This window comes from Chryseosolibacter histidinae, assembly GCF_018598225.1.
Classification (GTDB): domain Bacteria; phylum Bacteroidota; class Bacteroidia; order Cytophagales; family Cyclobacteriaceae; genus Chryseosolibacter; species Chryseosolibacter histidini.
Genome location: NZ_JAHESF010000018.1, coordinates 57,672 through 115,342 on the forward strand (window position 1 = coordinate 57,672; position 57,671 = coordinate 115,342).

Below are 57,671 nucleotides of genomic sequence, written 5' to 3' on the forward strand. Positions count from 1 at the left end.
GAGATCCCGACACAAACCTCCAACGTAAACCGGTTAAAAAATGAATAGCGCTTCCATTCTGATCATCGATGACGAAACGCAGATCCGGAAACTGCTGACCATCACCCTTCAGTCGAATGGCTACAAGGTGCTGGAGGCGACCACGGGCGGAGAAGGACTGAAGAGCGTGGCACAACATCCGCCTGACCTGGTGCTGCTGGACCTGGGACTACCCGATGAAAATGGACATGAAGTACTGAGACACCTGCGCGAATGGTTCTCCAATCCCGTGATCATCGTTTCTGTTCAGAGCAGCGAAGAAGATATTGTCAAGGCGCTCGACAACGGTGCGAACGACTACCTCGTGAAACCTTTCCGCACCGGCGAGCTGCTGGCGCGCATCCGCTCGGCCCTGAGGAAATCAGACCGTGAAGACAATATTCCCGTAGCGGAGTTCCAGGGACTTTCCATCGACTTCGTGAACCGCGTGGTGAAAAAAGACAACGTTATTGTAAAGCTCACAGCCACTGAATATTCACTGCTGGCACTGCTGGTACAGAACGAAGGAAAAGTGCTCACCCATCACTACCTGTTAAATAAGGTGTGGGGACCATCGCACCAGGACGAGTCGCAATACCTGAGGGTTTTTATCGCCCGCCTCAGGAAGAAGATCGAGACCGACCCGAACAGACCCGTGCACATCCTTACAGAGTCAGGCGTGGGATACAGGTTCATCGCCCATAATCCCGACGACTTATAAAAAACAACTCCTTCGAGTTTAGAAAATGGATTCTTCAAGCAACAAACATCACCCATTATCCACCGCCGGCGTGCTCATTGCACTGGGCATTATTTATGGAGACATCGGCACCTCTCCCATCTATACACTAAAGTTCATTGTCGGCAACCGTGTGATCACCGAAGACCTCGTCTATGGCGGACTGTCATGCATTTTCTGGACGCTCACGCTCATCACCACGTTAAAATATATTTACCTGGCACTAAATGCCGACAACAAAGGTGAAGGAGGGATCTTTGCCCTCTATGCGCTCGTGAGACGGTACAAGGCCAAGTGGGTGATCTATCCGGCCATTATCGGATGCTGCACCCTGATCGCGGATGGTTTCATCACACCGGCCATCAGTGTCTCTTCAGCGGTGGAAGGATTGCGCCTACTGTATCCTCAGATCCCCACCACCAGCATTGTTATCGCCATCCTGCTTTGCCTTTTCATTTTTCAGCAGTTCGGGTCGGCTGTAGTAGGAAGAACTTTCGGGCCGATCATGTCCGTGTGGTTTGTGATGCTGGGCGCTTTCGGCACGTATTACCTGGTGCAAAATCCGGTGATCCTCAAAGCCATCAATCCTGCTTATGCTGTTGACCTGATCATTAACTATCCCCAGGGCTTCTGGCTGCTGGGCGCTGTCTTCCTCTGCACCACGGGGGCTGAAGCGCTTTACTCCGACCTCGGCCATTGTGGCAAGGGCAACATACGGGTGGGCTGGGGCATGGTCAAGATCTGTTTACTGCTGAACTATTTCGGCCAGGGCGCGTGGCTGCTCACACAACAAGGCAATACCCTCGGTGAGCTGATCCCGTTTTATGCCATCATGCCGCAGCAGTTCCTCATCATCGGCATCATCATCGCCACCATGGCCACCATCATCGCCAGCCAGGCCCTCATCTCCGGCACGTTCTCGCTCGTGAACGAAGCCATCAAGCTCAAGCTCTGGCCTTCCTCCAGGGTTCGGTATCCGAGCGAATCACAGGGCCAGATGTATATCCCCGCCATCAACTGGATCCTGATGATCGGAAGCATCGTTGTGGTGATCGTCTTCCGCGAGTCGTCTGCCATGGAAGGCGCCTACGGACTTGCCATCACCGTGAACATGCTCATGACCACTTCCCTGCTGGTGTACTATTTCACCACGGCAAAAAAATCGAAGCTCCGGTCAGCCATGCTGGCGGTTGTATTCTTCTCGCTGGAAGGTATGTTCCTCGCTTCGAACCTCGACAAGTTCAAACACGGCGGATGGTTCACTTTTGTGATCGCGTTCCTCTTCTTTGTAATGATGTTCATCCTGCTGAAGGCGCGCAACCTGCGGCAACGCCACACCGAGTTTGTCGACCTCAGGCACTACGAGGCCATGCTGAAAGAGCTCCAGGATGACCAGAGCATTCCCAAGGAAGCCACCAACCTCGTTTACCTGTCGGTGGCTGACAGTCGCCGGTATATCGACTCCAACATCATCTACTCGATCTTCAAAAAAAGACCGAAACGCGCCGACGTATACTGGTTCGTACACGTGGATACCGTGGACAGTCCGTTCACCAGCAAGTACGTTGTAGACACCATCATTCCCAAGCGATGTTTCTTCGTGCGCATAAAACTGGGATTCAAGATGCCGCACCGTGTGAACACCCTCTTCAACAGGATCATCCACGAAATGGCCGATGCAGGAGAGATCGATCTAACGAGTCCGTACCCCGCCCTGCACAAGTACAGCATGATGGCCGACTTCAAGTTCGTGCTGCTCCATTCGTGGGCATCCGCCGACAGCGAGATCTCCAGCTTCGAACGGCTGGTCATCACCGGATACCGCGCCATCAAAACCATCAGCCTTTCCACCGAAGAAATGTATGGCCTCGAAGCCGCCAACATCGAAGTTGAAAAAGTGCCGATCCAGGTAGGGCCTACGGCGAAGGTGAAAGTGAAACGGGAAAGGGATTAGTTACCAGTTGCCGGTTACCGGTTGCCAGTTTGTACATCAGAACTTCATTTTTGCAGATCGTTGATCCATTGACTCGGCCCAATCGCTCCTTCGCGCGGAAGTTTCTTCCGTGCGCTCACAAAGAACTCATTCGTAGCCATACCACGATGCGGAAGTTTCTTCGGCCACCCGCCCAAAACCGGCAACCGGTAACTGGCAACCGGCAACCTTCCACCGAACTTTAAACCTCAAACCTTAAACTTTCCTGTCCGGATTCTGAAACCCGCGTTGTCTTTACCACATGAGGCAACTTCTATACATGGCAACGCAGGCGATCCTGTGGAGCGCTTTTTCACAACCCGGTCCTTCGCCTGTTTTACTTCGATTTCACAGGCAACATCGACGGCTTGCTGGCCTCCACCAGTGCCAGCATTACACACAGGCTGATCCCGCTTTCGATCCAGTGCCAGGGCGTATCACCCCTCTGGACCGATTTCCCGGGCAACCACTTCAAATGGAATCCGGGAGTGGTGTATGCTTTTTGAATTTGTTTACGGAACTTGTAACGAGGCGCCACGTACCTCATACCTTACTTTAAGATCATTCAATACCGATTCTATATGGAAAAATTCATGCTGATCATCCGCGAAGACCTGAAAAAGCTGAGCCGGCTCACGGACGAAGAACGGTTCTCTAACATCCCCGAGCAGTTGAAATGGATCGAGTCCATCGCTGCCGCGGGAAATTACATTACTGGCGAACCCTTGGCCATAGAAGGCAGGTATGTGAGCAGGAACGATGTGTTGTCTGACGGGCCCTTCATTGAATCGAAGGAAGGGGTCAGTGGTTATGACATCATCCTGGCAGAGAACATCAACCAGGCTGTTTCCATCGCGCAGACGTGTCCGCTGGTGATGAAGGGCGTTGCCGTCATAGAAGTGAGGCCGATCCAAAACATCGATGCATGATGGACCCGGTGCAGCAGGAAGCCGACAGGTTATACAAAGCACATTTTGGAAAGATGGTTGCCTCGCTGCTGTATTCCTTCCGCGACATCGACCCGGAAACCGCTGAAGACCTTGTACACGACTCCTTCTCCGCAGCCCTCACAACCTGGAGGCTGCAGGGCATTCCGCTGAATCCCGCCGGCTGGGTCTACAAGGTCTGCAGAAACAAAACCCTGAACCAGCTCAAAAAAGAAAAACGTACGGAGGCACTTGACGAGCACACCCTTGCAGGATCGGCTGAAATGAGATTCTCTGAGTCAGTGCTCGATGACCAGTCGCTGAAACTATTGTTTGCCTGCGCCCATCCCGACCTGTCACCCAAAGTGCAAGTAGTAATCACGTTGAAATATGTGGCCAACCTCAAGGTGGAAGCCATTGCGGGAAGCCTGGCCATGACCATCGATGGCGTGGACAAACTTTTACTTCGGGCCCGGCAAAAGATCAAAGATGAAAAGATCCTCCTGGAAGAACCGGCAACCCCAGCCTTGAGCGCACGACTCTCCAGCGTACACAAAGTGATCTACCTCATCTTCAACGAAGGTTATAAATCATCATGGGGCACGGAGATCCTGAGGGAAGAGCTCTGCGAAGAAGCATTGCTCATGAACAAGGCCTTACTCGACAGCGCACTGGGAAACAAGGAAACGCTGGCACTCCACGCGTTGATGCTGTTCAGCAGCGCCAGGTTCAGGTCCAGGTTCGGGGCTTCCGGTGAGCTGATCGATTTAGAAAATCAGGATCGCACCCTGTGGAACAAAGAGCTGATAGCCCTCGGCTCCCACTACCTTCACCAATCAAGAAGCGACACTGTATCCAAGTATCATCTCGAAGCCTCCATCGCGTGCCTGCATTGCATGGCCGAAAGCTTCCACACCACCCACTGGAAAACCATCGCAGCCCTCTACGCACAGTTGCTGCACGGAACGCCCAATCCCTTCATCGCGCTCAACCACGCCATTGCGTTGTATCATGCGGGAGAAAAGTCGCGTGCCTTCGAGATCCTTCACGAACTCCAGAGACATCCCTTCCTCGGGCAGTACTACCTGCTCAACACAGCCCTGGGAAAATTCCACCACCTCGAAGGCAACGATGCCGCAGCCAAAGAATACCTGCTGAAAGCGCAGCGGCAGACAAACTTTGAAAAGGAGAAAGAGTTCATTCAGAAGATGATCGATGAACTCGGAGATGTTGCCGGTTGCCAGTTGCCTGTTACCAGTTGAGACTGTGCAAAATATCACGCGTGATTACCGTTTGATAGGCTGATAAAAATCCACTTCGAAGCACACTCTCCAATGCGGAAGTTTACTTCCGCCACCCGCACTAAACTGGCAACCGGTAACCAGCAACCAACTACCCAACCGGTAAACGAAACGTAAACCTGCTCCCCTTTCCCACCTCGCTTGTAACACCAATCTCTCCCTGCTGTGCTTCGATGAATTCTTTGGAGATGGCCAGTCCCAATCCCGTGCCGGAAGGTGTACCGGGTACCTGGAAGAATTTTTCGAAGATGCGGTTGAGGTACTTCTCTTCGATGCCGGGGCCGTGGTCTTCCACTGAAAAGCTGATGGCTCCATTCGAGTGGTCGCAGCTGAGTATGATGCGCTCATTTTCCGGGCTGTAGCGGATGGCGTTGGTCAGGAAGTTCACCAGCACCCAGGTGGTCTTGTCAACGTCGGCCTGGATCGGGGGCAGATCGCCTGCAGCCTGAACCTCGATAGCAACGTGTTTTCGTTCGGCGTGGAATTTCACTGCTTCAACTGCCATGGTCAGGATATCTTTCGGGTCGGCTTTTCGGATGTTCAGCCTGATGTTGCCGGTCTCCACCTGAGAAAGGTCCAGCAGCTCGTTGGTAATCTTTGACAGGCGTACGATCTCGTCTTCAAGCGTGGAGACAATGTTGCGCTGCTCGTCGTTGAGCGAGCCGATGCGGGCGTCGTTTAAAAGTCGTGAGCACATTTGCAACGAAGCGATGGGCGTTTTAAGTTCATGCGAGATGGTGGCGATAAAATTCGTCTTGGCCAGGTCCAGCTCTTTGTACGGGGTGATATTCTTCAGCAGGATCACCTGCCCGATCTTCACGGCATCCTTTTCACCCGTGGGCGTATGGCTGATGTTGATCGATTCTCTGGAGAAGTAGTTTTCCTTACCACCGACAATCGCCTTGATCAAAGTGCTTTCATGGGCGCCAGCGTTTTCGCGGATCAGGCTTCGGAACAGGTCGTTGTTCACGGCGATATCGGGGGCATAGTGATTCAGCACGTCTCTGCTGGTGAGGTGCAGCAGGCTCAATGCCTGGTCGTTGGCAAACACCACCTTGTCATGCTCATCCAGCCCGATCACCGGGTCGTTCATTCTGTTGATGATGGTCTCGATGCGTTTTTTCTCGAACAGGATCTTCGCCAGGTTGCTGTGCTCATACTCATCGAGCTTCTCCGCCATCTGGTTAAAGGCTTCAGCGAGCTCCTCAAATTCGTCCTTCCGGTCGAAGTGAAGTCGTTCTTCATAATCTTTGTTGGCGATGGACTTGATACTCCGCGTCAGCTGCATGATCGGGTTGGCGATATATCCTGGGAAGTTGATAATGAACGTAAAGGCCGCCAGCGTGCAGATCGTACCGATAATGATCAGGTAGGTAGTGGCGTCATGCGCTGTATTTTGTGTGACTTCGTTTTTGCGGATGATGGCCTGCATGTTCAGGTCCTGGATCGCCAGGCAGATGTTCCTGATCCGCACAATGCAGCTATCGGCAATACCGGTATTTTTCAGTCTTTCAAACGCCACCCTCAGCCTGTGGGTCAGCTCCCGTTCGCCGGCTTCTGTAACATTGTCTTCCTGGCGCCTCAGGTTCGATTCTATTGCGCCCAGGGCCCTCGTGGAATCAGTGCCAAGACTGTCGCACACCTCGATGATACGTTTGGTATATTCAAGCGTTTCATAGTTATCGGTAAGGATGTTCTTCGAATCGCTGGTTAATGCCTTGAGGTAATACAACCCCATGCCGCCCACCGTAACGATCACGATGAATAGAAAGGCTACACCCAAAGCTACTTTTGTTTTGATGCTCATGATAGTATCACTAAATCAATATCTGAATCCGAAAGCCTGTTCAGCAACTGGTTAAAAACGTTGGTCTTCAGGATCACCTGCCATAATGTTAAATGCGGTTTCCCGATGCAGACCGTGGTGATCTCCTTCTCTTCGGCTACCTTGGCGATCGTTGATGGAATGCTGTTGCTTTTGACCTGGATCACTTCTGCCCCCAGTTCCGTGGCCGTCTTGAAGTTGTTGATCAGGTGCCGCTGCACCGATAATTTGATCCGGTCCGAATTTTCACGTCCGGTCTGCACGTACAGCACATACCACTTCGAGTTATAATATCCCGCGAGCCGCGCCGTTTTGCGGATGATCTTCCTGGCAGTTTCATGGTTGCTGCTAATGCAGGCAAGGAACCGTTCGTGGCGCAGTTTAGTGTTGACAGTCACTTCGGTGTCAACCTTCCGCTCCACCTGCGACGCAACTTCTTTCAGCGCCAGCTCGCGCAGCTGAAGGATCTTTTCGGACTGAAAGAAATTCCTGAGGGCGATCTCGATCTTGGAAGCATGATAGATCTTTCCTTCCCGGAGGCGGGTGATCAGCTCATCGGCGGTCAGGTCTATATTCACCACTTCATCAGCCAGCTGCAGCACACGGTCAGGCACCCGTTCCCGCACTTCGATGCCCGTGATCAGCCGAACTTCTTCATTGAGGCTTTCAATGTGCTGGATGTTGACAGCGCTGATCACATTGATACCGGCGTCGAGGATCTCCAGCACATCCTGCCATCGCTTCTCGTTCTTGCTTCCTTCAATGTTGGTATGGGCAAGCTCATCGACGATCACAACTTCCGGGTGTACGTTCACGATCGCCTGCAGGTCCATCTCCTCCAGCTCCTTGCCTTTGTAAAAGACTTTCCTTCGCGGGATCACGGGCAGGCCTTCGATCAGGTCGTGCGTTTCTTTCCGGTTGTGTGTTTCAATGAACCCGATCTTCACGTCTACACCATTCTTCAAAAGACTGTGCGCTTCCAGCAGCATACGATACGTTTTTCCAACGCCGGCGCTCATTCCGATGTAGATCTTGAACTTCCCCCGTTTCGACCTGCGGATCAGGTTGAGGAAATACGCCACTGATTTTTGTCTATCTTCCATCGAACAGTTTTGAGCAGTACGTCTCAATGCTCTTTTCGAACATCTCCGGTCTTGTTTCAGGCTGACATCTTCGCTTTAAAATTACGAAAAAGGCCTTTTCACCTTCTATAAAAAGTAGGCAGTAGGCAAAAGCAATAGGCAGCAACCGCGGTGCCGAAGCGCCTAACTTATTAAATCATAGCCCCTTAGCAAAAGCACTCGTCAGCAGACCCTGCGGAATCTGCATGGTACCATTCCGAAACGAAAGGTTTTTTAGCAACGATCGATGAGATCCAGGTGAGAAATCTCCATGGTATGAATGTTGCCCATGACGCATTCGATTTTTGATTAACTTTACCGCGATTACCGCATGATAAATATCCTGATCATTGATGACGAAGAGAACCTTCGGAAGCTGCTGTCGCGGGTTGTTGAGCTGGAAGGTTATCATGTTTTGCAGGCCGGGTCGGTGAGGGATGGATGGAGGATCCTGAATAAAGAATCCATCCAGGTGGTGATCTCCGATGTCAGGCTTCCTGACGGCAACGGCGTTGCGCTCACCCAGAAGATCAAGAAGGAATTCCCATCTGTTGAGGTCATCGTACTTACCGCTTATGGCACCATTGAAGACGGCGTGAAGGCCATGAAGAACGGTGCTTTCGATTACCTGACAAAAGGCGATCACCAGGAGAAGATCATACCCCTGCTCAGCAAAGCGTCGGAGAAGGCCGTGCTTCAGCAAAAGGTGTCTATGCTCGAATCGAGGCTGCAAGAAAAATTCGGCTTCGACAATATTCTGGGCAAAAGTCCCATCATCCTCCAATGCATCGACCTGGCGCGAAAGGTCTCCGGTACAGCCACCAACGTGCTGCTGCTGGGAGAGACCGGAACAGGAAAGGAAGTTTTCGCGCAGGCGATCCACTACGAGAGTCCGAGAAAAACAAAATCGTTTGTAGCGCTCAACTGCAGCGCTTTTCCGAGAGACCTCCTCGAAAGTGAGTTGTTCGGCCACGCGGAAGGTGCTTTTACGGGCGCCACAAAATCCAAACGGGGATACATCGAAGAAGCGCATGAAGGCACGTTGTTCCTGGATGAGATCGGCGAGATGAACATCGACCTCCAGGCCAAGCTGCTGCGGGTGCTGGAGACCGGAGAATTCTACCGCGTGGGTGAAAGTAAATCGCGAAAAGTAAATGTGCGGTTCATTGCCGCCACCAACCGGAACCTGGAAAAAGATTCAGACGCGGGCGCTTTCAGGAAAGACCTGTTCTACAGGCTATCGGTCTTCACGATTATGCTGCCTCCGCTCCGTGAGCGCGCAGAAGATATCGGGATGCTCGCCGATTATTTCATCCGGCAATATTCTTTGAAATCCAACAAACGCGACCTCACGGCCACCCCGGAGTTCATCAAAACGCTGAAACAACATTTATGGAAAGGTAATATCCGCGAGCTGAAGAACGTGATCGAACGAAGCGTGATCCTCGCGGAAGAAGAATTATCGCCTGCCCTGCTGCCCGCCGATTTTCTGGTCGATACCGATGCGAACGCGCTGGATCTTGCCTCTATGGAAAAACAGCATATCAGGAAAGTGCTCAATCATACAGGAGGTAATAAAACGCAGGCAGCGAAACTGCTGGAGATCGGTCTTACCACGTTGTATCAGAAGATCAAGGATTATAATCTCTGAGACGGAGAGTCCACGGTCCACGGTCGACAGTCCACGGCCGTCAACCCTTTCTACGAACAGTCGTCGGACCACTGACAGCGCGCATGCCACTGCGCAGTGGTCTGACGACTATCAGCCTCAAAAACTCACCGCCAGTGACGTTGCAACGAACGTATTGTTTTTAGAACTTCCTGTGCCTTCCACAAAGACCTCATCCTTACTGCTAAAACTCCTCACCTCAACTCTCCAAAGCGCGTTAGGTGATATCTGGTAATCGAAATTAGCAGAGACACCGATAGTTCTGAATCCGTTGGGCGTACAGGTCGGAATGATCACACCGTTCTTATCATCATAGTACTCTCCACGCACTGCAACGGCTACCTTATCGCTTACCTTATACCGGGCGATCATTATCGGACTATACCATGCGTTGGTGGCGCTGCTTTCGGGACCCTTCTCTTCAACGCCATAGTCGAATCCAACGATGAGGCCAAACGCGTCGGAGATCCGGAACATGCCATAGAAGTTGTGAAAGTAACGCATCTGCCTTGCACTGTCAGCTTTATCAGTGCCGATGAACGAGCTGCCGTTCAGCGTTACCTTATCGGAAGGTTTGAAAGTGATCTGCGTACCGAACGATAGAAGTGAATTTCCTTCCACCCGCTGAATGCGCTGCCAGCCATTGAGCACCAACCCGGACAGGAACCATTTTCCATTGTCAGTTGTGTAAGAGACCTTGGCACCGGCTTCATAATACGGTGTGTTATCCGCCAGGATGCTCCTGGTCAGATTCCAGCAATCCTTGCCGACAGCACTTTCAAAGCCGATGTGCGAGCCAAAGATCCCGGCATCTACCCAGAGATTTTTCGTGGACGATAGTTTCACACCAGCGTTGGCTTCGAAAACATTTTTCAGTACACCAGGTTCAGCTACAAGATTCGCGTTGGCGTAAGTGCCCGCCATCAAGGCAAGGTTCGCTCTGACATTATCCGTGTTGTAAGAGCCCCTGACAAAACCTAGGTTCAGGTTGACCTCATTGTGCCGGTTGTAAGAATACACAAAACCAGGTCGTGTATTGTTCTCCGGTTTGTTGAAATCATAAACGTAATAAGTTTCAAGGTATCCGTTCACTGAAAACGGTGAAGGCTTCTGATCGTCCTGTGAAAAACAAAAAGTGGTAAAGGTTAAGGTAATCAGAAGTGTTAGATGTATTTTTTTCATACTTGGTTTGAGGCCGGAGTGCAGAATTTAGAATATAGAATCTAGTATTTAGAACGTTTAGTATTATGGCGTACATTCTAAATTCTAACTCCTAAATTCTATATTCTATTTTCAAAAATCATTTCAATTCATCTAATGCAACATTGAGTTTCAGCACATGTACTGTGGAAGGGCCGAATAATCCGAGATACGGTCCTTCGGTGTGCTCATCGACCAGCGCCTGAAGTTTGTCTGCGCTGATATTGCGCACCCTGGCAATTCTTGCGATCTGGATCTTTGCCGCTTCTGGTGAGATATGCGGATCCAAACCACTGCCGGATGCCGTGACAAGGTCGGCAGGGATCTGCGCTTTGGTAACACCAGGATTGTGTACCAGGAACGTCTCGATGCGGGCCTGCACGGTGGCAAGATATTCAGCGTTGGAAGGCCCCTTGTTGCTGCCCGCCGATCCCGCAGCATTGTAGTCTACAGCGGAAGGCCTGCCCCAGAAGTATTTGTCTTCCGTGAACTTCTGCCCTATCCTTTCATAACCGACAACCTTTCCGTTGACGATGATCGTTTCGCCCTTTCCTCCACCCGGCGCCGCCTTGCTGACGATCGATATGAGCAAGGGGTACAACACTGCAAGAATGAGCACCAGCACCAGGGTGAGCTTGATGGATATTTTAAGATTCTTTTTCATATTCGTTTCTTTGATACTTTCAAATGAATAAACCCAGCAGCATGTCGATCAGCTTGATGCCGATAAAGGGTGCGATGATACCACCCAGGCCATAGATGAAAAGGTTTCTCCTGAGCAGGGCCGAGGCCCCGATCGGTTTATACGCCACGCCGCGCAACGCCAGTGGTATCAGCACCGGGATGATAATGGCGTTGAAGATGATAGCTGCAAGAATGGCCGACTCAGGGGTCTTCAGGTCCATGATATTCAGTGCCTGCAGCGCAGGAATGGAAGAGATGAAAAGCGCCGGCACAATGGCGAAGTATTTGGCCACGTCGTTGGCGATGGAGAACGTAGTGATCGTTCCGCGCGTGATCAGCAATTGCTTGCCGATCTCAACCACTTCAATGAGCTTGGTGGGATCGCTGTCGAGGTCAACCATGTTGGCGGCTTCCTTCGCTGCCTGCGTTCCGCTATTCATGGCCACCCCTACGTCGGCCTGGGCCAGCGCGGGCGCATCGTTGGTACCGTCGCCCATCATGGCCACAAGCTTGCCACTGGCCTGCTCCTGTTTGATGTAGTTCATCTTGTCTTCAGGTTTGGCTTCAGCGATAAAATCGTCCACACCTGCTCTTTCGGCAATGTATTTTGCCGTGAGCGGATTGTCGCCGGTAACCATAACGGTCTTCACGCCCATCTTGCGAAGCCTTTCGAAACGTTCGGTGATGCCAGGTTTGATAATATCCTGCAGCTCGATGGCACCCAAAGCCTTGTTGTTCTCGGCAACCACCAGGGGCGTTCCTCCATTGGCGGAGATCTTTTCAACGATCGCCTTAAGATCGGCCGGGAAAGGATTCCCATTTTTTTCAACGATAGCCCTGATGGCATCATAAGCGCCTTTGCGGATGATCCTGCCATCGAGATCAATGCCCGAGGTCCTGGTATCGGCAGAGAACTTGATGATCCTCGAATTCGGCAGACCATACGTAAAGTCTGACTGGCTGCCAATGGTAACGGGGTGCCGGTATCCTTTTACTGCCGCGAGCTCAACGATGGATTTTCCTTCGGGGGTTTCATCCGATAATGAAGCAATGGTGGCGCTTTCGATCAGGCTGTCAACATCAGCACCGTTGGCCGGATGAAATTGCGTGGCCTTCCTGTTACCGATCGTGATGGTTCCGGTCTTGTCCAGCAATAAAACATCAACATCTCCGGCGGTCTCCACAGACTTGCCGCTTTTCGCGATCACATTCGCGCCCAACGCCCTGTCCATACCCGCAATGCCGATGGCCGACAACAGGCCGCCGATGGTGGTGGGGATCAGGCACACAAAAAGTGAAATGAAGGCCGCAATGGTGATCGCCGTGCCTGCGTAGTCGGCATAAGGCTTCAACGACACACATACAATAGTAAAGATCATGGTGAAGGCCGCCAGCAAAATTGTGAGCGCGATCTCATTCGGGGTCTTCTGACGGCTTGCGCCTTCCACGAGCGCGATCATCTTATCGAGGAAGGTCTCTCCCTGCGAGGTGGTGACGCGTACCACGATCCGGTCCGAAAGCACTTTCGTTCCACCCGTCACAGATGACTTGTCACCACCAGCCTCACGAATCACCGGAGCCGATTCACCTGTAATAGCCGATTCGTCGACGGTAGCGATGCCCTCGATGATCTCCCCATCCATGGGAATGGTATCACCCGCCTCGCATATGAATACGTCACCTTTTTTCAATTGAGATGACGGCACGCTATGCACGCGGTTTGAATTTTCCGAAAACACCTTAGCTTGTGTGGTCTCCCGGGTTTTACGCAGACTCTCGGCCTGTGCCTTACCCCTTGCTTCGGCCAGTCCTTCCGCAAAGTTGGCGAAGAGCAGGGTGATCAGCAGGATGACGAACACCGTTACGTTGTACCACAATGCGCCCTGCGTTGCATCACCCGTGAAGAGCTGATTCAGCACCACGAGCAACATTACGAGCGTGCCCAGCTCAACCGTGAACATCACCGGGTTCTTCACCATCAGCCTCGGGTTCAGCTTGACGAACGACTGCCTGACGGCCGCGTTTACCAGTGCGGGTTCGAATAGTTTTATTTGACGTTTTCTTGTCATAACTCAAATGTTTTTAAGGTAAAATATTCAGCCAGTGGTCCGAGTGCCAGCGGCGGGAAGTACGACAGCGCGGTAACGATGATGATCACAGCAAAGGTCATCATGCCGAAAGTGAACGAGTCTGTGCGCAGTGTTCCGCCTGCCTCGGGAATATATTTTTTATTCGCCAGCATGCCCGCGATGGCAACGGGACCGATGATGGGAATGAACCTGCCCAGGATCAGCACAAAGCCGCTGGTCACATTCCAGAAAACATTGTTGTCACCAAGTCCTTCGAAACCACTCCCATTGTTAGCGTTGGCCGACGTATATTCATAAAGCATCTCCGAAAAACCATGGAAGCCAGGGTTATTCAGCCAGCCCGACGGTTTCACTGCCCACGCGATGTCAGGATGATGGGCAACCATATATGCGGCCAACGCCGTAAATCCTTTGGTAAGCAACGCGGTGAACAAAGTCACGATCATGGCGATCTTCACTTCACGCGCTTCTACTTTATGTCCCATGAACTCAGGTGTGCGGCCTACCATCAGCCCCGAGATGAACACGGCAATGATGATGTTGAGATAATAGTTCAGAATGCCCACGCCACAGCCACCGTAAAATCCGTTCACCATCATGCCCAGCAGCTGCATCATTCCCGAGAGCGGCATCGTACTGTCGTGCATCGAGTTCACCGAGCCGGTAGAAATAATGGTGGTGATGATGCTCCAGTATGCGGAAGCAGCGGGGCCAAACCTCACCTCTTTTCCTTCCATGGCACCGGTTGCCTGTGCAATTCCCATTTTTTCGATCGCCGGATTTCCGTTGAGCTCCGAAACGATCGTCGGGATCAGCAGCCACAGCATGCCCACCGTCATCACTGTAAAGATCACGTAAGCAAATTTTTTATTCCGGATGTAGAAGCCCAGCGCGAAGATCATGGCCACAGGTATCACCATTTGCATCACCATCTCCAGGATGTTGGTGAAATAGTTAGGGTTCTCCAGCGGGTGCGCCGAGTTGGCGCCGAACCATCCGCCGCCATTGGTACCCACGTGTTTGATGGCGATCATTCCCGCAGCAGGTCCTCTTGAAACCAGAACGGTATCGCCTTGCAACGTGATGATGGAGTCTTTACCCTCGAAGCTAGCAGGGGTACCGTTGAAGGCGAGCAGGATCGCCCCGGCAATACAGATCGGCAACAGGATCCTCGTATTTGTTTTGACAAAAATGCTCCAGAAGTTCCCGAGGTTGCGGGTGGTTTTCTCTTTCAGTCCGTTGAACAACGCTACCAGGCAGGCGATGCCCGTGGCGGCACTCACAAACTGAAGGAAGGTGACCACCAGCAACTGGGTCAGGTAGGTCACACCTGACTCGCCGGAGTAGTGCTGAAGATCACAATTCACCAGGAAGCTGATGGCCGTATTGAAAGCAAGATCCGGTGTCTGTCCGGGGTTGCTGTCCGGGTTCAGTGGAAGTTTATCCTGATACAGGAGCAGAAAGAAAGCATACACGAGCCACACCAGATTGATGGTGAGCATCGCTTTCAGGAACTGCTTCCAATCCATGGCCTCGTTCGGATCGATTCCGCAGAGACGATAGATGGAACGTTCTACCGGAGCCATAAAATCGGTGAGGGTCTTTTCGCCCAGGAAAACTTTTGAGATGTACTTGCCCAGCGGATAAGCAAGCAACACCGTGAGAAGGAACATGAAGATTATACCCAATATTTCTGTGTTCATAAGATCGGCGTTAGAATTTTTCAGGTTTAATCAGGACATACAGCAGGTAACAAAACACTGCTATCGACAAAATGAATAATGCAATGATCATGTGGCAGGTTTATATTTTTTCGAAGTAATCAACCGCCCTGAAGAATAAGGCAAAGCAGAGCAGGCATGAGATCAGTAAAAGGATTGTCGTCATATGATTTGGTTTTATAATTCAGACTCCGCTGGCGTAATGCAGCCGGGCATATTCCATTCGCAGCTCCTTCGGCATGAAGGGTTCGATCCATTTTCTGGCGGCAGGTTGCCGGTCCATCGAGTTCGATAAAGTGAACAGGTAAACATTCACAACGCCGTTCTTCACGGTTGCATTTCCATCCTTGAAAAGTTTGCAGGCAACAACCAGGAACTGTTCCAGCTTTTTGAATTTGCCTTCGTCGCATAATTTCAGCGACACCTCCGCGAAGGCCTGGATGGATCTGTAAAACTGGCGTGTGTGATGCGGGTCATCGTTGCATTCAGGAACTGCGCCGTCCAGCATAACAAGGGCTATTCTTTCGGTTATCATAACATTCTCGGTTTGATGCCACCGGAATAGCAACGCCCCTGCCGAAAGCCGTAAAAAGCTCAATTACAGGTGATTAAGAAAAATCGCAGAACGAGCACCCTACTGAATCCGTAGTGTGCCTTTCAAAATCGGTAGTTGATACGTCGGGAAATGAAGAGCAGAGGTTTTGAAGACGGCTTCGGGCCAGATCAGGGTGCACCGTTCGATGCGCCATGAACTTGCATCGCACAGATCACGATCGAGCGTGGCGCATGTCCCTGTTATTCACATAACCCACGGCTTCACGTGGGTTATGCACATTAAGCCCTTTTTCAGAGCTTAAATACAGTTAGTAAACTAACGAGATGAACCAAAGTTCCAATTTGAAATGATAACCAGATCTGTGCATTCTCTCTATGAATTTAAGAAAGTGTCTGGTATGTCCGAGCCCTGGAAGGGCTCAATGTATTTTCACGTGCCACAGGTGTTCCGGATCGGGGTACGCTTTTTCTGGCACGTAACGCACATATCAGATCAAGGCGCTATTCTAAGCTGTCAGATGCTGCCAGATCACATCATACACTTCGGTAGACTTCAACTCCTTCCGGGGTTGTTGCTGATCCGTGATGAGCACGGGATGAAATGATGACGGTGTATGAACGCTGCCGTGGGAACCTTTGATGAGCGTAGCATCGAGGGGAATAACATCCATCACATAGCGGAGCGCTGCTTTTTTACGGAGCAGCTTGTAGGCCGCGCGCAGTTTGGAAGTCATGAACATCTCTACCGGATCGTAGCCAGGTTTCTTATGGATGTCAACCACCCTTGCGTAATCCGGAGCCTTGCTGTCGTCCATCCAGAAATAATAGCAGAACCAGCTTCTTTCATCCGCTACTACTACAAGATCGCCGGCCCGTTCATGATCGATGTTGAATTGACGCTGCGCTTGCCGGTCGAGCACAAGCGCTACCCCTGGTACTTTCTCGATGGCGCTTCTCACCTTCGACGCGATCTGCGGATCGTTGAGATACACATGCGCTACCTGGTGATCGGCAACAGCAAAGGCTGCGGAAGCACCGGCATCGAGTAATTCAAGACCCCGCTCCACGCGGATTCCCAGCCAGCCGTTCTCGCGCAACACGCGATTGAGGTATATCGGACGGTCTACATTGACAATACCATATTCCGACAACAAGATGATGCGCGCCCCGGCTTTGGTATAGTGAGACACCAGTTGCTCGACCACGCTATCTATTTCACCTAACTCCCTGGATATACGTCCAAAATCCTGTCCGTATTTCTGAAGGCAATAATCGAGGTGCGGAAGGTAGATCAGCGTTAAGGTCGGGTTGTATTTTTCGTCTGTGATCACCGATGCGTCAGCGATCCACTGGGTGGACTTAATGTTCGCCCCCGGTCCCCAGAACTGGAATAGCGGAAAGGTGCCCAGCTCTTTTTGCAGATCATCACGAAGCGCGGCAGGATGTGAATAGCAGTCTGGCATTTTTCTTCCGTCCGCCAGGTAGTTGGGACGTGGCGTCACTGAATAATCAGCGGTGGAGTACATGTTGTACCACCAGAACATCTTCGAACAGGTGAAGGAAGGATCGATGCGTTTTGCCTTGTCCCAGATCTTCTCTCCTGAAACCAGCTTGTTGGATTGCTTCCAGAATTTGATCTCGCAGTCTGTGCGGTCATACCATCCGTTTCCCACAATACCGTGCTCACTGGGCCATTTGCCCGTCACGTAGGTCGACTGCACCGATGTGGTCACGGCAGGCAGCATCGGCTGGATGGTATGCACCGATTTGTTCTGCGCATATTTTTTAAGAAAGGGCGTATGCTCGCCGATCAATCCGGACGAAAGCCCTACAATATCGATAACAACTGTTTTTTGCATCGCGATCTTTTATCTAGTCAGCCTCATTCAAATAACCGATCACCCACTCCATTTCCCGGATGATCGATTCTGACAACGGCAATTTCAAGGCATCGGGCAACACTTCCCACGTATAGGTTTCCACTTCAAGGTGGCCTGTAAACGGCTGCTGACACTGAATGGCCAACACGTCGCGGATATCGTCCTGCGTAGACTTCAGCACCCCGTAATCCTGAACGAACAACGGCACGTGAAAGTGCGAGCGCCATTCTTTCACTGACGCATGGCCTGCATCAGCAAGCGCTTCCGGGAGATCAGGATACCGGACCAAAGAACCATCGGCCAGGCGGGCCACTACCTGGTGCAGGTAGGTAGACTCGTTGAACTGACGGAACGCTTTGGCTACTGGCTCACGCTCCGCCGGATTGGGCATTACAGCCTTGAGGGCAGCGCTGATCTGGATCTTTCCTACTTTTATTTTTTTGTCCCTGAGCTGACGGATCACAGCAGCATGATCTTCATATCCCACCGCGAAGTGGCATACATCGTAACAGAGCTGCAGGTGCTCCCTGATCACCTGTTCTGCTTGCGCGGCGCTATACCCTGATCGTCGCTCCAGGTATTTTTTACCTGTCGGCAGCAGATACTGTTCATACCAGTCGAAAAACCCAGGGCCGCTCTCCAGCAGGCCGTCGGGCTCCGGTTCTACATCGAGGTGAAGAAGCTTTCCGGTCTTTTCGCGGATCATGGCCAGATGGGCGATAACCTGCAGCATGTGCTCCGTTGTTTTTTCGAAAACAGCCTGCTGCTGATCTGCTTGATGCCAGTATTTGTACGAGAGCGGTGACGTGGAGATACCACCTTCCATTCCTTCGGGCAGCAGCGCTGTCAGAATATCGAATAAACGGATCGTGTAGGCAACGCGATCAGGTGTGGTCCAGTCGGGCGCATGCACCTGGTCTTTCACGCGTGTGTTGTGAAATCCGCCATAGGGAAATCCGTTCATGGTAAAGACGAAACAATTTTCCTGCTTCAGCCAATCCTTAAAGATCTGAAGCTCGTTTCCCTGGAGCTGAAGGCTGGCCTGGTTCGACAGTCGCAGTCCTATCCCGAAAGGTTTGTCTTTACTGATCGTTTTTTTGATGCCTGGAATGTTCTGCCGCAAAGCAGCAAAGTGATCGTTCCAGCTTTCTCCTGCATGAATGTTGGTGCAGTAGGTCAGGTATCCGTGAGGTGTACGCATCGCCGATGATTTTATGATCTTCTCTTAGCGGCTGCTGAGGTCCTTGAGCCATTCACTGGCTTTCCGGATCAGCGCGCTGTCCATTTCGTGAACTTCTTCTCCTTTACCGATGTCGTTGAGCAGGGTGATGGTGAGCCTGCCTCCGAGGTGCTCGCGAAATTCCTCGAGCCCCAGCAACAGCGGACTTTTATCATCGCTCACTTCCAGCAACGGATGGGTGATGCCAAGTCCCAGCACCTGGTGTAATTCCAGGATCTGGTCCAGTGCTTCCCTGCTTAACCTTCCGCTCAGGTGTGAATATACACTGTCGAGGGCGATGCCGATGGCCACCGCTTCACCGTGACGGATGTTGAAGCCGGCGAGCTGCTCGAGCTTATGTGCGCTCCAGTGTCCGAAGTCCAGGGGCCGTGCCGAGCCCATTTCAAAAGGGTCGCCACTGCGGATGTGCTGCATGTGAAGGTCGGCGCAACGTTTGATCAGGTACTGCATGGCCGGCATATCACGTTTGGCCAGCAGCGTTGCGTTCTGCACCAGCCATTGAAAGAACGGTGCGTCTTTGATCAGCGCTACTTTGATGGCTTCGGAGATGCCCGAGCGCCAGTCGACCTCTTCGAGCGTTGTTAAAAAATGAAAGTCGTTGAACACGGCCACGGGTGGCGCAAATGTTCCCAGGAAATTTTTCTTCTTGAAATAATTGATGCCGTTCTTCACCCCTACGCCTGAATCATTTTGTGAGAGCACCGTGGTGGGGATCCGGATGTGACGGATGCCACGGTGTGATACTGCAGCCGCGTATCCCGCAAGGTCGAGCACCGAACCTCCGCCGATCGCCACGAGATACGAATGCCTGTCGATCTTCCGGGTGTTTACTGCGGCAACGATCTTATGAAATAACGCTTCGTCGTTCTTGGCCTGCTCGCCGCCGGGAATGATCATCTCTTCCACAAGCTGAAGTGACGGAAAACCCTTGAAGTAAGACCTGATACCATTGATCAGATCCGGGTGGTGTGCCACGACTCCTTCGTCGAGCACAAAAAAGACCTTGGGTGGTGTATCTTTTTTCTTTTCGCCTTCGATGAACTTGCCGAATGCCGGGTTTTCCGGGCTGAAGAGATGGGTGGTGAAAAATACTTTATAATCAAACCTGACACTGAACGACTGCTGCAAAAAATCCATAAGGAACGTTCCCTCGTAAAATTTCAATTATCGCTAAAGTTACGAGTAATCGCCGGAGGGGCATCCACCCCCTGCATATTTTTTATGGCCGGATCAGGTCACAGCAAACAGCCTGGCCAGGAAAATGGATACGGGCAGGAGCAGCACGATCCCCAGGGCCAGGTAAAAAGCACCAAACGTGGCTGCCCAGGCCGCATTCATCACGATCAATGCAATAACGCCAGCTTTTACGGCTTTACCGATGTTCTTGCCAACAGGCTCACGGAACGCTTTCAGCAACGGCGGAAAAATGAGCAGCACCAGGATCAGCAGAAAACCTGAAGCATAAACGACGTTACCCAACAGCACGGAAGAATACAGGATCGACGCGATGACGACCAGGTACAGGAACGCAGCGATGAGCATGGTTTTGCTTTTGCCACCATGAACTTCGCCCTGACTGATGAGCGTGATGGCTGCAATATAAAGCACGGGCACCACCGCCAGCGCCCGGAATTCCTCCAACGCGAAAGGCACAAGGCTCATGCCCAGTAAAAGATTCAAACCCCGGCAGAGGCCCATGTTCAACGGACCGGCCACACGGTGATGCTTGGACCACTTGTCATAGACCAGCGCAGCAATGGCGATAGCAAGGGCAATAACGCCTGACGGATAGACAGCCACTGCCGCGGCGGCTACGATACCCACGATCAACAAAAAGGTTCCTAACAACGCAGCCTCTTTTTCCCTGATCAAACCACTGGGGATGGGACGTTCGGGCCGTTCAACACGGTCGAGCGCTGCATCGAAAAAATCATTGAAGACAACACCGCCACCGTACAGGCCGATGGTAGCCACGATCAGTAAAAGAACTGATGGAAGCTCGTGCGTTCCTCCGGTGTACCAGGCGATGGCAGCACCTCCGAGTATGTCGGAGATCGCCGTAACAATGTTGGCGGGCCGCGTGAGCCTCAGAAATCCAATCAGCTTTTTCAACTTAACGAATGATCAAAGAATCTTTATTGATGCGAGGTTGTTGTCCTCCGCGCAAAACAGTATTGCCCTGAAACTTGAGGCTCTGGTCGATCTGCTGTGCGGCAGCAAAATCCGCTTCATTGAGCTGACCACTCTGGCCGAAAGCTGTGATGGCATTCTTATAAGTAACGAGGTGGATCGTTTCGTCGGGGATGCCGTGTTGCTTCATCAGCGCTGCAGTTTTCGGAACTGCCAATGGATCGCTGATGCCCCAGTCGGCTGCGGAGTTGATCATGATCCGCTCGGCGCCATATTTCTTCACCACTTCCACCATTCTTTCGTTGCCCATTTTGGTGAACGGGTAGATCGTAAAGGCGGCCCAGAAGCCACGGTCGAGCACTTCTTCTACGGTCTCCTCGTTGTTATGGTCGACGATAACAAATCCGGGATCCAGCCCGCAGTCGATGGCAATATCCATGCTGCGCTGGGTACCGCGCTTCTTATCGCGGTGTGGCGTATGGATCTGTACTGGCAGCGATGCTTCTTTGGCCAGCAGCAACTGAAGCCTGTAGTACTTTTCTTCCGCGGCGGTCTGGTCATCGAAGCCGATCTCTCCCACACCTACCACTCCCTCCTTGTAAATGAACAGGGGCAGGATCTCCATCACTTGCTCTGCCAGCGCTTCGTTGTTAGCCTCGCGTGAGTTGAGGCCGATGGTGCAATAATGTTTGATGCCGAACTGCGATGACCTGAAACGCTCCCATCCGATCAGGCTGCTGTAATAATCCTTGAAGGTAGCCACACCTGTGCGCGGCTGTCCCAGCCAGAACGCAGGCTCGATGAGGGCAACCACACCGGCATCCGCCATGGCCTGGTAATCATCCGTTGTGCGCGAGGTCATGTGAACATGCGGATCGAAGAATTTCATACCTTTTATACTTTCCAGGTACAAGGGAATCTCCACCCGGGGTTGGAGATCCTTTTCAGTTAAGTCATGACTGCAGCACATAATTTCTTTTCGTTTACATCTATCAGATTACAACATACAAATATGAACGATCCTCACGGATTCTTTTCGAGTTTTTTCGCCAGGTCATTCCAGGTCATCCCGCTTTTTACGATGGCCTGGAGCTCTGTATTTTTCTCCAGCAGGTCGCGCGCGGGGGCATAAGCACTCTGCGCACAGGCCAGCGCGGCGGCCTCGCGTTCTGAAGCTCGTTCTGACAACGCGATGCGCCGGATATCCGGGAAGATCTTTTCGTTGATGAACCTGGCCACACATCGCCAAAGCATGGGATGAACGGCGCGGTGGGCAGCCCATCGCTCATGGGCATAGTCAGATAACGTATTGGCCAGTTGCTGGTTCGCCCGCTCATCCAGTCCCACGATGCGGTGGATCGGTTTTTCTGTAAAGATCGCCTTCAGCACCAGCTGGTTCCATGCCGGCTCATCCAGGTTTTCGGCGGGAAAAGGATTGTCGCACATGATCGATTCGAGCACATCGGCAATGTTGCTGCGAATACCTTCTGCACAACGGCTGCGCCAAAGCGCGGGATAGGCCAGCAGCGGCAGCGACGAATACAAGGCCACCTGCTCGCTCATCTCTGCCGTAGGAAACATGGTCTCTATGGTGCGAACATATTCATCCTGCTTTGTGGCATCGAGGTGCATCAAAAGCCAGACTCGGCTCAAACGATCGATGGTCCAGTGCGTGATAGCAAGGTTGGGACGAATTCTCAGGATCTCTGCCTTTTCAGCGTCCGACAGCACCACAGGCTGCTTCCCTGTTTTACGCGGCGCCGCGCCAAAAGCCATCATGAAGTCCTGCGTATTTCCGCCGTTGATCCGGGAAGCCTTTTCTTCAAGCCAGCGAAATGTATCGGCTGAAACATGACGTTTGATAACATCTGCCAGCCTCGATCTCAGGGAATTTACATCGAAAGAGAATACGGCCGATCCTCTCTTCTCTTCACTCGTCTGCATTCTCAAATGTAGCAAAAAAGGGGAATTCCGAAGAAGGTACGATCCCGATAGCTATCGGGAACGAGGTACGAAGTACGTAGTAAGCAGCCCTCAACTGAAACCCTGGCGACCGGGAAAGCACGTACCTCGTACCTTTCCCGAACGTCTTATTTAAGCAGTGACGAGATCTGATCGCCGATCTCCCTCGCCTTCTGCTCCGCCTCTTTCATTGGCAAACCGGTCTTCATACCGGGGCGAGTATGGCCTGTGGCGGTAAGCCACGCATCTTTCATCAGTGCCTGGCGTTGTGACACCAGCTCGAAGATGCGCTCGTGGTTGGGGTTTGTTTTCAGGAGCGCTTTTACATCAGCGGCATTCTCAGCATCATGCTCACCGAGGTACAGCAAAATGTTTTTGGCGATGACCCAATGGCCTTCGTCGCCGGGATGAACCGCGTCTTTCGCCAGCACGAAGGTTGAATCTGTTTTTCTTCGGTCGTCGAGATACTTTTTCATGGGCCAGTGGATGTCGGCCACTTCCCAGCCAATGCGCCTTTGTTCGAGCAGCCAGTTGCTGTAGGTGTCGAGCACTGCCTCATAACCCGGATGTTTGCCGCTCTGCCCGTCGAATACAGGAGGTGTAACGTGAATGATCTTTGCACCGCTTTTTACCACGGCATCGTGCAGCCAGTGAATGCCGTCTTTGTATTTCTGAAAACGATCTTCATCCAGCGGAAGGTAAATTCCATCGTTCATGCCATAACAGGCGAAGACGAGATCGGGTTTGGTTTGTGCCAGCACGCGGGCGAGGCGCTCGTGCAGGTCAGGCCTTGGAAACTTGCCACCGGCATGACCCGGCTCCGATAACCCGGAGACGGTTTCACTCGGCAGCCCCACGTTGATGAATTCGATGCTTCGCTGCGGGTAACGCGTGACAAAATAGGCTTCCAGGTCTGTGATGTATTTTCCCGCGTAGGTGATGCTGTTACCCAGGAAAAGGATGCGGTGAACCTCCGCCCTGCACTGGGTCAGAACTTCCGCCCTGCATTGTGTTAGAAATAATGCACAAATAATAAAGATAATTTTCCTCATAACTTTGGAGCCAGGGCGGAAGTTCAAGTTTGAAGTTTCAAGTTACAAGTTTCAAGTTCAGCTGCGATTCCGGTTGGTTTACTCCGACAAAGATTGCTGGCTGACGTTGACCTGAGGGACACCAACTTTAAACCTTAAATTTTAAACCTTAAACTGCTCACTCAAACCAGCAGCTTGCAGCGCCCAGTATGGCAGCGTTCTCTCCTGCGGATGCTTTTATGATGGGCACATGAAGCGAACGTTTCTTCAGGTTGTCCACCACCTGCGGCAGGAAGTGGTCCGATGCCTTGGCAACATTTCCACCGATGATGATGGCCTCCGGTTTGTCCAATTCAATGAAGTGCGCCAGGAACGCGGAAAAGTCTGATGACCACTCTGCAAACATCTGCGAAACAACATGCTGCTCGTCTTTCAGGCTAAGCAGCTCCCGCACGTCCTTCACCTGCTTTCCGGTGAGCTCCGTGTAACGTTTCACAAACCACCGGGTGGCGAGATATTCTTCAGCGAAAGAATTCTTGAACGGCAGTCTCCACAGGTCTGCATCTTGTGCCACGCCGTCGTGATAACGCGCTGTACCGATGCCCGTTCCCAATGTGATGCCGATGGCGTGTTTTACGGGACCGGCTGTACCGGCCACGATCTCGCCCTGCAGAAAACAGGCTGCATCGTTTTTGAACTTAAAGTGATGGGCCGGCAGCTTCAGGTGCTCGGCGAGCATCTCCTTAACGTTGAGTCCGTACAACGACTCGTATTTGGCGAGTCCTTTGATGTATGAAATGCCTTGTTCGTAGTCGAAGGGACCTGGCATGGCAATGCCGATCCTTACCTCCCTGCCGGGATACTGATCGATAATGGAAGAAAAACCGCTGCACCACTCCTCGATGATCTGGCCTGCTGGCGCATGCGCGTTCACGTGGCTGCGGGCATGCGAATCCTCCACAACCTTTCCCAACCCCAGGTCAACAGCAGAAACCGTAATATGCGAACCTCCGATATCAGCACCCAGAACTATCCTCTCTTTCATGGTCAAAATTTTCGCCAAGATATTGAGCAGCGCAATATATTCAAAGGGTTTATTACTTCCCGTACATGTGTTAGGGGGACACCCGAAGGGAGCCAGGAGCTGGGGCTAGAAGTCAGGAGCCAGGAGTCAGAAGTCAGGAGGAGAAGGAGTAAGATTAAGGAGTAAGGAGTAGGTGTGGGGAGTCAGGTCTGGGGAATCGCAGTCCGCATTTCATTGGCTTTGCGAAGCATGGTTTTGTTCTCATCGAAGGTCAATATTTCCATTGCTTTGTCGAAAGTTAACCATTGGCGTTTGCGTGTTTTGTCGATGAGTGTGCCTTGCCGGAAGTATTGCATCAGGTAGAACCTGACTTTGATGTCCTGGCAATTGTACTGGAACATGGATACACCAAGCTCGCATTTGATCAGGGCCCACACGCCGGTCTCTTCTTTCACTTCCCGCGTCGCTGCCTCCTCTTCACGCTCACCTTCTTCGATGTGTCCTTTCGGAAGGACCCACCGGCCGCCGGTGCTGCTCTCCACAACGAGGTATTCCACTGCCTCGCCGTTTTTTCTGAACACTACACCTCCTGCATGCGTGGTGGCAGGTTCGGCGGGATTGGCAACAGCGTTCGTTTTATTGTTGCCTTCGAGTGTGATAATATACCAGCAGGCCTGACTCACGGCTTTGGAACGCTGGTCAGCATATCGCCAGAATGCCAGCAGCATCGTACCGAGGCAGATCAGTGAAAAGGTAAAATTAAAAGTGTACAGTCCCCAGATGACCAGCATGGCGAGCACGACTGAAAAGCTTCTGAAAAATTTCGAGTCAGCCTCAAACCGGTTTACCACTGTAATGGCCGGACTCTTGTCCAGTGTCAACCGGGCCTTGCACCACTGGAAGGTATTGATCGACGAAGAAGCCTTCAACGGTCGCAGCACACGCTCTTTGATGGCGAAGGCGCTATTGGCAGCATTGTCCACATCGGTTTTGAAGAGCCAGCTTGCCAGGATACGAACGAGGGGCGAAGACAACTTCTGTTCCCTGACGAGCTTCTTTACCTGTGCTTTCAAAGTTCCCCTGCGGATAACATCGTAGAGGTGCGTATCCAGCAGCGAGCCGAGTAAAAAAATAAAATGCCCCGCCATATAACTACTGAAAAGGAATATCACCGTCTGCTCGGTGCTGCTCCGTTTTACCGCGCCGAGGAAATAGTTGATAACGGCATCCTGTGTGATGTAGGTGAGCAATGCACCCGGCAGGATAATGGAAAAGAATTCCATCAGTCCAATGAAAAACTTATCAGGTGAGAAGTTCATGGTTTGAGCATTTGGGTTTCTGCCAATGTATAAATTCCAGGTGGGCTATCGATCAGTTGTGCCAGCGATCCTTCTTCGGCAGGCACGGTCAGGTGGGCAAGGAATTTAGATCAATTTAGTGATTCGGGTACAGATACTCAAGCTATGCTTCCGGAAAAGTCCAGTTAGACGTTAAGATAAGCCTCAGATACCCATACAGGATGTGTCGGGATTCTGCCGCATACTTAATTCGAGCGTATGTTTTAACGAGAGCATTTTACTTGAAGGGGATTCCTCGCTCCCCGCGCACCAACGCCACATTCCTCGCTCTGAATGACGGATCAACGGTGGCTTGAGTTTCACATCTCGATCTTGAAGATCTGCAGGTAACGGCTGTCACCTTCACCGACATATTTATTGTAGGCGAGGATCTTACCATTGTGACTCCACGATACACCGATCACAGGCGCTGCTTCGTCTGAAGATTGCGGCGTGAGCTGTACGGATACGCCACTCGCCACGTCTGTCTTCCAAATGGCATTGCCGGCAGCGAAGGCCAGCGTTGCGCCATCGGGGCTGAGGTTGAACTGCGTTTGAACGGCGTGGCGAAGACGGGTGATCTGGCGGATATCTCCTCCGTTAACAGGTACGGAAAAGATCTGTACAATGCCGGCATCATCTTTCATCAGAAAGTAAACAGCAGCTCCGTCGGGTGATGTGCGAAGCCAGAAACGTGGTCCCTGCAACCCGGGGAATTTGCGGTCAGTGGTATGTGTGATCCGGCGCTGGCTACTCTGCGCTGGCACATTCGGCCTTGACGCCGACGTGCCCTCCAATGGTTTTCCGGACTGTGACTGCGTAACATTGTCGGGGATATCGGCAACAAAGATCTCCGTAACCACCACACCGTTTTTGTCGCGTACATTTCCCTGGAAGGCGATCGCTCTTTTTTGCCGGGAACCTGTGTTGTTAACGTAGCCATTGTTACCGATCCAGCATTCATCGAAAGCTTTGTCGACCTCGTCACTGCCGGGCTGCGGGTTCTCGGTCACGACGGCGGCAACCACCGAAAAATATTCACCCGGAAAATTCTCGCCGCTCTCGTTCGTCACCTTCACATTCCCAAGTGGCGCCATCACACCGATGGTGCGGAGGTCTTTCTGAACGCCCTTCGAAGACCGTTCCAGGTTCTCCATCAGGTAATCGTTATAAGTAAAGCTGATCCATTCTCCGTCACCACTCCAGCTATGGGCATGGGTGCCGCCGCGCAGGGCCCCGGCTACCAGCGGCGCTTCAATGGTGCGGGCCTCGGCGTGCGTGATCCCGTGCGCTTTCTGCTCATCAAGCACAGCACCGAAACGCCGCGTGAAACCATAGGGCCGCTGCTCGTTACAATTCTCCAGCCCGTGAATGAAGATCAGCTTAGGCGCTGTAGGATGATACGCCACCGCCCCCACGCCTGGTCCATGCTCCGTCTGGCCTTTTGTACTGTAAAGCTTAACGACCGCGCCCGTCGCCACATTCACTTTTTCGATGCAGCACGTTCTGCCGATGTGGGTGATGTCGTTGCGTGTATCGTATGCCAGCCACTGGTCGTCAGCAGAGAATACCTGCGTTGGGTTCAACATGTGTCCGTAAGCTCCGAAGGTGAGCTGAATCTCTTCTTTCATGGAATTAGTGGTTTGACAACAAAATGCAAAAATGCAGTAAAGAATGCTAAAATGCAGGTTCACGCAGAGAGCGCGGAGAAGGCGCAGAGGGCCGCAGAGATAAGCGTTTTTAAAACGCACCTGTGTACACCTAAAGAGTAGCATCTGTTTTTCTTTGCGTTCTCCGCGTTTATGCATTTCTGAGTTTTATTCGTGATAACAGGATGCCTGACAGGAAGATGGCGAGTGTGCCGATGACGATCACCATGTTGATGTGCAGGGTATTGCGCAAGAATGCGTACTGCTCCGGAAGCAGATGAGAGAACGACATCCACACGATCACCAGAATGCCTATGAGCGTGGCCAGCTTGGCTGTGGTGTTGCCTGACTTCCGGCTCACCATGCCCAGCAGGAACAACCCGAGCATGCCTCCGGCGAAAATACCTGCCAGCTGCCACCACAGATCGAGGATACTCTTGACGCCGATCATCACAATACCTGTTACAATGGCCAGTATACCCACCGTAGCTGTGGAAATGTAAAGCACCCTCATCTCTTTGCGGGGCGTAACATGCGTGTTGATATAACGCTGGTAGATATCTTTAAGAAACACGGTGGCGCTGCTGTTCATGCCGCTGCTGATGGTGCTCATGGCTGCCGAAAGAATGGCGGCGATGATGAGTCCCAGCAAACCTGACGGAACTTTGGTGACCATAAAGTAAGGCAACACTTTATCACCGTAGTCAGCAGGCTGGAGCGTGGAAGCTGGCACACCTTTCTCGAACGCTACCTGGTCCCGCACCGCCGAAGCGAGCTCCGGGTGCTGTTGGAAATACGCGAACAACGCAGTACCGATGAAGAAAAAGACGAGCGATACCGGCACATACCAGTAGACACAGAGCCAGATGCTGCGCGACGCCTCCTTCTCGTTTTTAGCCGTGTGATAGCGCTGCACGTAATTCTGGTCGATTCCAAAATTATTCAGGTTGATAAAAAATCCGTAAAGAAAGATCACCCAAAAAGTTGAGGCGCTGAAATTGGTGAGGTCAAAGCTGCCCAGGCTGAACTTGCCATGGTCGTTGCCGATGGCGATGATGTCGGAGAAACCGTTCTTCATTTCGTACACTACCATGCCGAGCACAACAATAGCCCCGATGGTCTTGATAATGCCTTGCGCCACTTCTGTCCAGATCACAGCCTCCATACCGCCGAGCATGGTATACGTAATGATGCACACACCGCTCACCACCATGATGGTGCGCATGTCTATGCCGGTAAGCGCCTGCAACGTGAGCGCGATGCCGAAGAAGATGGAGCCCATGCGCGCCAGCTGGGTAAGCACAAAACAGACCATGGCATACGTGCGCGCCCATGGACCGAACCGGTGCTCGAGGTGGGCATAGGCGCTGATCTCTCCTGTCTTCCGGTAGAAGGGAACAAAATACTTCGCAGCGATCCAGGCAGCAAACGGCATGGAAAGGCTGAACACAAATGCATTCCAGTTAGCGCCAAACGCTTTACCGGGAACACCCAGAAAAGTGTTGCTGCTGAGGAATGTTGCATAAAGGCTCAGTCCCAATGCCCACCCGGGAATGTGTCCCGAAGCTTTGGTGAACTGTTCCGTGCTGTTGTTCTTCCGCGAGAAATAAATTCCGATGGCGATCATGCCTGCCAGGTATAAAACAATAACGGATATATCGATCAGGGGTAATGCGTTCATGGTTGATCCGGCGCTAATAAAATATCAAGCAGTTTTCAATTTAAAAATATCGGTCCAGTTCCTCACCGTGGCGTTGTTCACCAGCGGCTTCGCCCAGATGCCGATGCTCAGGATATAACCCAGTGTAATAAAAAGTACAGTCATCGCCAGCTGCAGTCCCAGCCACTCGCCCAGCACACCGATCACCAGTGGCACCACGGCTCCTCCCGCAATGCCCGTGCACAGAATGCCCGAAAAAGTGCCGTGATGGTGTGGCACGGAATTCATGCCCAACGAGAATACGATCGACCACATCACGGAAAGGAAGAGTCCCGTGAGCGGAAAGCAGACGAGCGCAATATTCACAGGACCGGTCAAAGCAAAGATGAGCGCTACGATGGCACAGGCTGCAACCACGACAAGCACGCGGCGGCTATCGAACAGCTTGAGCACAAACAGTCCGAGGAAACATCCCACCGTGATCAGTCCCCAGAAATAAGATATGGCTGTGGCGCCGGTTGTTGCCGGATCGGCGCCGTGATATACCTGGAGAAATTTCGACATCCAGTTGGCGATGCCCTGCTCGGTGCCTACGTATGCAAATATTCCGATGAAGTAGAGGGTCACGATCCTGTTGCCCAGCAACGCCTTGAAGCCCGCACTTGTATCGATCTTTTCCTCTGCCTTCAGCTCAACCTTTGGAAATTTCACAAACAGGATCACCACCACCATCAGCAGCGCGGTAACGGCAAAGATCCAATACAACGAAACCCACTTCAGCTCCGGCGAAACAATTCCATCGAAGAACCGGATCATGGGATGCGTGCTCCCTGAATGGATATTAGACACCATCACACTATAAAGCAACGGACTCAAAAATGACGCAAGCCCGAAGAACAGGTTCGCCAGCACCGAGTTGAAAGCAAAGTGCTCCTCTCCCCCAGCCTGCCGCAACAGTGGATTGATCACCACCTGCAGCATGGCCATACCGATGCCGATGGAGAACAACGAGATCAGTGCCACCTCGAACGTGGGGATCAGCGCAAACAACAACGCCGCCACGAACGCCAGGATGAAGCCGGCCAGGATCACTACCTTCTCTGAATATTTCTCGATCAGGATCCCGGAAGGAATGGACATCACACCATAGGCAACAAAAAACGAAAAGGGCAGGAAACCCGCCAGCGCGATGCTCAGGTCGAAGCTCTCAATAATATCCGGCACCAGCGGCCCCAGAATATTGGTGAGAAAGGAGATCACCGAGAAGATGAGAAAGATGAGCAGAACGATCAGTGTGTTGGGCTTCATGGGCGGTTTAGATGTGAGATTGGAGATTAAGACAGAGTCCACAGTCCATGGTCGATGGTCCATAGCAGCGTATGTGATTGTCGAGGATGCGGGTCATGGTATCGGTTTAAAGTTATGATAAGGTTAAGTTAAAATTAAGTGCGACAATTCACATTTAACGCTTTCGTGTGAGCAGAACACGTAAATTGCCCATAGCGTCACCGCCGTGGACTATCGACCATGGACTATGGACTGTCTGCTAAACGCCTTGGGTGACGTACCCATCACCTGTTTAAAAACTTTCGAAAAATGGTACTGATCAAAAAATCCCAGGGCATAGGCGATGGATTTAATGGTCTGGTTCCTGTGCTGAAGCAGCTGGCAGGCACGTTGTACTTTCATGGACGTATAGAGGTTCAAAGGCGTTTGCATTGTTTTTTTCTTGAACAGGGCGCAATAGTGAGACACGGAGAGTCCCGCAACGCTGGCGAGCGCTTCGAGGGTAACGTGGCCGTGGATGTTGGCGCGCATGTATTCTATGCTCTGGATCACGCCGTCCTTCTTCGCATGTTTTTTGGCCGACAGCACCGTGAGGCGGAAGGAGCATAAAAAAGTGTAAAACCTGCTGTTGGCATACACGAGGTTCTCAACATTCTCCATCAGCTCGAGGTGGTGCAGAATATCATCGAACTGCGAGATCCTGCCTGCCAGGAATTTCGCCTTGCCCGGCGCATAACTATTTTTATACATCAGGTGTCCGGCTACCGCTGCCGCCTGAGCGCCTGAAAAATAGGCCCAGTAGATGCTCCACGGATCGTCTTCTGACGTACCCGAAACTGCCTGGAGAGATGCAGGCAAAACGAAAAAATCGTTCTCCGACACACGAAAGGTCTTCTTTTTTACGGTATACCAGCCTGTTCCTTTGGCCACATATACCAGCACATACGCTCCTGCTTCGGGGTAATTTTTCTTGATAGGCTGGAACGACGTGCTGGCCTGAAAACCGATCTCCGTCACAAACAGGTTTTTACACAGCGGATGCTGTTTCATTTTCTTCCGGGTGCTTTGCGGAACAACACGGTAGCGATGAAATTCCGGATGCTCACTTTCCATGTTAAGAAAACGTTATGGGCATATTGCAATGTAAAAAAATCGCTAAGAAATAACACCAGAATTTTATACATCTTTTCAGTAATGCCCTCCATTGATAGAATCCGGTGGGATGGAGAAATTGTGTGAGTAGTCCACAGTCCACGGACGACAGACCACAGACGCATGTGTTCAGAAAAAGTACGAAGTACAATATACGAAGTACGATCGCTGACGTTCACACTGCCCGGCTGTGGACCGTGGACTGTCGACCGTGGACCTTTTCACTAAAACATATTTTCTAACACTAATTTCGTCATGACTTCTTCTGTTGAAATCCTTACAGCGACATTTACGCCCATGCATTCCGATGGTTCTATAAACTATGACCGTATCGCCGATCTGTATCATCACTACATTAAAAGTGGTGTACAGGGCGTTTTCCTCAATGGCACTACGGGCGAGTGCATGTCGCTTACCACCGAAGAAAGATTGAAGCTTGTTGAGGTGTGGACGGATTGTCGCCGACAAAACAGCAATTCAACTTTCCGGATCTTTGTTCATGCTGGAAGTTGCAGCCTGTACGAAACCGCACAAATGGCCGAACACGCGCAGGCACACGGAGCCGATGGTATCGCCATGGTGGCAACATTTTATTTCCGGCCACAGACCCTGGAAGACCTGATCGAACAATGCGAATACGTGGCCGCGGCGGCACCCGCAACACCTTTCTATTATTACAATATTCCTTCGATGACCGGTGTGAATTTTCCACTCAACAAGATCATCGAGGCGGCATCCAAACGGATCCCGAATTTCGCAGGACTGAAAAACAGTTTCAACGACCTGGTCGACTACCAGGAATGCATCCACTATGCGAAAAAGAAACTCGCCATGTACTGGGGGACGGATGAGGTATTTATGATGCTGTATGCTGCGGGAAACCGCCACTACGTTGGCAGCACCTACAATTATATGAGTGGCCTTTATTTTGACATGGTAGAAGCTTATCATGCAGGTGATCATGAGCGCACTGTTCAGCTGCAGCGTGAGGCAAGCACCATTTATAAAGTATTGCTGTCGAACAATGGCCTGATCGCGGGCAAGGAAGTGATGCGGTACCTGGGTATCGACTGCGGACCTGTGCGAAGACCGCTGAAAGCGATGAGCGCGGCAACCAGTGAGGCATTGCTCGCCAACCTGCAGCGCACAACGTTCTTCAGCTACACTTCGCCAAAACAAAAAATTGTAAGAACCCTACTATAATGCAATAAAACTATCCATCTTTCTCATTAACCTCAAACCCTTACTGTTATGATCAAGATCATTTTACTGAGCGACTTTTCGGAAGAGTACAGTAAAAACCTGCTCCGGGGAATTACGCGGTACTCGAAAGATCACGGTCCCTGGACATTCTGCCGGATGCCTGCCTATTACCGCGAAACGATCGGGATAGACGGCATCCTGGAGTGGGCCAAAGGCTGGGAAGCTGATGGCATCATCGGGCAGTTCCACAATGCCGAAGAAGCCTGGAAGTTCACACAAGCCAAAATGCCCGTGATCGCGCAGGACTTCAAAGAAAGATTTGAAGACATCCCCAACATCACCGGCGCCTATCATGAAACGGGAAGGCTGGCGGCGGACTACTTTCTGAAAAAGGGATTCAAGAATTTTGCTTTTTACGGTCTTAAGAATACGGTCTGGTCACGTGAGCGTGCCGAAGGCTTTGAAGAAAGGGTGAACGAGGCCGGCTACAAAGTTGACTATTTCGAGCGCCAGCACTCGCGTTCGGAGGATCTTTATCATTACAAACCATCGGCGTTGACGCGCTGGCTCAAGTCGCTGCCGAAACCCATCGCGCTGATGGCCTGCGACGACAACCAGGCCTACCACGTGGCCGAAGCCAGCCGCCACTTCAACATCCGCATACCGGAAGAGATCGCACTGCTGGGCGTTGACAACGACGAAATGCTCTGCGAGCTTTCGGACCCGCCCATCTCCAGCATCGGCCTCGACACCGAACGAAGCGGCTACGAAGCTGCCGCGCTCATGGAACAAATGATCGCACGCAAGCAAGGCACGTTCAAAGACGTGGTGGTAAAACCCACACAAGTGGTCAGTCGTATGTCGACAGATATCTTTGCCAGCACCGACAAGTACATCGTCAGCGCGCTGAAGTACATCCATGAAAACCTCGACAAGAATCTGAAAGTAGACCAGGTGCTGAAAGAAGTTCCGCTCTCCCGGAGATCGCTCGAAAAACGTTTTGTACAAATCACAGGATACCCGGTATACGAATACATTTACAACCAGCGGATCGAAAAATTCACACAAAAGCTGCTCGAGACCGACATGACCATCTTCGAGATCGCCCTCGACCTCGGCCTCAACGACAGCAAGAACATCGCCCGACAGTTTAAGCAGATCAAGGGATTAACACCGGTGGAGTATAGGAAGAAGTATGTTTTGAGTAACAGGGGGTGAGAAGGGTTGCCAGTTGCCGGCTAGCCAGTTGCCGGTTAGACCGGTGCGAACTTTCACAGACAAGCTCCGATTTCGACTTGTGCGGAAGGCGATTGGGGTTACTTTACCGCACCAACTGGCAACCGGAAACTGGCAACCAGTGCTAGCAACTATTTGGAAGCCTGATATATCTTCGCCACCGCCTCCGCGAAGCTGTCCATATCCTGGCGGGTTCCGAGCATGGCGTGCTGGAGGATCCAGACGGCTTCTTCGGAGCAGGCACGTTCTGCTACGGGGCAGCGCACGTTGGTATAATCCACGTGGTCAGGAATGGCGTAGCAGAGAAAGTTTTTGTCGCGGAACAAAGGCTGCTCGTAGAGTGGCTTGGGATATCCCATGAAAGCAGGCACGCCTTCTGCGGCCAGCGCTTCCGCGAATTGTTTTTTGGAGAGGCCACCGAACTGCGACTTGTCGTATTTGAAAATGAACAGGTGATGGGTGTGCGCGGTTTCGCCATGGCCCCGGGTGAGCGGCGTGATGCCAGGAATTGTGCTTAACCGTGACGCCAGGTATTTTCCATTCTCGTCACGGGTGCGGGTCTGCTCATCGAGTCGTTTGAGCTGTTGCAACAGCAGTGCCGCCTGAAATTGTGTGATGCGATAGTTGCAGCCCAGGTTGTGATGCTCATACCACTGCCCGCCTTTCACGCGGCCTACGTTGCGCAGAGAGTTCATCATGTCATACAACCGTTCGTCGTTGGTGACCACGATCCCGCCTTCACCTGCATTCAGGTTCTTCGACGACTGAAAGCTGAAACAACCGGCATGACCGATGCTGCCCAACTTCCGGTCTTTGTAGGCACCACCATGTGCGTGGGCGGCGTCTTCAATCACGGTCAGTTTAAACCTTTCGGCGATGGCCATGATGGCATCCATGTCACAGGCCTGCCCGGCAAAGTGCACAGGGATGATCGCTTTGGTGCGGGGTGTGATAGCCGCGGCTATCTTTGACGGATCGAGGTTATAGGTATCGGGATGGATATCGACAAATACGGGAACACAGTTGCACTCCAGCACCGTAGACGCTGTAGCGATGAAGGTATAAGGCGGCACGATCACCTCGTCGCCAGGTCTTACGCCCGATGCGATCAAAGCCAACCTGATGGCTACTGAGCCATTCACACAGGTAACGGCATACCTGCTGCCGCAATACGCAGCAAATTCTTTTTCGAATTGCTCCACATAACCTTTGCAATCCGGATTTGCCCATTGACCGCTTTTCGCGATGTCGGTCACGGCATTCACATCGCGTTCGTCAAATACGGGCCAGGCAAAATTCTTCTTCACCATTTTCGCTCCGCCGTTGATAGCCAGTTGTTTCATCGATGGTCGTTTTAACCGTTTCGTTTTATTTAACTCCTTCGTTTTATTTTTAACCCCTTTGAGGGTTAGTGGTTATTTATTTAGATCGCTAATCGTTTAACTACAAGATATCATTTATACCTATCGTGTAAACCCTCAAAGGGTCGGGATGGGGTTAGGATTGAAGTTGATGGCGACGTTTACTTCGAAGAAATCGCCACCACCGCTAACAACACAAGGACGAGCATCACCAGCGCGGTGGCTGCAAACCACCTGCGCGCGTCGTCCTTTTGCGTCACAGTGTTCTCTTTCAATCGCGGTAGCATGTACAACACGATGGCGATGTTGACAAGATACAGGTACTGTTCCAGCGGATGCGTGTAAAGTCCCGTGACCAGGAAGCTCAGGAAAGTGTAAAGCACCAGCGATAGCAAAAACATTTTTTTGATCGAGGTATGGTCGTAGCTGGCATGGTCACGCTTCGCTTTCAGATAATACCGGTCAAAGATCACGGCTGCTACCACCAAAATGGAAGCAATGGCCATCAGCTTGATAGTAAGAACAGCTCCATCGCTGACACCGCCGCTGACTACATTCCTGATCCGGTCTGTGACGAACGACTGGTCCCATACAATGAAGGGAATGAGCAACGCCACGATCAGGATCGGAAGCAGGTTTGCGTTTCCCGGCCGTCTTTCTTCTGAAGCGGGCCATGCTGAGATCAACGTGCCGTATGCCATTCCCAGTCCGCCGAAAAACCCGATGGCGTATTCCATCACATTCCAGAAGTTGAACGGAATATGGAGCGCTGAGCCCAGCACCTGAAGGAAGTTACCGAATGCAAATCCAAAGCCGGCACCGATCGCTGACCAGGCCGCTACAGTCAAAGGTGGGCGTTGTTTATTGCGAACACAAAACCACGCCACAGCTATCGCAGCGCCGAGGCATGCAGCCCACATCTCCGAACGTGGTGGCGTCATGAACCATTCGAGCTGGTTGATGAGGAAGGCGTAGGTCAACAATCCGAACACGGTCATCTCTACGATCAGCGAGTGCCATTTGATACGGTTGCCGGGTGTATCCGCTAACGCGAGACCAAAAAGGCCACCGCCCAGAAAACCATACAGCGCGCCGATGACGAACAGCATAGCCAGTCCGTAGTAGACGTTACCAAACTCGCCTCCCCGTCCGTAACCTACCACCACACCGTAGCTGATCATTCCACCGATGCCCCAGCCGAAAGCTGCTGCGAGCGCGATGGTGAAAGCTTTGTTATACCAGTCGCTCCTTCTGGCTACCAGCAACACTGCGAGCGCACCGATAGCTCCGGCCCACGCAGCACCCTGCTCGTGACCGAACTTGCCACGTACAGCCCACGCGGTACCCAGGGAGAGGGCTACCGGCAAAGCAGATAGGAATAACCGCTTGTTCATGACCATTGTTTTATTTATTCTGTTCCTCGCCCTGTCTTAACCACTCTCGCGAGAAGGAAACGTGCTTGATCGTTTTACCGGGCTTCACATCGTTACGGTGATAACTGTAGATGACGTGGATCCGTCCATCGGCGCCCAGGATCACCGAGGGATAGTGACTGGAAGTTGCCTGCGTTTCCCTCACGTCATGCTCGATGCTCTTCTTCCATTTCCAGGTTGCGCCTTCATCGTCAGAAAGCGCCACGGTCAGGTCATGCCTGCCTTTCTCTGTGTTGTTGAACGCCATCAGCCATGTGCCATCTTCCAGGGTTACGGCATCGAAGCCGGCGCCGGGGTTGGGCAGCACGTCGTCTTTTGCGATCGACCACGTTAATCCTCGGTCACTGGACTCGGTTCGTTGCATGCGCTGCGGCGGTGGACCATTGTCGCGCAGGTAAGCGACCAGTGTACAGTCTTTTTTCATCACAATCGTCGGCTGGATACCGGCACCGCCCAACACAGGGTTGCTGTATTGCCAGGTAGCCCCTCCATCGTCAGACAACGCAAACAGGGAACAATCAAAACCATCTGAGTACAACGGCACGATCATACGCCGCCCCACGAACACAGCCTTGTTCTTCGTCTGCCACCCTATGCGCCGCGTGAGTGGATAACCGAGGTCCGTGTTGCGCTCTTTGTCGCCTTCCTTGATACGGCCGCCACGGATCATGTTCTCTCCTTTCGAGAGGCTGTCCATTTTCATCTTATATTTCTCCCATTCGGCAAGCAAAGGCTTTTTAAGGCTGTCGGGGAGCTGTGGCAACAACGATGTTTTGAAATACGATTCGTAGGCGTTGAGCTGATCGGCGACCTGTTTCACAAAGCTGTCGCCGGGTTGAATGCCGCGTTCTGTTTTGTCACCTACTTTCACGAACAGCACATCCTGCCACGACCAAACCGGAGCACCTGCCGATGTATAACGTTCGCTGGTGCGATACATCGGAATTGAAGTCTCCCACTGGTTGGCCAGCACCGGATACCACATGAGCCAGAGCTTTTGCCGATCCATAAAAAGAATCGGATTGATATCGGGGAAGCCCGGCACGTCAGCCATCACAAAAGTTTCTGACCAGGTGGTATCTCCCTTTGACAGGCGGGAGCCCATGATGCGTACATCGTCTGCCCATCGCTCACCCGAGCCCTGGAACCAGGCCGCCAGCAGATCGCCGTTAGGAAGCTCCACTACGGTTGAGCCGTGAACGTGCTCATCCTGTAAAGGAAAAATGATCTCCGACTGGAAAGGAAGATCTGGAGCCGTTTCTTTTTTTTGTCCGCAGGCGACGACAATGAGTGCGATGAATAAGATCCAATACGTATGCTTCATTTTATCTGTGATCCTTTCTGTTTGTTGATCTCCTCCTGTACGGCTATGATGTCGTCGGTCTGGATAACATCTACACCCAGCCTGATGGCCCTGGCGTATTGCTGTGGTGTATCGTATTCATCCAACAGGTCGGTGAATACTTTGATCCTGTTGTCATGACAAAACCTGACCACGGCATCGTCCAGCTCCGAGGGTGAAACATCAAAGGCATAAGGCTTGAGCTGCCGAATGACTGATCGCGCGTCTGCAACTCCAGGATAAGCGGGCATCAGGCGGGCCGTTGACGCATGCTCTCTGATCCGCGCCAGCGTAGTCAGGTTACCATAAAAGACAGCTGAATCGAGCACGCCGTGGTCTCTTAAAATCCGCACCACTTTTGACGCATCGATGTCTTTACAATCAACATACAGTTTAATGTGACGGGAGCGATCTTTGTTCGCAGCACTGACCAGCTTACAAAGGTCTTCCAGCAGCGGGATCTTTTCACCGGCGAATTCCTTGCCGAACCAGCTGCCTGCTGAAAGAGCGCGAAGGTCCTTCACACTGACTTCTGTGATCTTTTTCTCTACACCGGTTGTGCGCTTCAGCGATCCATCGTGAAGGCAAACCTGGGCTTCGTCGCGGGTTGTGCGTACGTCAACTTCCAGGAAGCCCGCACCCAACCCGATCGCCTTTGAGAATGACGCAAGCGTGTTCTCGGGCGCAGAGCGGGAAGCGCCCCGGTGCGCCGAAATTTCAGGAAACCGGTAAACTATTTTTTCGGCTGCATCCTGGGCAAAATCTATAGCAGGTAAGAACGTGCATAACACCAGCAGAAAAGTGGTGGCGTTGTAATTCGTGAGCTTCATTCCGGCAACCATGGGTCAGGGCCTGTAGCCGTTTTCAGACAAGATCTTCAACAGCAGCTCGGGCTCGTCGGTTTGTACGATGTCGGCACCGTCTTTCAGTAATTTCTTCAGCGCTCGTTTTTGCTTTCCGCGGATGAGGTCGGCATCGATGTCGCCGAGCGCGTTGATCCACACACGTGCATCGTTGTTATGGATCAGCTGCGTGCATTCCGGTGTATAAAAAGAAAAATCGATATGAACCACGGAAGCATCGAACAGCAGCAGGGCTGAATCGGCCTGCGTGTAGGAATGCGCGCGGGGCATGATCATGAGGTCTTTGCCCGCAGCACGGATGCGCGAGAGCACCTGGAAATCACTATCGAAAAAAAACACGATATTCTCAGTGCCTGTTTTTTTCACCATACGGATGACGTCGTCAACACGATCGGTCTTAATATCAAGGTCTACCATGACCTTTCCCTCCGCCAGCTTCAGCGCATCCTCCAGCGAAGGAATGCGCAGTGAGGTTCTTTTCCCCTTATCGACAATAAAATATTGCTGAAGCTCCGCCCAGGTGAGCGCTTCGGGATCGCCTTTGCCGTTGGTGGTACGGTCCATCGTGCGATCGTGCATGAGAAAGGGCACGCCATCTTTCGACACCTTCACATCGATCTCGATGATATCAACGCCGAGCCTGATGGCCTCCGTGATCGCCTTCAACGAATTTTCGGGATACTTCTTGTGCGCTGCCCGGTGTGCTGCTACCAACACTGTACTGGGCGGAACCTGTAAAAACTTCCTCCTGATGTCATCTGCCGTCTGCTGGCCCAGTGCGGTGAAAGCGCACGCCAGGAAGAGCAGCAGGGTAAACGAACACCTCGCCATGTTACTTCACAAATACCTCGTCGGTGTCAGACACATACATGCGGGTGCTCTGCGTATACTCACCGCCGTTGGGATCTTTGTATTTCAGATCGAGGTAAAACGCCCGGTAACCCGTAGCAGGGAATGGCTGCGTAGTGGTGATCAGCGGAGATTTCTTTTTTAACTCGAGACTTTTACCGGTCCACTGGTCATTGCGGAAGTCTGTGTCTTCCGAGTTTGTCGACCAGAAGATGGCATCCACCAGCACATCGGGCGTGGCTTTCACTTTCAGGGTGATACCTTTTTTGGAGTAAGACAGGTCTGGCTGGCACTGCGCATACGGTGTGCCTGACAGTGTCTCCCCGAAGAAAGCGCTCAGGGCGGCGAGGGCTTGTTTCTTATCGCCCAGGTCATGGCCTACGTTGGGAACATAGTGGATAAAGTTCTGACCGGGAATGCTGTCGATGTAATGTTTGATAGCGTCAACGGTCCAGTATTCGTCATTGGTGCCCATGATAATGAGCTTGGGCATGGTCAGCTTTTTACGGTATGAATACGGGTCGACCATCGCTGTGATGGCATCTCCTTTTTCAGAGTGCACGGTCTGTGGGATGCCGAGCTTCACGTAGTCTTCGATCTGCACACTGTACGTTTTCCACATCTTCACCTGGTAGTCGAGGTTCACGGGCATGTTGAGCACATCGATCACCATGGGTGCAATGGCAGCAACACGATTGTCATTAGCACCGGTAAGCCAGGTCGTCCATCCCCGTTTGGAGGCGCCCGACACCACAAAACGTTTCACCTCGTGCTTCAGGGTCTGTCTTGAAAATTCCTGTACAGCATCCATGGCACGTACAGCGCTCTTCACCATAGGGAAAAGCAGCGGCCACGAGTAGTCTCCATCTTCCTTGAACTTATGAAGGGTAAAAGAGATCAGCGCATCTTCCGTGAGGTCGCCATGCAGGGGCTGGTTCGGGGTCTGACGGAGCACGGCAACAATACCTTTGTTCTTCGAGGCCAGCAGGCTGAGACTCTGGTTGAACTTGTCGTTCTGCCCGTTCCAGTTAGGCAATCCTTTTTTATTGCTGCCACCGGTGATGAACAGCAGCGCGCCGTCATATTGATTTTGCTTTGGCACCAGGATGGTGAGCTGGTGGGTCCACACGTACTCATGCCATTGCTGCGAAGTGAGCAACAGGCTGTAGGCGGTTACGTCACCGATGGTATAAGTCTCCTTCAACTCCCACCGGTATGACTTGTCACCGTTGTTCAGGTATCCCTGCAACGCGGTGGAGGGTGTGAGCGATGCCTGAGCATCCGCTTGTGATGGTAAGAGGAACTGGATGCAAAGAAGGGTTGAGAAGATAATGATGCTGCGCATGGTGTTGTTAATAGTTGACAGTTGACAATAAAACAATTGACAAAATATTGTTCATAAATAAAGTACTTCGCTCTTAAAAATTAAACCCCGCTCTTTGTCAATTGCTATTTTGTCAATTGTCAACTTAGAGCGCAGTCTTCTTACCGTGCACTCAGCTCCCCAAGCCATTGCAACACTTCACTCATATAAATCTCCCCCGTCATTTCACCCAGGCTGGTACGGCTTACGTAATCGTAACGTTTAAAACTGTTAAAGTCAACTTTTGTGAGCATATAACCGAATGCATCGTTGGTTAATCCGAAAAGAAAAGCGTGGTTGGTGCCCATGTTGCGTTTCACATAGAATCCGATGTTGGGCAACGCTTCACCGGGGATGGTAAGCACTTTCGCGGTTCCGATGGCAAGATAGTTCAGGCGTGTCGTCACCACGTTGTCTTTGAATTGCGTGATCTTCACGGGCGAGTTCTTCAGGATGAAACGCATCATCTCTGAATCGACCGGAAAATCGATCTCACGTGCAGCACAGAAAAGCGCCGGATCTTTTTGGACCTCCGCGGTCTCCACGATCCGCAGTGCTTCATCCGCCAGCAGGTTCCCGATGCGGATACATTCTTCCCAGGTGTTCGCTTCCTTTCCATCCTCCAGCCTCACATCGGCTGTGACCATGCCACCCTGCGCGCCGTTCATAAAGATGGCCACACCTCCTGTTCGCTGCTCGATGCGTTCATACAACGGACCGCACAGATCAGGACTCAAAATACCGCGACCTGAACCGATGACCTCCGGATGAATAGCGTAGTTGACGAGCGTAACAATTGGTTTTCCTTTGTTCTTGCCTGTTTCAGCGATGGCCTGGATCACACCACACCTTGGGTCGTAAAGCTGTTCTGCGTAATAGTTGTAAGCGATCTTGCCCTTCGCATCGCCCACCGCGATCTTCAGAGAAACGGGCGCCAGCCTGCTCACAGCTTCATCAACGGCGGCAGCGATCTGCTTCACACACCAGTCCAGGTATGGAAGGTCAGCCAATGATTTTCCGTTCTCGTCCGGGAAGCCATACGCGTCTGGTGCGCTGTGGGTGTGCGTGGCGCCGATCAGGATGTTTTCGGCAGGAATACTTTTGATCAGTGCCCTGGACCGGTCGCCCAAAGCGGAGGTCCATCCGAGATTGTCAACACTCACAATGGCGATGCGCACGTTTCCTTTTTCAAACACCATCGCCCGCGCGTAAAGGTCGCCTTTCTTTTCAGTTGTCTTCTTCGGTTTACCTACACCTCCTGACACCGGAAGCAATGGGTCGGGTGTGATCACACGCACGGCAGCACCGGCTTTCATTACCTGCGCATCAGCACCGAATGGCAGCAGGATCAGTAGGAGCCCGAATATTAGTGCAGTTTTCATAGCGGATGCAAGGTACGGGGGTACAAGGTACGAGGTACGATCCCGATAGCTATCGGGAACGAGGTACGCCAGTACTTACCAAAGGTATCGTAACAGGATTCGTGTCGTTCTCACACATAGCGTTTTTTAAAGGTCAAAATGCGCAATGCTAAAAACGTCCGATATTGACCTTGAACCCTTTCAGGGTTCGGAGCGCGATATTGTTGAACTATAGCCGTTCAGAGACATCTTTGGGAATACGGTTCACGAGCTTGTTGGGCTTGTTCTTCGTTTTTAACAGGTCAAAGGCGTCGTATAATTCGCCACGGGCGGTGAAGGCCTGGTATGATAGCGTGTTGTCTTCGATGCTGATGACCTGGAACAGCTGGGTGTTGCGTGCTTTTCTGTCCATCCACGCGTCTTTGGAGACGTCATACATCTTTGGGCCGCTTACAGAGACCACGTACATGGTACCGGATGACTTGTCGCTTACGCTGTAGCCGGTGGGAACATTGTTCACCATACCCCTGCCGTATGCGTGGTCGTGTCCCTGCAGCACGATGTCTACCTTGTGTTTGTCGAAGATCGGCTTGAAGTTGTCGCGCAGGGTTTTATTATCACGGTTCGCGCTGGTGGAGAAGATGGGATAATGGAATGTGATGGCCGTCCACTTGCGTGGATTGTGGGTCAGCACGGAGTCGAGCCACTGTGCTTGTTTCTGACGGAAGTCTGGCGACTCGTCTATCTGCTCGGCGTCGAGTGAGATCACTTTCAGGTTTGTATAGTCGACCACGTAACAGGTTTCTTCGAGCCCTTTCGGGCCATTGCGTGGCAGGTTGAACTGGGGGCGCCATTGAGGTGATAACACAACGCCCTTGCCGTACTCATGGTTACCGGGAGTCATCACACTCGGCACGGTGGCATGAATAAAGTTACCGGCATAGAACCACTCACCCCACTCCACATCGTGATTGTGGCGGTTGATCAGGTCGCCGGCGTGCAGCATGAAGTCGACGCTGGGCAGGGTTTTGTAAGCTTCCCTGATCACACGCGACCACATCGATTTGACGTCATTCTGTGCATCGCCGAAATAAATGAAGGAGATCTTTTTTGAAGGATCTGGCATCACCACCTGGTACCACTCGCTCCAGGCGCCTTCACTGCCTACGCGATAAACATATTTCTCACCCGCGGCAAGGGCATCGACCCGTGCAGAAAAATAATGTGCGGCAACCTGTGGCTCTCCTTCGTATTGAACTGTTAATGATTCGCGCTGTGCCTGCACTTTGTTTGCCGTCTTTAAAAACTCAGGTCCCGCGGTAGCCACGGCCCATTCCATTGAGCCGGCCAATACCGTTGTGTCGGTACGCCAGTTCACGGCAAGCGATGTTTCAGGTTTCTCGGTAAGGTTCAGGATAACGCGATCGGGTTCTTTTGATGGGAACAAAAGTTTTTCGGGCAGCACGATCTTCGCACTGTGCGAGTGGTTGTGATAATGATCGCTGTGATCGTGGTGGTGGGTGTGTGGCGCGGTGATGCGGTCTTCGTTGAAAAAACCGGTATACAGTACGATCGCGGTAGCAAGTGCTGTCAGGCTCAGGAACAATTTCAGGTGCTTGTGCATGTGTGTCTCAAAAAAGTAAATGTAGGGTATTTAAAAAAAATAGCGGAGAACGGTCTCCGCTATTCACATATTCATAACATAGGCTTATTACCACGGCTTGTTTGTACCTTGCAGCACCCAGGGTTTGGACCATGCGCTGTTTTGACCGTCGGCTTGTGAGTAGGAAGTCACTTCCAGCCTGTCCATCGCTGCCCTTGTATTGGCCTCGTTCAGCTGCAGCTCATCGCGACCATAGTAAAATCTTACGGGAAGCTTCTGGCGTTTGGCCACAGGGCCGGCCTGCAGGTCGGGTAAGCCGGTGCGTCTGTAATCGAACCATGCCTCTGCTGCAGCGGTCCAGCTCGCGATCCACTTCTGCTGGATCAACTGCTCTAATGTTCCGTTGTAGACCACACCTGGTTCCAGGATGTACGTGGCATACGATGCGCCGACACCCCATGCCTTCAGCGATTCTTCGATACCTTTCTTGTAATAGGTTTCAGCAACGCCAACAGCCCAGCCCTTCTGTGCGGCTTCCGCCAGTATAAAGTTCACTTCCGCGGCAGAACACAATCTTGCCTTCAACAGCGGATCTTTTGATTTTTTATAAATATCGGTCAGACCTGAAACGTGGGGATTGAGCTCACCCTGATTTGGCGTGGGATTCAGGTTATAAGCTGCAGGTAGCGCCGATGTTGCAACGGGAAGGCCAACATAATCGGGATCGGTATCGACCACAGCGTTTCCTACTTTATCAGGCGACAAATAACGTTTTCCGTTCTGGATCTTGTCAGTACCTGCTGGCAGGCTGGCATCCACCACCAAGGGGATAGAGACTTTCTTAACCCAGACGGGAAGACGGGGGTCTTTCAATGCCTGCAACGTATTCACAAATGGCTCCGCCACTTCGAGTCTGGTATAGTTGGTAGGATCATTGCCGAACTCCGCTGCAGTGGGCCATGATGTATCGAGGCTTGTACCAGCATATGCCATGGCGGCGTCATCGCTGGCACTGGTAATGATCGGATACGTTGCAGGGTCTCCCACAATCTTCTCGATGCCTGCCTTTGACTCTACGGGCTTTTTAGATGAGATTCTCATATAATATCGCAGTGCAAGCGAGTTGGCCAATTTTCTCCACTTTGCTGGGTCACCAGCATAGAGCAGGTCCACATTGTTGTCTATGCCGCTATATTCACTTTTTGATTTTGACAACAACGTATTGGCGGCTTCAAGATCTTCAAGGATACCCATATAAATGGTCTCCTGCGAGTCGAACACAGGTTGAAGGTTTTCGGCGCCACCTTTTGAGCCTTTCAGTGCGCTCTTGTACGGCGCATCACCCCAGAGATCAGTGATGAGTCCGAACATCATGGCCCTGATCACAAGTGACACTCCCTGGTGAAATTCCATTTTCATTTCTATCGCACGATCGTGCAGTAGCTGGTTATTTCTCAGCACATCGTAGTAGCTGTTCCAGTCCTGGCTTCCGCCCCAGTCGTACCCGTTGTGGGCGCTGGCCCATCCGTTCTTCTGCGTATGCTGCATCACGCCCGCGATGTCCTGATAACCGAGGTTGACAACCCTGATACCGGTTTCACTGATTACCGTGGGCATCACGAGGTTGGGATGCACCAGCTGCGTCTGCAGGCCGTTGGGATCCACGTTTGTTTCAGTCAGGTCTTCACAGGCAAACAGCAGTGAAGCCGTCATCAAACAACAAGCTATAAATTTCTTATTCACGATTTTCATAATTCAATTTTTTCAACCTCTTAAAAAGTTACTCCTAACTTGAAACCGATAGGCATTACCCAGGGCGTTACATTGTAACGTTCGATGCCCTGCTTCATCTGCACGCCTCCACCCTGTGTAGTAGACTCTTGCTGGAAAGCTGTTTCAGGGTCGATCCCGATCTTTGCGGCTGTCCAAAGCATGATGTTACGACTGTAGATCGAAACATTGGCCGCGCTTAGTCCCAGTCTTTCTGTGATCGATGACGGCAGTGCATAGCTGAGCGATATTTCCCTGAGCTTGATGAAAGAAGCATCAAACGTAGCAGCCTTGGTGAAGTCCCACGGATAGTTGTCTGCATAAGGAATGATCTTGGTGCCGGGGCCGCCGAGGTTCTCTGTATAACCGATGATGTTGCCATCGCCGTCGTATTCGGCGATCACACCAGGATTGAACACACCATAAGGATACGTATTGGCACCATAGGTGAAAGGGAACCCGCCATATTCGGCTGTAGGACCTCCCACAACGTTGAATCCGTTGGTTACTTTGATCAGGTCATCCGCGTTGGCGACAAGATAATCTCGCAGCTCCTGCTCGGTTCTGTTGCCGGGATTGATGAGCGTGTTGAGGAAGCGTTGCGTTTTGAAATCAGATTCTCCGTAACGGTAGGTCTGTGATACAAATTCGCCGCCCTGCCTCCAGTCAAATGACAAACCAAGGGTGACCCTTCCATAAGTAACGGAGGTCTGCAGACCCATCAGGAAGTCGGGGTTGAAGTTACCGATCTTGTTCTTGGTATTCTTTGCGGACACTGACTGCCACGATCCGTTGTCATCCAGGATCGGGTAGCCATAGTAAGGAGAGTTCTTGTCTTCAACGGTTACAACTTTGGCGTCATAGATATCACCGATCTTATCACCCACGTAAGTCCATGCCCCGCCTTTGGCATCTTCCCAGAAATAGAAGACAGGCATACCGGGGGCAAGCTCCTTGATCACGGACCTGTTCCGCGAGTAGTTGGCTGAGATATCCCAACGGAGCTTTCCTTTCTCCAGCGGCGTACCACCCAACGCAAACTCCACACCCCTCGACTGCACCAACCCTGCATTGAAGATCTTGCTGCTGAATCCCGAGCTTGAAGGTATCTTATTGATCAGAACCTGGTTGCGGGTGTCATTGTTGTAGAAGCTCGCTTCGAATTTCAACCTGTTGTTGAACATCGCTACATCGATACCATATTCATACGCAGTGCTCAGCTCCGGCTTCAGATCCGGGCTCTTGAGTCCTGCAGGCTGATTGAGCCTGGGCACTGTTCCCCAGTCCGATGATTTCTGCACGGTCTGGTAAAGATTGTAGGGATCGGTGTCATTACCAACACCTGCAATACTACCCCTGAGCTTCAACAGGTTCAGGTTATCAGAGATATTGACCATCTCGCTGATAACAGTGCTAAGGGAAACTGACGGATAAAAGTAGGACCTGTTATTTTCCGGCAAGGTGCTAGACCAATCGTTGCGTCCGGTCACGTCGAGATAGACCATGTCCTTATAGCCTACATTCACGAGGCCATACATACTGTGCACGGCTTTCTGACCCCATGAGCTGGAATAGGCAAGCTTGTCGCTCGCGATGTTGGAAATGCTGAACAAATTGGGGATCACCAGGCCGGCGCCATCCTTGCTCTTGTTCATGATATCCGTGGATTTGGTGAACCTCGCGTTGCCACCGACGGAAGCAGTGACACTGAATTGTCCCAATGCTTTCTTATAGGTAGCCAGGAAGTCCGTGTTTCGCTCGTAGCGTGTCAGCTCATTCAAACCATAAGCACCATTACGCTCCTTGATATATCCGCTGGTGATCTTGGTCTCGCGCCGTTCCTTATATGTATCGAGTCCATACCGGGCCATGAAGCTGAACTCGGGTGTGATCTGCCATTCAGCTTTAACGTTTCCATACATGCGGTCGCGCACAAAGCCGTTGTTCACTTCGTAGGCCATGTAATACGGGTTGTTGTAGTTCACGGCGCCATCCTGCGTACGCTGCTGCACACCCTCCATACCCTTAACCCAATAATCCTTCAGCTCGCGGATATCGATGTGGGGAGAAACAGCATAAGCCCACTGCATGGGATTGGTACCACGGTTGCCGGCAGGACGGTTGTTGGAATTGCTCCTGGTGAAATCAATGTTGGCACTCACCGTAACTTTCTCATGCGCCTTTACCGAAGTGTTCAAACCCAGTGAGTTCCTGAAAAGATCCGCGTTCGGAATGATACCCTTATTGGTCATATTGGTGTACGACAACCTATACGAGCCCAGCTGCGAGGCGCTGGCAAGTGAAACACTGTTCGTGGAAGTAATGCCAGTCTGAAAGAAGTTCTTGATATTATCAGGATGCGATACCAGTGGTGTGGGGATCGGGTTTCCATTGGCATCTTTGGGACTATTCCACTGCACGGCATTGTACCCTTTGTCCAGCTCAGGCCCCATACCTCCTGATGATTTTTCATCGATAACGAGCACGCCACCAGGATAAGGATTCTTATCGGGTGTAAAGGGCAGGATACCTGTGGCAAACTTGCTGTGCATATCCAGGAACTTATAAGGAATATCGAACACGGTGTTTGATGACACTGACACGGTGGGCTTCCTTGCAGTGCTTCCATTTTTGGTGGTAATGATCACCACACCGTTGTTGGCGCGTGAGCCATACAGGGCCGCGGCGCTCTGGCCTTTCAACACTGAAATGCTCTCGATATTGTCAGGGTTCAAATCAGAGATGGCGTTACCGTAGTCGACACGGTTATCAGAGCCGACCTGGCTGATGTTATTGAGGGAGTTGTTCAATGGTATACCGTCGACGATAAAAAGTGGCTGGTTATCGCTGTTGAGCGAACGGGTACCACGGATGTTCATCTTCACAGATGATCCTGCACCACCAGTTGAGTTGATGCTAACCCCCGGAAGACGGCCGGCAAGACCGTTGAGCACGTTCTCCTGCGCCACGTGCGTGAGATCCTCACCTTTCACTTTGCCCACGGCATATCCCAGCGAACGTTCTTCACGTTTGATGCCAAGGGCGGTCACCACCACTTCACTCAACATAGCGGTGTTAAGCTCCAGCGTAATGTCAACAACCGATCTCCCGGCAACCGATACTTCCTGTGTGTTATAACCGATGTAGCTGAACACCAGTGTAGCATCACCGCCGGCTGATAATGAAAAATTCCCGTTGACATCGGTGATGGTTCCGTTCTGTGTTCCTTTCACAAATACGTTAACACCCGGCAACGCTGTGCCGTCATCAGACGAGGTCACTTTACCAGACACGGTGGCGTTCTGGGCCAGCACGGTGCCGGCGAGGGTCAGGGCCAGAAATAGAAACACAAAATGTTTCCATCGGTTTTTGGTTCTGTAGAAATTCAAATCCATGAGGTTAGTTGTTTTATGTAGACTTAATTATAGGACCTCTGTAGTATGCGGACCATTCCTGCAAATCTTCCTGCTGCTATGCTTTCACCAAAGGAATGACCTTCATCTTTACCTGCGCTTAACATTGTGTTAACCTGGCTATTCAAGATACATCTCCTTCACACACACCATGGACGCTTTTTGCGTTTACCGCTGCAACCTTTGCGTCGAAAACAGGCATCGGAAATTGGGACGTGCCCTACGCGTTGAATTCCTAATGCCTAATTTTCTAATGACTATTTACCGTGTGCGCCGACAGCGGGCTTAGGGCTGTCGTGGTAAGCCAGGTTTTTCTTAATTAAATCTACTGGTTCGGAGGTCGGGAAAAGACGCTTTTTGCGCTAACGATTTCGGTATTTGCGTCGAAGGGAGAGTCGTCGGACCACTGCGCCACAGGCAGCGCGCAGCCAGTGGTCTGACGACGTGCAGCGATCAAAGAACGTTGACAGAAACCGCATCTTCATCCCTGATCAGGGCGGCGGCGCCGAGGAGCGCGATGTTCTCACTCTCCGATTGTAATATTTTAAGCCGTTTGATGGACTCGGGGAAAGTAAAATCTTCGAGGGCGCGGAACATGGCTGTGGCAAAGAACTTATACGCTTTTGCAAGGGAGCCACCGATGACGATCGCCTCCGGGTCATAGGCATAAGCCACGGTCTTTACCGCGTGACCGATGTGGCCTCCAAATTCTTTCCAGCTCTCCAGCGCAGCAACATCGCCTTCGATGGCCTGCTGATGTGCTGTCTCGGCAGTCATGTTGTAAAACACTTTGAAGAAGTTTCCGCTGGCGTAGTATTCAATGTTTTGGTCACGATAGCCGATCAGGCCCACCTCGCCGGCGCCGCAATTGTTTCCGAGAAAAAGCTCGTTGTTGATGATAATACCGGTTCCGAGACCCGTGCCCGAAGCCATGCCCACAACGGTTTTCATGCCCTTCACCAGTCCATACCGGTGCTCGCCGAGGATAAAACAATTGACGTCGTTGTTGACGACCACCTGCATTTTGAACGCGTCTTCCAGGATACTTTTCAGCGGCACCCGCTCCCACGAAGGAATGTTGGCAACGTTGAACACGATACCGTTCTCGACATCGACCACGGACGGAACACCGATACCGATGCCTTTCACGGCTGGTGTAACAAGCGGCCTGATGACATCAATAAGCTGGATCAGGGTAGCATCGAGCGACTCCCGGTTATTCAACAAATGTTTTCTCTGATGTGAGAGCACACCATTGGGAGCCACCAGCCCCGCCCTTACATTGGTACCGCCCAGATCAACACCTATGACCATGCCTTGTTTGTGATTAAATGAATATACAAAACAAATCTATCGTCCGCCGGTAATGGCCACTGAAAACTTTGCGTCTTATAAACGTCAATTTGCGCAAGAAAATAGTTGACAGTTGACAATGGGCAGTTGACAACAGTTGGAGTAACCGTCACGACCTTCCTCCGATTCGAAGGATACCCTTGAACATCACAGATCCTTTGTCAATTGTTTATTTGTCAATTGTCAATTTTCTTTTAGCTCACTTGTCTACCTTAACAACCCGACTCCCCCTCCCCGCTGCATCAAAACATTTCAGCATCACAGGGCTTGCCACGGAAACAGGGCCTTCGTAAACTGCCGAGCGGGCATCCGGTTCGCTGCCGTCGAGGGTGAAACGGATGGTGAGGCCGGGATATTCAACGTTCGCTTTCAGCATACCGTCTGCGACGATCGCGCCAGGCGGTGGTATGCGATAGTTATATCCACCGTGAAGGTAATTCAGCCGCGGAAGCTCCCGCGTTCCCAGCGTGTTGGCAAATACATTCCATTCGCGGTCCATGGAAGCTTCGCGTTTTGCCTGGTCAGGGAGGGTCTCCCATTCACGCGCGGGCGACCATGCACTTTCTGAAAACCCGATAAGCTTGGGCAGCATATAGTATTCCACCATCTCGCGGCCTTTGATGGTCTCGCTCCACAGCTGTGCTTCAACTCCCAGGATGTTCTTGCGTGCCTCCGGTTTCAAACGCTCCTTGTCGGCGTATACTTTGTCCATATCGATCTCGCGTCCCATCGAATTCTCAGGCGTAGTGATGAACATATCGTAGGGCGCAAAGGTCCAGGCATCGCGGGTATCCACAAAACCAGCCCAGTACAGTCCCGGCTCCTTCGGGTCCTTGTTGTGGGCGAGGTCGAAATAAAAATTCGAAACGTTGCAGAGCACTATGGGATAGCCGGCATTCGCGAGCTTGTATCCGAGGTCCTGGTAATCGAACAGGTTGTTCCAGATGTAAGGAACAACATCCTGCCCTGCAAACTCGGGGTTGGGCACGTAGGTTCCTTCCGCTGTTTTCAGGATCGCTACCTCCTCCCAGCCATCTACACGCAGGTTCCGCTTCCGGAGTCTTTTGAGCAGCTCGCGGAAGAAATACACCTGTAGGTTCTTCGGGTCTTTGATCTCGGGATGATCTTTCAGCAACGCAGCGGCCATGGGCGATCCCGTCCAGGCACCTTCCGGAACTTCATCACCGCCAGCGTGGATCTCATCCATCGGGAGTCCCGCAGCGACATACATCTTCGCGATCTCGTCAACCACCTTTTCATAAAAACGGTATGTCGACTCGCGCGCCACGCTCACCACATTATCCTGGTATCCCTGGGCCGAAAGGTATTTCGACGTATCGTTCGGGTCGATGAGCCTGTACTCATCCGCCTTCGCTTCGTCTCCTTCTTTCATGAACCGCTGATACCGCGCTTCCATCGCCTTAATAGCCGCACGCGCGTGACCGGGGAAGTTGAGCTCGGGGATCACTTTGATGTGACGCCGTGCTGCATACCGGAGGATCTCGATAAAATCCTCACGCGAATAATATCCGTGGCCATACCTGCCTTCCGTTTTTGCAAAAGGCCCTGATCCATAAGCGGGATGAAGCACAGGAGCGTCTTTGCCAGAAGTATGTTCACGTTGCGCTCCTACCGACGTGAGCTCCGGGAGTCCTTCGATCTCCAGCCGCCAGCCTTCATCCTCCGTGGTGTAAAACAGGAACCGGTTGATCTTATAAAACGCCAGCAGATCCAGCATGCGCAAAATGGTTTCTTTGGTCTGGAAGTTCCTGCTGACATCGAGGTGCAGGCCGCGATAACCGAAGCGCGGTGCATCCTCTACAGTCATACAGCGCAGTGAAAACGTTGGAGACTTTGTCTTGTATTGATCAAGGGGCACCAGTGAGCGCAGGCTCTGGATACCATAAAAGACTCCGGCTGCATCACTTCCTGTGACCGTGATCTCCTTGGGTGAAATTTTCAGCACATAGGCTTCCTTCTTAACGCCGCCCACACTGACATCACCCAGCTGCAGTTTGAGCGCAGGGCCTTTCGGTGTTTTGTCTGTGATGCTGAATGCAGTACCGGTGAGCGTCTCCAGCGCTTGCGCGAGGTGATCTGCCTCATTCTTCAATGCACCTTGATAATAGATCTGAACCGCGTTGCTGACCTGAAACACGCCGGATGCTTTTCTGACCTTCACAGGCGATGGCGTGATGGGACTGAGCTGATCGTCACTAAGCTTTTGCAACTTCAGGTTGTTATTATAACTCCACGCGGGTGTCGGGATCGGCGCTTCGTCTTCGTGGCTGCGGTTGATCTGTTCAGGCGTGGTGAACGGCGTGAGCTTATAATCCGTTACTTCCGTGATCTTCTCTTCCTCTCCCCGGCTGTTATAAAAAACGAAATACAATCCAAGTGGCTGATCGGTCTCCTTGATCACCCCTTCCGTACCGCGATAAAGGATCTCCGAGGTTTGCCCAGGGCGAAGCGAAAATGATTTATTGGGAACAAGCTTGTACCAGTCGCCATTGATGTGCTCGAGCCTGGCCGGTTGTTGTGCTGCTGTGGCAACAATGGGCCGCGGAGCCATGTTGAAGAACAGTGCCCAGTTGTTATCCGTGAGATCGATGTCACTGCCGTTGGTGATGGTGAACTTCGCTTCGAATACGTCTTTCTGATCGGTGAAGTTGGTGATCAGCGCCCACTGTACGGCGATCTTTCCAGCGGAAGCATAATCGGTGGCAGGTTTACAACCCAACAGTGTAGTGATCAATGCGCAGCAGAATAACAGGTTCGGGAAAACTTTATTCATGCAAAGGATTTAAAGTTTTATGAAGATCTTCTTCCTGTAAAGGATATACGCGGGAATGAAGTTGATGCACACGAACAGGATGGCATACAACATACTGGCCAGCTTCGGTGCCACACCCGCAGCAATGAGCGTCAGCACGAAATGCATATTCAACGACTCACCACCGAAAGGAATGGTGTAAAAAACGATCGCAAGCAGATCGGCCAGCACATACACGGCAATGGCATTGGCGCCGAACACAATGCCCGGCCACGTCCACCGCGTATATTTTTTCAGATCGATAATATAATAGGCCGCACCCAGTGCAAGCGACGCAGCACCGGCCGTCACCAGCACATAAGAGCTGGTCCAGATATTCTTGTTCAAAGGAAAAGTGAGACTCCAAACATATCCTGCGAGCACTGAAAAGAACCCGGCTACCATCAGCAGGTTGGCCTTCTCATGCGGTTGGCGATCACTCAATAACAGCTGGCCCGCGAGCAATCCTGCGATACCCGATGCAATGGCGGGCACTGTGCTGAGAAATCCCTCCGGATCCCAGTCACCCTGCCACATTTTTCCCGGTAAGAAAAGGCTGTCGAACCACGCGGCGAGGTTTACACCGGGATCAAGCATGGGCTGGTTGTAACCCGGTGTAGGGATCAGGGTCATCGCCAACCAGTACGCAACCAGGATCACGGCACCAATCCAGGCTTGTGTCCTAAATGATGTTTTGAGAAAAATAAAAGCACACGCCATAAAAACTATGGCGATCCGCTGCAGCACGCCGGTGACCCGGAGCTCGGCAAAATTGAAATACGGAATGAGACTCAGGAACACACCCACAGCAAAGATCTTGAGCGAACGGATCACGATCTTCTTGTACAATCCCGCCTTCGAGGTGTCTGACTCAAGGCGTTTGCTGAAGGCCAGCACAATGGAGACACCAACGATAAACAGAAAGAACGGATAGATAAAATCCGTGGGCGTAATGCCATTCCATGCTGCGTGCTCCAGCGGCTCATACACATAACGCCAGCTTCCTGGGAAGTTCACCAGCACCATGGCTGCAATGGTAAATCCGCGGAGCGCGTCGAGGGAAATTAATCGTTGTTGTGACATGGACCGAGTTTTAAGGTACGATTTACGAGGTACGAAGTACGATTGGCTGACGCTCACACTGCACGTCCATGCACCATGGACTATCGACTATGGGCTTTCGGTTCGCTGATCACGCCCAGGTATCGTCCCATCCAGTAGGGCAAGAGCCATATGTCGCCTGCGCTGTGCTCGGAAGTTCCGTTGTCGCCGCCGTCGAGGTGAAAGCGGTTGGCATTGTGCCGGCGGATCGCAAGCTCATCCGGTGGCAACACTTCCGTAATGGTCTGTCCCCGGAAGTTGGGTGCGATGTGCTCGATGTCTTTGCGTTCGCTGTTCTTAACGCTCCATCCGATCAGGTCGAGCGGATATTCCTGCAGGTACCAGACGGCTTCTTCCAGGTCGAAATCGCTCGCTCCCGTCATGGCTGTAACGATATTCCACGCTCCTTCCTTTTCTGGCCGTTCGATCTCCCAATGGTCAATGATCGCCTCTCTGAACTTCGTCTTCAATGTATCATTCAAGGCGTACCGGTATAAGCCCCAGTACCCGAGGAAGTACATTTCGTCATCGGAATGGTTCCACGCTTCCGACAACATCCGGCTCCACTCGTCCGCATCCGGTGGCGCCATGCCCACTTCTTTCATGGGCCGCATCAGGTTCTCATAGTAACCGTGCTTCGTCATCAGCTCGAAAGCCTTTTCTTTGTACACTTCCTTCTTCGTAAAGTGATAGGCGGTCTGCAGCATGGCCACGATGTTGGATGCATTGATCTTACGGTCGCCCACCATCTTCGGACGGGCATTCACATATTCCGGATTCCATTTCCCCCATAGTGTGGGCTCGCCATTCCAGTCAACAAGATACATATTGTGATCGATGATATGCTGCATCATTGAGTCGATGAGCACAATGGCCCGCTTTTTCAGGTCTGCATCTTCGATAAGCTCGGCCATCACACCGAACGCAAAAATGTGGCCGATCGCTTCGTCGCTGCTGGTGGTTGATTTCCAATCCCACTCCGGATGACTGGCCCTTCTCCATGGCTTGTCCTCGTACTTGTAACCACGCCGTTCGAACGAGCGTGAAGGGAAACCTTTCACACCGTTTATGGTGTACAGCCGCTCCATGGCCTCCATCGATTCGCGGCAGTTCTGCAGGGCATCTTCAGATTTTGTCACGGCATACCGGAACACTTCCGCCCCGAGGTACATGGACGTCCACAGGCCGTCGTTGTCGGAATCTTCCAGTGTGCCCGTATCAACATTCCCGTCTTTCATGCCACTGATCGTACCGTTGAATCCGTGGCGGATATGCCTTTCACGCACCTGCTGCTGAAAGAATTCCGCTTTTTCATGCAGGGTCATTTCCTGGAAACAGATCTCGCCAAGGCCTTTGTCCGTGAGGATGAGTACGGAGTTGTTTCGGCCTTTGGCGATATCGATGACCTGATCGGAAGGAAGCCAGCGCTTCGAAGCATAGTAGTTGAACTTGCCATCGCGTCTCAGCATAAAAGCGCCCCGCGATGAACCGAACCAGAGCTTTCCATCGATCTCCTCTACTGCAGTGATGTCGGTCCATGGAAGTTTCTTTTGAATGTCACCGGTCTGTTTTTTCGTTGCGGCATCAAGCCTGAAATAACCGTCGCCTGTACCAACGATGATCTCCTGGTTATTGGCGGCCAATGTAAAACACTGAAGGTCGTTTCCTTCGAATACGGGCTGCAGGGTTTTATCTTTCCATGAGAACACCGAAAGCGCCTTATTGCCCAGCAACCAGAAGATATTCCGTGAACCGTCGAACAGGATATCGATCACGGGCTCGTCCGCATCGCCTTTCCACACCACGGTAGAATCGCTCACGTACTGCAGTGTGCGGCCATCGGAAATAAGGAAATCGAAATTTTCCCCGCCGGCAACCTGGGAAGCGCCCGACAATGTGTGCCGCGCATAGAGATTTCCAGCCCAGGCGTTGCTCAGCACGGCTTTATCATCCACATAAACAAAATGATCGCGATATAAAGTGATACCGGCAATTTTCTTATCACTGATGGGACGGTACGACACATCGGGCACCAGCGTGCCCGGATACAGGAGCGCCCCGGCATGTGGCCTGTACAACCCTTTCGATGTAGCGATCTGGATCACACCATTGCGATCGCAAAACACCTTGCGCAGCTTCACGCTGTCAGTAAGGTCATACTTCTTGCTGAAATCCTGTACAAAGGGCTTATCCTGATGCACCGGTTGTGTTCCATTGCTCCCGGGATCGCTACAGGAGACGATGAGGACAATAAAAAGAAGTGCAACTAAAAAAACACCAGACTTGAGAATATTGCGGATAAACTGTTTCATTCCTACTAATGTATTTAACAAGAGTAGTGAAAATCAGTATTCCGTTGGACGTATTTTACGTTTATGAAGTCGTGGTTTGCGAAAGAAGAGTCCACGGTCGACAGTCCACAGCCGTATGGTGAA

43 protein-coding genes (1 of these 43 only partly in view) are annotated in these 57,671 nt (G+C 51.8%); 8 read left to right on the forward strand and 35 right to left on the reverse strand.

The genetic code is table 11. The features are described 5' to 3' along the window. The 5 genes from KK083_RS18210 to KK083_RS18230 all read left to right on the forward strand — a co-directional run. On the forward strand, positions 1–48 hold the end of the coding sequence (locus KK083_RS18210) for a sensor histidine kinase (RefSeq protein ID WP_254165693.1). It extends 1,035 nt beyond the left edge of the window; only the last 48 of its 1,083 coding nucleotides appear in the window; its start codon lies off the left edge, out of view; it ends in the stop codon at positions 46–48. Further along, complete coding sequence (locus tag KK083_RS18215) at positions 41–739, forward strand: response regulator (protein WP_254165695.1); 699 nt, start codon at positions 41–43, stop codon at positions 737–739. The genes KK083_RS18210 and KK083_RS18215 overlap by 8 nt, the downstream gene beginning before the upstream one ends. A gap of 25 nt (positions 740–764) precedes the next feature. Then, the gene (locus KK083_RS18220; protein WP_254165697.1) at positions 765–2,711 is read left to right on the forward strand and encodes a KUP/HAK/KT family potassium transporter; all 1,947 of its coding nucleotides are present in this window, start codon (positions 765–767) and stop codon (positions 2,709–2,711) included. Positions 2,712–3,310: 599 nt separating this feature from the next. Next, complete coding sequence (locus KK083_RS18225; RefSeq protein WP_254165706.1) at positions 3,311–3,658, forward strand: YciI family protein; 348 nt, start codon at positions 3,311–3,313, stop codon at positions 3,656–3,658. Then, positions 3,655–4,917, forward strand: coding sequence for an RNA polymerase sigma factor (locus KK083_RS18230; RefSeq protein ID WP_254165714.1), 1,263 nt, complete (start codon positions 3,655–3,657; stop codon positions 4,915–4,917). Before KK083_RS18225 ends, KK083_RS18230 begins: the two co-directional genes overlap by 4 nt. Positions 4,918–5,047: 130 nt before the next feature. Here the strand turns inward: KK083_RS18230 and KK083_RS18235 are convergent, their stop codons facing one another. Beyond that, positions 5,048–6,763, reverse strand: a complete 1,716-nt coding sequence (locus KK083_RS18235; RefSeq protein WP_254165724.1) for an ATP-binding protein — start codon at positions 6,761–6,763, stop codon at positions 5,048–5,050. Then, entirely contained in the window at positions 6,760–7,884 is a 1,125-nt protein-coding gene (locus tag KK083_RS18240; protein ID WP_254165726.1) for a sensor protein KdpD, read from the reverse strand. Before KK083_RS18240 ends, KK083_RS18235 begins: the two co-directional genes overlap by 4 nt. A gap of 349 nt (positions 7,885–8,233) precedes the next feature. Between KK083_RS18240 and KK083_RS18245 the strand changes: the two genes are divergently transcribed. Beyond that, on the forward strand, positions 8,234–9,553 hold the full coding sequence (locus KK083_RS18245) for a sigma-54-dependent transcriptional regulator (RefSeq protein WP_254165728.1): 1,320 nt from the start codon (positions 8,234–8,236) through the stop codon (positions 9,551–9,553). Positions 9,554–9,670: 117 nt separating this feature from the next. Here the strand turns inward: KK083_RS18245 and KK083_RS18250 are convergent, their stop codons facing one another. The 19 genes from KK083_RS18250 to KK083_RS18340 form a co-directional block, all read right to left on the reverse strand. Continuing rightward, the gene (locus KK083_RS18250; RefSeq protein WP_254165730.1) at positions 9,671–10,753 is read right to left on the reverse strand and encodes a porin; all 1,083 of its coding nucleotides are present in this window, start codon (positions 10,751–10,753) and stop codon (positions 9,671–9,673) included. Positions 10,754–10,871: 118 nt separating this feature from the next. Beyond that, positions 10,872–11,435, reverse strand: coding sequence for a K(+)-transporting ATPase subunit C (locus tag KK083_RS18255; RefSeq protein WP_254165732.1), 564 nt, complete (start codon positions 11,433–11,435; stop codon positions 10,872–10,874). Between the two features lie 19 nt (positions 11,436–11,454). Next, complete coding sequence (kdpB, locus tag KK083_RS18260; protein WP_254165739.1) at positions 11,455–13,524, reverse strand: potassium-transporting ATPase subunit KdpB; 2,070 nt, start codon at positions 13,522–13,524, stop codon at positions 11,455–11,457. Then, a complete protein-coding gene (kdpA, locus tag KK083_RS18265; protein ID WP_254165748.1) occupies positions 13,521–15,248 on the reverse strand; it encodes a potassium-transporting ATPase subunit KdpA in 1,728 nt (575 codons plus the stop codon). The genes kdpB and kdpA overlap by 4 nt, the downstream gene beginning before the upstream one ends. A 10-nt stretch (positions 15,249–15,258) precedes the next feature. Continuing rightward, the gene (gene kdpF, locus KK083_RS18270; protein ID WP_254165900.1) at positions 15,259–15,339 is read right to left on the reverse strand and encodes a K(+)-transporting ATPase subunit F; all 81 of its coding nucleotides are present in this window, start codon (positions 15,337–15,339) and stop codon (positions 15,259–15,261) included. A gap of 111 nt (positions 15,340–15,450) precedes the next feature. After that, positions 15,451–15,801, reverse strand: coding sequence for a DUF7674 family protein (locus KK083_RS18275; RefSeq protein WP_254165750.1), 351 nt, complete (start codon positions 15,799–15,801; stop codon positions 15,451–15,453). Positions 15,802–16,327: 526 nt separating this feature from the next. After that, positions 16,328–17,680, reverse strand: coding sequence for an alkaline phosphatase family protein (locus KK083_RS18280; RefSeq protein ID WP_254165752.1), 1,353 nt, complete (start codon positions 17,678–17,680; stop codon positions 16,328–16,330). A gap of 13 nt (positions 17,681–17,693) precedes the next feature. After that, positions 17,694–18,902 carry a metabolite traffic protein EboE gene (gene eboE, locus KK083_RS18285; RefSeq protein ID WP_254165760.1) on the reverse strand — a complete coding sequence of 403 codons (1,209 nt, stop codon included), beginning with the start codon at positions 18,900–18,902 and terminating at the stop codon, positions 17,694–17,696. A 24-nt stretch (positions 18,903–18,926) separates the two neighbouring features. Further along, entirely contained in the window at positions 18,927–20,078 is a 1,152-nt protein-coding gene (locus KK083_RS18290; RefSeq protein ID WP_254165902.1) for a 3-dehydroquinate synthase, read from the reverse strand. Positions 20,079–20,171: 93 nt separating this feature from the next. Continuing rightward, positions 20,172–21,053: a UbiA-like protein EboC gene (eboC, locus tag KK083_RS18295; protein WP_254165768.1), complete on the reverse strand. Its 882-nt coding sequence runs from the start codon at positions 21,051–21,053 to the stop codon at positions 20,172–20,174. Between the two features lies 1 nt (position 21,054). Beyond that, positions 21,055–22,041, reverse strand: coding sequence for a TatD family hydrolase (locus tag KK083_RS18300; RefSeq protein WP_438834726.1), 987 nt, complete (start codon positions 22,039–22,041; stop codon positions 21,055–21,057). Between the two features lie 53 nt (positions 22,042–22,094). Continuing rightward, positions 22,095–23,015: an EboA domain-containing protein gene (locus tag KK083_RS18305; RefSeq protein WP_254165786.1), complete on the reverse strand. Its 921-nt coding sequence runs from the start codon at positions 23,013–23,015 to the stop codon at positions 22,095–22,097. 146 nt (positions 23,016–23,161) lie between these two features. Next, complete coding sequence (locus tag KK083_RS18310; protein WP_254165788.1) at positions 23,162–24,085, reverse strand: SGNH/GDSL hydrolase family protein; 924 nt, start codon at positions 24,083–24,085, stop codon at positions 23,162–23,164. Positions 24,086–24,242: 157 nt separating this feature from the next. Beyond that, entirely contained in the window at positions 24,243–25,109 is an 867-nt protein-coding gene (locus KK083_RS18315) for an ROK family protein (protein WP_254165790.1), read from the reverse strand. Between the two features lie 182 nt (positions 25,110–25,291). Further along, complete coding sequence (locus KK083_RS18320) at positions 25,292–26,407, reverse strand: NUDIX domain-containing protein (RefSeq protein WP_254165792.1); 1,116 nt, start codon at positions 26,405–26,407, stop codon at positions 25,292–25,294. 338 nt (positions 26,408–26,745) lie between these two features. Further along, positions 26,746–28,056 carry a DUF3748 domain-containing protein gene (locus KK083_RS18325; RefSeq protein WP_254165794.1) on the reverse strand — a complete coding sequence of 437 codons (1,311 nt, stop codon included), beginning with the start codon at positions 28,054–28,056 and terminating at the stop codon, positions 26,746–26,748. A 169-nt stretch (positions 28,057–28,225) separates the two neighbouring features. Next, positions 28,226–29,755, reverse strand: a complete 1,530-nt coding sequence (locus tag KK083_RS18330) for a sodium:solute symporter family protein (RefSeq protein ID WP_254165796.1) — start codon at positions 29,753–29,755, stop codon at positions 28,226–28,228. Between the two features lie 24 nt (positions 29,756–29,779). After that, positions 29,780–31,042, reverse strand: a complete 1,263-nt coding sequence (locus KK083_RS18335) for an MFS transporter (RefSeq protein ID WP_254165798.1) — start codon at positions 31,040–31,042, stop codon at positions 29,780–29,782. A gap of 210 nt (positions 31,043–31,252) precedes the next feature. After that, positions 31,253–32,134, reverse strand: a complete 882-nt coding sequence (locus tag KK083_RS18340) for an AraC family transcriptional regulator (protein WP_254165800.1) — start codon at positions 32,132–32,134, stop codon at positions 31,253–31,255. Between the two features lie 294 nt (positions 32,135–32,428). Between KK083_RS18340 and KK083_RS18345 the strand changes: the two genes are divergently transcribed. Beyond that, positions 32,429–33,376: a dihydrodipicolinate synthase family protein gene (locus tag KK083_RS18345; RefSeq protein WP_254165808.1), complete on the forward strand. Its 948-nt coding sequence runs from the start codon at positions 32,429–32,431 to the stop codon at positions 33,374–33,376. A gap of 48 nt (positions 33,377–33,424) precedes the next feature. Then, positions 33,425–34,594 carry an AraC family transcriptional regulator gene (locus KK083_RS18350; RefSeq protein WP_254165810.1) on the forward strand — a complete coding sequence of 390 codons (1,170 nt, stop codon included), beginning with the start codon at positions 33,425–33,427 and terminating at the stop codon, positions 34,592–34,594. 149 nt (positions 34,595–34,743) lie between these two features. On the opposite strand, the gene KK083_RS18355 is transcribed toward KK083_RS18350, so the two are convergent. From KK083_RS18355 to KK083_RS18420, 14 genes are all read right to left on the reverse strand, one after another. Further along, entirely contained in the window at positions 34,744–35,955 is a 1,212-nt protein-coding gene (locus KK083_RS18355; protein ID WP_254165812.1) for a DegT/DnrJ/EryC1/StrS family aminotransferase, read from the reverse strand. A 179-nt stretch (positions 35,956–36,134) separates the two neighbouring features. Then, entirely contained in the window at positions 36,135–37,367 is a 1,233-nt protein-coding gene (locus KK083_RS18360) for a hypothetical protein (protein ID WP_254165814.1), read from the reverse strand. 10 nt (positions 37,368–37,377) lie between these two features. Beyond that, positions 37,378–38,730 (reverse strand): sialidase family protein, encoded by a 1,353-nt coding sequence (locus tag KK083_RS18365; RefSeq protein ID WP_254165816.1) that lies wholly within the window; start codon positions 38,728–38,730, stop codon positions 37,378–37,380. Then, positions 38,727–39,578: a glycerophosphodiester phosphodiesterase gene (locus KK083_RS18370; RefSeq protein WP_254165818.1), complete on the reverse strand. Its 852-nt coding sequence runs from the start codon at positions 39,576–39,578 to the stop codon at positions 38,727–38,729. The genes KK083_RS18365 and KK083_RS18370 overlap by 4 nt, the downstream gene beginning before the upstream one ends. A 15-nt stretch (positions 39,579–39,593) precedes the next feature. Beyond that, the gene (locus KK083_RS18375; RefSeq protein WP_254165820.1) at positions 39,594–40,442 is read right to left on the reverse strand and encodes a glycerophosphodiester phosphodiesterase family protein; all 849 of its coding nucleotides are present in this window, start codon (positions 40,440–40,442) and stop codon (positions 39,594–39,596) included. A 1-nt stretch (position 40,443) separates the two neighbouring features. Beyond that, entirely contained in the window at positions 40,444–41,805 is a 1,362-nt protein-coding gene (locus KK083_RS18380; RefSeq protein WP_254165822.1) for a PhoPQ-activated pathogenicity-related family protein, read from the reverse strand. Positions 41,806–41,945: 140 nt separating this feature from the next. Beyond that, positions 41,946–43,205, reverse strand: coding sequence for a hypothetical protein (locus tag KK083_RS18385; protein ID WP_254165824.1), 1,260 nt, complete (start codon positions 43,203–43,205; stop codon positions 41,946–41,948). 208 nt (positions 43,206–43,413) lie between these two features. Continuing rightward, a complete protein-coding gene (locus KK083_RS18390) occupies positions 43,414–44,808 on the reverse strand; it encodes a purple acid phosphatase family protein (RefSeq protein ID WP_254165826.1) in 1,395 nt (464 codons plus the stop codon). Between the two features lie 87 nt (positions 44,809–44,895). Continuing rightward, positions 44,896–46,539 carry a SusD/RagB family nutrient-binding outer membrane lipoprotein gene (locus KK083_RS18395; protein WP_254165828.1) on the reverse strand — a complete coding sequence of 548 codons (1,644 nt, stop codon included), beginning with the start codon at positions 46,537–46,539 and terminating at the stop codon, positions 44,896–44,898. Positions 46,540–46,559: 20 nt separating this feature from the next. Further along, the gene (locus KK083_RS18400) at positions 46,560–49,952 is read right to left on the reverse strand and encodes a SusC/RagA family TonB-linked outer membrane protein (protein ID WP_254165833.1); all 3,393 of its coding nucleotides are present in this window, start codon (positions 49,950–49,952) and stop codon (positions 46,560–46,562) included. 471 nt (positions 49,953–50,423) lie between these two features. Continuing rightward, on the reverse strand, positions 50,424–51,284 hold the full coding sequence (locus KK083_RS18405) for an ROK family protein (RefSeq protein WP_254165834.1): 861 nt from the start codon (positions 51,282–51,284) through the stop codon (positions 50,424–50,426). Between the two features lie 238 nt (positions 51,285–51,522). Then, a complete protein-coding gene (locus KK083_RS18410) occupies positions 51,523–54,117 on the reverse strand; it encodes a family 20 glycosylhydrolase (protein WP_254165836.1) in 2,595 nt (864 codons plus the stop codon). 9 nt (positions 54,118–54,126) lie between these two features. Beyond that, complete coding sequence (locus tag KK083_RS18415; protein WP_254165838.1) at positions 54,127–55,218, reverse strand: acyltransferase family protein; 1,092 nt, start codon at positions 55,216–55,218, stop codon at positions 54,127–54,129. Between the two features lie 80 nt (positions 55,219–55,298). Beyond that, positions 55,299–57,548, reverse strand: coding sequence for a ligand-binding sensor domain-containing protein (locus KK083_RS18420; protein ID WP_254165840.1), 2,250 nt, complete (start codon positions 57,546–57,548; stop codon positions 55,299–55,301). Between the last annotated feature and the right edge of the window lie 123 nt (positions 57,549–57,671).

Excerpts from the sequence above, each read along its gene's own strand:
- KK083_RS18215 (WP_254165695.1), top strand. The coding sequence starts at position 41 with ATGAATAGCGCTTCCATTCTGATCATCGATGACGAAACGCAGATCCGG.
- KK083_RS18220 (WP_254165697.1), top strand. The coding sequence starts at position 765 with ATGGATTCTTCAAGCAACAAACATCACCCATTATCCACCGCCGGCGTG.
- KK083_RS18225 (WP_254165706.1), top strand. The coding sequence starts at position 3,311 with ATGGAAAAATTCATGCTGATCATCCGCGAAGACCTGAAAAAGCTGAGC.
- KK083_RS18230 (WP_254165714.1), top strand. The coding sequence starts at position 3,655 with ATGATGGACCCGGTGCAGCAGGAAGCCGACAGGTTATACAAAGCACAT.
- KK083_RS18235 (WP_254165724.1), bottom strand. The coding sequence starts at position 6,763 with ATGAGCATCAAAACAAAAGTAGCTTTGGGTGTAGCCTTTCTATTCATC.
- KK083_RS18240 (WP_254165726.1), bottom strand. The coding sequence starts at position 7,884 with ATGGAAGATAGACAAAAATCAGTGGCGTATTTCCTCAACCTGATCCGC.
- KK083_RS18245 (WP_254165728.1), top strand. The coding sequence starts at position 8,234 with ATGATAAATATCCTGATCATTGATGACGAAGAGAACCTTCGGAAGCTG.
- KK083_RS18250 (WP_254165730.1), bottom strand. The coding sequence starts at position 10,753 with ATGAAAAAAATACATCTAACACTTCTGATTACCTTAACCTTTACCACT.
- KK083_RS18255 (WP_254165732.1), bottom strand. The coding sequence starts at position 11,435 with ATGAAAAAGAATCTTAAAATATCCATCAAGCTCACCCTGGTGCTGGTG.
- kdpB (WP_254165739.1), bottom strand. The coding sequence starts at position 13,524 with ATGACAAGAAAACGTCAAATAAAACTATTCGAACCCGCACTGGTAAAC.
- kdpA (WP_254165748.1), bottom strand. The coding sequence starts at position 15,248 with ATGAACACAGAAATATTGGGTATAATCTTCATGTTCCTTCTCACGGTG.
- kdpF (WP_254165900.1), bottom strand. The coding sequence starts at position 15,339 with ATGATCATTGCATTATTCATTTTGTCGATAGCAGTGTTTTGTTACCTG.
- KK083_RS18275 (WP_254165750.1), bottom strand. The coding sequence starts at position 15,801 with ATGATAACCGAAAGAATAGCCCTTGTTATGCTGGACGGCGCAGTTCCT.
- KK083_RS18280 (WP_254165752.1), bottom strand. The coding sequence starts at position 17,680 with ATGCAAAAAACAGTTGTTATCGATATTGTAGGGCTTTCGTCCGGATTG.
- eboE (WP_254165760.1), bottom strand. The coding sequence starts at position 18,902 with ATGCGTACACCTCACGGATACCTGACCTACTGCACCAACATTCATGCA.
- KK083_RS18290 (WP_254165902.1), bottom strand. The coding sequence starts at position 20,078 with ATGGATTTTTTGCAGCAGTCGTTCAGTGTCAGGTTTGATTATAAAGTA.
- KK083_RS18300 (WP_438834726.1), bottom strand. The coding sequence starts at position 22,041 with ATGTGCTGCAGTCATGACTTAACTGAAAAGGATCTCCAACCCCGGGTG.
- KK083_RS18305 (WP_254165786.1), bottom strand. The coding sequence starts at position 23,015 with ATGCAGACGAGTGAAGAGAAGAGAGGATCGGCCGTATTCTCTTTCGAT.
- KK083_RS18310 (WP_254165788.1), bottom strand. The coding sequence starts at position 24,085 with ATGAGGAAAATTATCTTTATTATTTGTGCATTATTTCTAACACAATGC.
- KK083_RS18315 (WP_254165790.1), bottom strand. The coding sequence starts at position 25,109 with ATGAAAGAGAGGATAGTTCTGGGTGCTGATATCGGAGGTTCGCATATT.
- KK083_RS18320 (WP_254165792.1), bottom strand. The coding sequence starts at position 26,407 with ATGAACTTCTCACCTGATAAGTTTTTCATTGGACTGATGGAATTCTTT.
- KK083_RS18325 (WP_254165794.1), bottom strand. The coding sequence starts at position 28,056 with ATGAAAGAAGAGATTCAGCTCACCTTCGGAGCTTACGGACACATGTTG.
- KK083_RS18330 (WP_254165796.1), bottom strand. The coding sequence starts at position 29,755 with ATGAACGCATTACCCCTGATCGATATATCCGTTATTGTTTTATACCTG.
- KK083_RS18335 (WP_254165798.1), bottom strand. The coding sequence starts at position 31,042 with ATGAAGCCCAACACACTGATCGTTCTGCTCATCTTTCTCATCTTCTCG.
- KK083_RS18340 (WP_254165800.1), bottom strand. The coding sequence starts at position 32,134 with ATGGAAAGTGAGCATCCGGAATTTCATCGCTACCGTGTTGTTCCGCAA.
- KK083_RS18345 (WP_254165808.1), top strand. The coding sequence starts at position 32,429 with ATGACTTCTTCTGTTGAAATCCTTACAGCGACATTTACGCCCATGCAT.
- KK083_RS18350 (WP_254165810.1), top strand. The coding sequence starts at position 33,425 with ATGATCAAGATCATTTTACTGAGCGACTTTTCGGAAGAGTACAGTAAA.
- KK083_RS18355 (WP_254165812.1), bottom strand. The coding sequence starts at position 35,955 with ATGAAACAACTGGCTATCAACGGCGGAGCGAAAATGGTGAAGAAGAAT.
- KK083_RS18360 (WP_254165814.1), bottom strand. The coding sequence starts at position 37,367 with ATGAACAAGCGGTTATTCCTATCTGCTTTGCCGGTAGCCCTCTCCCTG.
- KK083_RS18365 (WP_254165816.1), bottom strand. The coding sequence starts at position 38,730 with ATGAAGCATACGTATTGGATCTTATTCATCGCACTCATTGTCGTCGCC.
- KK083_RS18370 (WP_254165818.1), bottom strand. The coding sequence starts at position 39,578 with ATGAAGCTCACGAATTACAACGCCACCACTTTTCTGCTGGTGTTATGC.
- KK083_RS18375 (WP_254165820.1), bottom strand. The coding sequence starts at position 40,442 with ATGGCGAGGTGTTCGTTTACCCTGCTGCTCTTCCTGGCGTGCGCTTTC.
- KK083_RS18380 (WP_254165822.1), bottom strand. The coding sequence starts at position 41,805 with ATGCGCAGCATCATTATCTTCTCAACCCTTCTTTGCATCCAGTTCCTC.
- KK083_RS18385 (WP_254165824.1), bottom strand. The coding sequence starts at position 43,205 with ATGAAAACTGCACTAATATTCGGGCTCCTACTGATCCTGCTGCCATTC.
- KK083_RS18390 (WP_254165826.1), bottom strand. The coding sequence starts at position 44,808 with ATGCACAAGCACCTGAAATTGTTCCTGAGCCTGACAGCACTTGCTACC.
- KK083_RS18395 (WP_254165828.1), bottom strand. The coding sequence starts at position 46,539 with ATGAAAATCGTGAATAAGAAATTTATAGCTTGTTGTTTGATGACGGCT.
- KK083_RS18400 (WP_254165833.1), bottom strand. The coding sequence starts at position 49,952 with ATGGATTTGAATTTCTACAGAACCAAAAACCGATGGAAACATTTTGTG.
- KK083_RS18405 (WP_254165834.1), bottom strand. The coding sequence starts at position 51,284 with ATGGTCATAGGTGTTGATCTGGGCGGTACCAATGTAAGGGCGGGGCTG.
- KK083_RS18410 (WP_254165836.1), bottom strand. The coding sequence starts at position 54,117 with ATGAATAAAGTTTTCCCGAACCTGTTATTCTGCTGCGCATTGATCACT.
- KK083_RS18415 (WP_254165838.1), bottom strand. The coding sequence starts at position 55,218 with ATGTCACAACAACGATTAATTTCCCTCGACGCGCTCCGCGGATTTACC.
- KK083_RS18420 (WP_254165840.1), bottom strand. The coding sequence starts at position 57,548 with ATGAAACAGTTTATCCGCAATATTCTCAAGTCTGGTGTTTTTTTAGTT.